We start from the raw sequence: 48297 nt of genomic DNA, 5'->3' as shown, positions 1-48297 counted from the left end.
CATACTGCTCCATCAACTCGCGGTAGCGGGCCATGACCCGGCTGCCGATCTCAAGCGAACGGTCGGCCAGATGGTCGCGCTCCATGATCTCGATGACCTTGAGCGCCGCGGCGCAGGCCAGCGCATTGCCGCAATAGGTGCCGCCGATGGTACCCGGCGCCGGGGCGTCCAGCACTTCGGCCCGGCCGACGATGGCGGATAGCGGCACGCCGCCGGCAATCGACTTGGCCGTAGTCAGCAGGTCGGGCTGCACGCCCGCCTCGTCCCAGTACTGGCTGGCAAATATGCGGCCGGTGCGGCAGAAACCGGTCTGCACTTCGTCGGCAACCAGCAAAATGCCGTACTTGTCGCAGACCGCGCGCACGGCCTTGACCCATTCGAGCGGCGCGGGAATAAAGCCGCCCTCGCCTTGCAGCGGCTCGACCACAATGGCCGCAATGGTGTCCGCGGCCGCGCACTGCTCGAACACATCATAGATGGACTGCATGTAGTAATCGAGCGCGGCTTCCTGCGGCATGCCAGTCGGCTTGCGGTAATAATACGGGAACTGGGCGCGGAAGATGCCGCCCGGCAGCGGCCCCATGCCCGCGGCATACGCCTTTTTGGAGGTCATGGACATGGTCAGCATGGTGCGGCCATGGAAGGCGCCCGAAAAGACGATGATGTTGGGGCGCTTGGTGTAAGCACGCGCGACCTTGACCGCGTTTTCGTCGGCTTCGGCGCCCGAATTGGCGAAAAAGGCCTTCTTGTGCTCGCCGCAGACGGGGGCCAGCGCGCACAGCTTTTCGGCGAGCGCCACATACCCTTCGTGGGTGACGACGTTGAACATGGCGTGGAAATACCGCGCGGCTTGTTCCTGCACGGCCTTGACGACTTCGGGGTGCGAATAGCCGATGTTGAGCACGCCGACGCCGCCAATCCAGTCCAGAAAGCGGTTGCCGTCCACGTCCTCGATGATGGCGCCCGCGCCGCGCTCGATGACCGCCGGATACACGCAGCCGATGGCGTTGGGAATGACCGCATGGCGGCGGTCTAAAATGGCCTGTGCCTTGGGGCCGGGCAGGGTTTCGGTGACGATTTCGGGTAAAGCCTCTCGTAACATAAGGGAAAACCTCCTAATCTGCAAAGAGCAGCGGCCAATATCCCGATAAAATGCGTCGTTGCATTCGCCATTTCATCCGAACATCAGCCGCTGCTGTGTTTTTATTTCTGTATGCAGTATAGAGGATTTGTTTCGCAGAGGCAAGAGTCGCACGTCCCAATAAAAAATTGCACTGTTGTGCAACCAGCACAACAGCATAGAACTTATGCTGCGCAGTAAACCAGCCGATTGTGTGTATATCACAATCAAATGCAAAAGGGGGCGGTGCGTGTGGCATTGTTGCTGCGCGACGTTTATGAGGACACCCGGCAGCGGTTTCAGTTGCAGCTTTTGGCCGGGGAACGAGGGCTGACCAACTGCATGCGCTGGGTTTATGTGTCCGAAGATTACACCACATCGGAGTTTTTGTACGGCGGGGAACTGATTCTCACCACCGGCGTGCTCAGCGGCAAAGACGAGGGCTGGCTGCTCAAGCTGCTGCACAGCATTTTCCGGCAGCACGCCTGTGGCCTGATCGTCAACGAGGGGCCGTATCTGAACCGGCGGAGCATCCCGCCCGAAGTGCTGGATTTCTGCAACGCCGAGGGATTTCCGCTGTTTGCGATGCCCTGGCACATCCACATTTACGACATTACCCGCGATTACTGCGACCGCATCTTTACCGACGCCCGGCGCGATGAGGCCATCGGGCGGGCGTTTTTGACCCTGCTCGACCGCGAGGCCGCGCAGGGTCCGGCGCTGCGGCTGCTGGCCGACCAGGGCTTTGCCCCGCAGGGGCCGTATTATGTGGTGCAGCTGCAAATCTCCCCCGAAGCCCCGGCCGACCCGGTGCTGCGCGACTGGATTTCCGGCTTTCTGCTGCCGCATCCAGCCTTTGCGCTGCTGGAAAACCCCAATCCGTGGATGGTCTGCCGGGCCGATGGGCGGGACGCGGTCGAGGAGCTGGTCCAAGCCCTGCAAACCGGGCTGCAAGCGCGGTTTGCCAACCGGACGGTCGCGGCCGGCATCGGCGGGCAAGTACCGGGACTGGGCCGGCTGGCAAACAGCTTGGAACAGGCGCAAGCTGCCCTGCACTGGGGCAAAAGCCAGGGAAAAAGCCGGGCCAGCTACGACGACATGGGCTTTTTCCGCCTACTGCTCGAGGTGCCGAACCGCGACTTTTTGGAGGGCTATGTCCGTGAGCAGCTGGGCGCGGTGCTCGATTACGACGCCCGGCACGGCAGCGACTTTGCGCAGACGCTCTATTTATATCTGGTGCATCAGGGCAGCATCCAGGCCATCGCGGCGCAGTCGTTTTTTCACCGCAATACGATCAGCCACCGCATCACCATCCTGCGCGACAAGCTGGGCTACCGCCTGGATGACCCGGCGGCCTGCTTTGAGCTGCTCACGGCTTTTCAGATACGGGACTTCCTGCGTCAGGGGGAAATCTAATAAAGGTTTGTGCCGAGGCGCTCAAGGTATTGGAAGCCGGCCGCAGATGGAAGTTTGCAAAATAAAATTTTACACAGTTTTAAACCAAATTTGCACAATTGAGGAAAATATGCAAAATTAGACTTGCTTTTTTTGGTCGTTTGGTATAATGTATGTGTTTGTATATATATCCGATATATATGAATATATATCCCAAAGTGGGCGCGCATTGAGTTACCTCTTAAAATTTTATCAACCGGGGACTTGACCAGCGATTCTTCTTTGCATTATACTCCACCGGGCAGACAAAGTCTGTCTTTTTGTCGTGCGTAAAAATAGGCACATCTCCCCGTTTTGATCTCTGGGAGATGTGTCTTTTTTTATAAAATTATTCACTTTTCATGGGGGACATGAAAAAATTATAGGAGGGGAAAACGTAAATCATGCTTTTGGCGGAAACCAAAGAAGAGAAGAAACACTTTCGACTTGGGGTCAGTGGAAAAATGATCCTCAACACCGCAATACCCACCGCAATTATTCTGATCATCCTGGCAATCATCATCACCGCAACGGTCGTCAATACGATCTGTACCCTGCAAAACCAGGACATCGAAAACCAGATGGATTCGGTCTCGAGCCAGGTCACGCAATATTTTGAGCCTTTTTTCGTCAGCGAAAAGTTTGTCAGCGACCGAAGCTCGGTGCGGCAGATCATGACGCAGATGGAGCAATCGCCGGCGACTTACCGGTTTGAAACGTCGCCGCTTTACCAGCAGACGCTGCGCGATCTGCAATATGCCGACTCGGTCGGCGGGGAAACCGTGCAGAGCGTCTGGCTGGCTGGCGTGAAAAATAACCAGGTCATCCAGTCGGACGGATACATCACTGACGCTTCGTTTGACATCACCGGACGCATCTGGTATCAGCTTTTGGAGCAGAATCCGGGCGTCAGCATCCTGACACCGGCGTATGAGGATGCTTCGACCGGCAATCTGGTCGTGACCGCCGCCGTACCGTACAACAATGCGGCCGGGGAAATGATCGGCGTGGTCGGCATTGACCTGTCGCTGGACAGCCTGATGGAATATTTCAGCCAAATCCAGATCGGTGAAAACGGCTATATCACCGTGTACGATTCGGCCCAGAATATCATTTATCACCCGGACAGCACGGTCCTGATGAGCAACCTGAAAGACATCCAGTATTCGGACAATATGAAGCAGCTGCTGGAAAACAACCAAAGCAGCGAGGTGATCAAGTACCAGCGCAACGGCACGACCTATTATGGCGGCACCAGCTTTATTGAGCTGTACCACTGGACGGTTCTGGCCTGTCTGCCCGGCAGCGAGTACATGCAGCAGATCATGATGATCTTTGCCATTCTGGCGATTGGGTTCCTGCTGTGCATCGTCATTACTTCGCTTATTTGTCTGTTCCGGACCCGTGCTCTAGTCAAACCCCTGCAATTGATCGGCCAGGTGGCCCAGGAATTTGCCAAGGGCAATCTGAGTTCGGACATCGAACGCCAAACCAACGACGAGATCGGCGACCTGGAAGAGGTCTTTGCGCATACGCAAACCGGTCTGAAAGAGATCATTTCGGATATTGCCCATGTACTGGGTGAAATCTCGAACAAAAATCTCACCGCCCAGACCCCGGCTCTCTACCGCGGCGACTTTGTACAGATTCAGCAGTCACTGCACGGCATCACCGATGCCATGAAAGAAACCATGTCGCAGGTGCGCGTAGCGGCCAGCCAGGTCGACGCAGGCGCCAATCAGGTGGCCAGCGGGGCACAGGCGCTGGCGCAGGGCTCGACCGAGCAGGCAAGCTCGGTGCAGGAGCTTTCGGCATCGGCTTCGGAAATCTCGCAGAAAATCTCGCATACAGCAAAACAGGCCGAACATGCCAACGAGCAAAGCAAGTTCGCGGGCGAAAAGCTGGGAATGTGCACCGACAAAATGCGCGATCTGGTATCGGCCATGGGCGAAATCAAGCAGACATCCGATATCATTCAGGGCATCATCAAGACCATTGACGACATCGCGTTCCAGACCAATATCCTGGCGCTCAATGCAGCCGTGGAAGCGGCGCGCGCGGGCGCGGCCGGCAAGGGATTTGCCGTCGTGGCGGATGAAGTGCGCAACCTGGCCGGCAAATCGGCCGAAGCTTCCCAGAAGACCCAGGAACTGATCCTCAATTCGATCGAAGCGGTCAACAAGGGCAGCTTGCTGGCCGGCGATACGGCGTCGGTCCTGGAAGAAACGTCGGTCTACGCCAAGCAGGTCATTACGGCGGTCATGGAGATTTCTCAAAACGCGGCGGAAGAAGCCGAAGCGATCGCCCAGATCACCCAGGGCCTCAATCAGGTTTCTTCGGTTGTCCATACCAACTCGGCAACGGCAGAAGAAAGTGCGGCGGCCAGTGAGGAACTTTCCGGGCAGGCAGCCATGATGCAGTCGCTGATCAGCACCTTCCGCATCGACGAAACGCCTTCTGCGGCGCCGATTGCAAAACCGGCACCCGAAATGGGCTTCACCAGCGACTATGATCTGAAATATTAAACAGCAAAGAGCCGACATGGTTTCATGTCGGCTCTTTGCTGTTTCAGCATGCGGGGTTGTGGTTGTACTGGAACCAGTCCTCGTTGGGGGTAAGGGCGGTCCAGGTTTCATAAACGCCATCCGGTTTCCGCTGGCAGTCGTGGCTGTTGGTCGCCTCCTGCACGGCCAGATAGGACCAGAACTGGGGGTCTGCATTGTCCGGCCAATGAATCATATCCTCCAGCAGGTCGTCCGGGGTTTCGGGCAGCCGGAGCAGCATGTGATTGACCAGGGTCATCGCTTCCGCGCGGGTGATATACTGGTCGGGCCGGAAGGTGCCGTCCTCATAGCCGCGCACCCAGCCCAGCGCCGCCGCCCGGCGGATCTCCTCCTCGGCCCAGTGGCCGCCGATGTCGGAGAACGTGCCCGATGGCTCCAAATCGCTCGTATCGAACCGGGACGCCATGGCCGCAAATTCGGCGCGGGTGATGGGCACATCGGGCCGGAAGGCTTGCGCATTGTGCCCGCTGACGATGCCCATGGCCTGCATGGTCGCAATCGAGCTGCGGTGCCAGCTGTTCAGCGGCACATCGGTGAAGGTGCAGTCCCAGGTCAGGTTTTGCGTGCGCACATCCGGGTCGAGCAGCCGGAAGAATACGGCCGCCACTTCGCCGCGGGTGATGTTCCATTCGGGGTGCACGTTGCCGTCCGGATAGCCGACGATATAGGCAAAATGGTCCTCGTCGTTGAGCGTATCCGGGACCGTGTATTTCTTCCAACCGGCGTAGACCGTGCGGTTCCGGTCCATGGTCACTGCGGTCACGCGCGTGGTGCCGGCGGCATCCGTATACCAGCCGGTAAAGCTGTACCCATCGCGGGCCGGGGTCCAATCCAGGTCGACCCGCGTGCCGGCGGCATAGGTTTCCTGCTCGCGCAGGTTTTCATAGCCCAGGTCGTAGGTCAGCGTATAGCGGCTCACACTGCCGCCGCCGCCCCCGCCGCCTCCACCTCCGGAGCCGCCGCTGCTTCCGCCATCGCCCTCATCGCCGCCATCGCCGCCGGATGAGCTATCCTTGGTGTTGGAAATGGGAAGCCGGATGTCTTGTTCTGCGGACAGGTTCAGCGTGTGTATGGTGTCCGATGCGAGGTAGCCCTCGGGCGGCTGGAGCTCGCGCACCCAGTACTTCTCGCGGGGGTCCAAATTGGAAAATGTGCAGGTGCCAGTCGCGTCGGTTGTTTTTGATTGCAATGGTGTCCCGCTGCAATCGGCCGTATCATACAGGCCAAAGGTCGCGCCGGACAGCAGTGCAGCGGTGTCGGTATCGGTTTTGGTGATGGTGCATGAAACCAGCGTTACCGCATTTTCCACCACGGTTGCTTCCGGTTCCTGCATTGCTTGGACTTCTTGCGGTTCGATCGGCGGATAGCCTACCGGCGGGTCGGTTTCCTTGAGCGTATATTCTGCATCGGGCTTAAGCCCGTCGAAATCCAGTTCGCCGCGCAGGTTGGTCACGCCGTAGGTGACCACAAGCCCATCGGCATCGTACAAGGTAAACTCGGCCCCAGCCAGCGGTTCCTTGGTGTTCTCGTCCTGCCGCACGATGTGCAGCCGGCCGAGCTGATTGTTCTGCGCCTTGGTGTTTGCAACCTCGATCGGCGCATCGGCCGAAGCGTTCACCTCGTCCATGGTGATGGGTGTCCAGTCGTGGTTGTTCCCGACCAGATATCCGTCCGGGGCGCGCAGCTCCTTATAATACAGGGTATCCAGCCCGGCGACCGCGCTTTTGGGCACCGACAGCGTGCAGACGCCATCGGTGCCGCTGACACCGATGGCCAACAGCGCTTCTTCCGACTGGTCGCTGTAAAGCCCAAATTCCGCGCCCTCCAGAGCCTGATTCGTCGAAGAATCGACCTTTTTGAGCAGCACCGAGCAATACCTGTTCTTGGGCGGACGCAGCGACGCGCCGCCGCCGACCGTCATATGCTTGACGGTTTCGTTGTCGGCGCCCATGTTGTCGGCCGCGTTTGTATGCAGCAGGCGCACCTGGTTGTCAAGGTCCACCCCGGTCCGGGTCACATAGGCCGTATAGGTCAACACATAGGGCTGGTCGCTCGCGGGGAGCGGCACCTCAAGCTGATTGAGCACGGCATCAAACTGCGGCTGGACTTCGAGGGCCTCCCCGGCATTGATCACCGGGGTGTAGACGTGCGTGGTGTCATTGGTTTTGTTCACGGACGGGGTCACGCCCTGATACAGCTTGACGCTTTCCAGATCGAGCACCAGACCGTCGGCCAGCGTGTCCTGCACAACGACCGTTTCGCCTTCCGCGCTGGCCAATTCGGTGCGCATGGGGTTGATCTTCACGGTGTACTGCGCTTCTTGGACACCTTTTTCTGCGCCTTCGGTCAATTTGGCTGTTTTTTGCAGGATGGAATATTTCAGCTTGGCGGTTTCCTGGGCCGTTGCGGTCTGCACCCACTGGCCGTTATCGAAAACTTCCAGTTTGGCCGTATTGAGAAAGGCCTTTTCCTGCTTTTGCAGGAACTCCGAAGCATTGGTGTCCACGGTGGTATAAAACTGGATATTTTTCTGCGCGGATACATTTTGCAGGTAAAAGACCAGCTGATTGCCCTCCACCGAAACATAGTTGCCGCCGGTGTCGGTCTCATCGAGCGGCTGACCGTCTACGGTCGCGCTGCCGGGCACATATGTGACCCCATCGGGCAGGGTATCGGTCACGCGGACGGTGCCCAAAGGCGCCGCGTGCTCATTGAGCCGGATTTCCCAGTGCAGACGGTTGGTGTCGGTGTAATAGGTCCACATCGGCCATTTGCGCAGCACGGTGAGCGAAACCGGGACATAGGCCGATGCGGTGGCATCCTTGGTGAGGGGTGTGCCGCTGATTTTTGTTTCATCTTTCAAAAGCTTGACCTGGTTGCGGAAATTCCGGGTTTGGAGGTTGGCTGCCCAGTGCTGGGGGTTGAGCAGGTAGGTATTGTAGGTAAACGAGATGGTTGCGGTTCCGGTGTTTTCCAGCTCGACCCGCAGCACGCGCGCAGTATCGTCCTCGGTGATGGACACCTTGACCGTGGCGGTGTTCAGGCCCTTTTCGTCAAACTGCTGCTTGATCTGCCGCTCAATCTCCTGTTCCTGCGTCTGCCGGGCCGCTTCGTCCAGACCGAATGTCTGGTCTTCATAGCCGTTTTGGTTCCCTGCCGTAAAACGGTCCTCATAGACCGCCTTGGTCAGGTTGACCGCCATGCCATCGATGCCGAGACCGGGGTTGATGGTCGATTTCCACTTTAGCGCCCGGGTCTTCCGATCGTAGCTTTTGCCCTCCTGCGTCAGCAGGGTGTTTTCGGTTTTGACCGGCAAATCGGCGGTCACGGTCACCGAATTTTTTGTCTCGGTCATCGCGTCGGTTTGGAACGCGGCGTAAACCGTGTTTCGGAACTGCTCCTGCGCCGCGCCCTGCTCAAGTGCGGTGCGGTCGATCTCCATTTTATAACTCAGCTGAAAGGGCTGGTCGGGGAAACCGCTCATCTTTTCCAGATACGGCTGCAAATCGATGGTCAGGCTGTTGGTATCCGGATTGCGTACCACGTCTGTTTCCTGAATGTCGATATGGGGGTCGGGCCGGTCCGGGTCCACATAGGTCAGTTTCATTTCCCATTTGGAAAATTCTTCGTCCAGCAGCAGAGCCTGTCCGTAGGTGTCTTGCAGGGTCAGATTTCTCAGGGGTTGCCCCTTGGTATCCACCGTGATGCCCCAGGTGACAAAATATTTGCCGGATTCTTCGTCGTAGTCGGTGTCTATATCTTCCTTTTCCAGCAGGGGGGACAGGGGGTAGGACACCGTCTTTGCAGCCGTGGCGCAGACGGTGTCCCCGGCCTTGGCCTGCGCCTGGTTGGTGAAGCTGGGCTGATTGCCATACTGCCAGAACTCGGTGAGCACATCCGGCGACAGTGTGGTTTTGTACGTCAGCGTCACGGTTTGGGCACCGTCCGGCAGGATATATTCCAGCGTGCGAGTTGCATCGTCATAAGTGGGCGCGTCTCCTGCGGGCGTGACGCTCGCGCTGTCCGCCACATAGTCCAGGCCAACCGGCAGGGTGTCCACCAGCCGATTGGGGATATTGTCTTCTTTATTGCCTACCTTGCACTCCACCGTCCAGGTCGTTTCGGTGCCGTTGGTCCGCGCGGTTTTGGTCAATGTGGTTTCGACCGGCGGGGCGGGCTTGAGTTCTTCGATGATGACATCGGTCGGGGTTGGCTGCGTATCAATGGTGATTTGACCGTCCTCGTCGGTATCCATGTCATCGGCCTTTTTCTGGTCCAGCACGCAGGAAACCGAAAAATGCACAGCAAAGAGTTGGGATAGATCATATTCGCCGTCCTCGATTTTAAAGCGGATCTCGAAATAATTTTTGCCCTCTTGGGCGTTGATGCGCGCAAACACAAACCCCTTGTCATGGAAGACCTTTTCATTGTCGATATCCCGGTAACACACCAGCGGCTCGGGCAGGGGGACCTGATAGGTTTGTCCTTCTACAATGTTGACATGATTTGGGTCATCCTCGTTGACCAGTTCGTCTTTTTGGATGACATAGTAGAGCGGTTTGGGGTTGGTAAACGAAATTTCGTTGTTGTTCCCCTGAATCAGACCCTCCGTCGGATCGCTCTGGTTGTACTGCTGCCGATACAGATACGATCGAAAATTTGGCAGCACAGTCGGGTCGCCTAGCGCTGCCCAGGCTAGTTCAGATGGAAGTAATATTGCCAGCATCAGCAAAAATGAGATTATCCTTTGGATGTCTGCTTTGATTCTGTCTCTCATGAAATTCCCTTTTATCCTTTATACACCAATTCCTATTTTTTTCATTGAAAATCTATGAAATTAGTGCAACGCATAACATTAATACTATTCAATATGTATTCTGTATTCTGCGGTAGAATTTTTAGAAAAAATATAAACCGCACGGCATGAGAAACCATTTTGTTACCAAGTATTGCTTGACTCTCTTTTTCTACTATTGTAGAATATAAGCATCCAAAAAATTTTACATTTGTAGAATAGGAGGAGGACGGCATGGAAAAGAACAAACGGCTGCCCGATGCCGAACTGGAGGTCATGCAGGCGGTCTGGTCGCTGTCGCCGCCGGTCACGGCTTCGGACGTGCAGCAAAAGGTGCCGAGCGACTGGAAAGCCACCAGCGTGCTGACTTTTCTGTCCCGGCTGTGCGACAAGGGTTTTCTGTCGTGCGAAAAGCAGGGGCGGCAAAACCAGTACACGCCGCGCGTGACGCGCGAAGCCTATTTGCAGCGCGAGAGCCGCAGCTTTGTCGAGCGCCTGTGCGGCGGGTCGGTCAAGAACTTTGTGGCCAGCCTGTCGGACGCAGGCGCGCTCACCGAGGACGATCTCAACGACCTGCGCGCCTTTCTGGATGCGCAGGAGCAGCAAAAGTAGGTGAAGGCCATGTTGCATTTGGAAAACCTGCCGAGCAATCTGGTGCAGATCGGGCTGACCGTTTCGGTGGTGGCGGTTTTGCTGTTTTTGCTGCGCCGAACGCTCAAAAAACGCTATCCGCCGCGGATGATGTGCCTTGTGTGGGCCATTTTGGCGCTCCGGCTGCTCATCCCCGTGCAGCTGACGCTGCCCGACCCGCCGGTGCAGGTCGCGCCGTGCACGACCTATCTGACGCAGACCGACTTTACCCCTGCCCAGCTCGAACAGGCCGGGCTGCCTGCTCTGGATGTGGACGGCGGGACCGTGGCAAACCGCTGGGTGACGCAGGAACAGGCTCAGGCGCTGACTCCGCTTGATATGCCATCGCTTATTTCGTTCGATTTAGGCTATGTGCTGTCTGTCGTGTGGGGCGTGGGCGTGCTGCTCGTTACGGTTTGGCAGTTATATCGATATCTGGCATTCTACTATGTGCTGGAACAGAGCAGCCACCCTGCCGCACGAAACCCACTGCTGGCGGCATTCGAGGAACAAAAACGGTCGCTTGGCATTTCCCGGAACATCCCGTTACGCGTCACGCGCGCGGCCGACTGTCCGATGCTGGCCGGATTTCTCTATCCCGCGCTCTATCTGCCCGACGAAGACCTGTCCGCCGAAGATGCGGCCTTCATCTTTCGCCATGAACTGACCCACTACAAGCGGCGCGACTTGTGGCTTAAGCTGCTGCTGGTCGCCGCGCGGGCGGTTCACTGGTTCAATCCCCTGGTACACCACATGGCGCGGCTGGCGCAGGAAGATATCGAAATGGCCTGCGATGAAGCGGTGGTGCGGGGCATGGATTTTTCGGCGCGCCGCGCCTACGGGCAGACCATTTTGCGGTCGGTCGAAAAACAGGTCAAAAAGCGCGCGCTGGTGTCGTGCTTTACCGGAGATAAGGAGGGGCTTATGCGACGCCTGGAAGGATTGTTCGAGAAACGCATCAAAAAATGCGGGATTGTATTGGTGCTTGGGGCGGCCTTGTCGGTCGGCGCGCTGGGCTGCGCGTTTTCGGTGGGCACGGCCCAGGGAAACCTAACCGACGCCGCGTGCGTGGCCCTGGCCGAGCAGTGGATGAGCGGAAAATACCGCGACGCCGAGCCGTGGTATGAGCTGCTCAACGATGACCTGGCCCAAAAGCTTTATGAGCAGCAAACCGCGCTGGGCGCGCAGACCGGTCAGACCGACGGCGAACCGCTGTGGCAGATCGGCACCTCCAGCCCGTCGGTCAGCCGCTTTACCGTCCTGCCCGATGCCGAAAACCAGCAGGCGGTCATTGTGACCGAATGGACGGCCTCGGCGAGCCCTGCGACCCGGCAGGCCGAGCGCATCCACTTTGAAAAGGCAGACGGGACCTGGAAGGTCAGCCAGGTCGAAGGCAATCCGTATATCAACGATGAACCGTTTGTGGACACGGCGGACAGCCTGGAACATTTCCGGCTGCTGTATGAAAACGATTTGGGCTTGCCGGCGCCGCTGCCCGCCGGCGAAGCATCGTTGGAAGAAACCATCGTAACGTCGCTCCAGCTGACTGGCGGCAAGCTAGAAACCGTGCGCAGCTGGGACGAAACGGGCGACGGCAGCGATGATTTGACGCAGATGCGGTACACCTTTTCGGACGAGACGCCGCTGGACCTGACGGTCGCGGGCGGCAGCGTACAGGACTACACCTATGACGGCGGACGGAACGACCGCACGGCTGCCGATCTGGCGCAGCAATATGCGCGCGCGGTGACGTATAAGTCGGTATGGCCCGCCTATCCGGTGCTGTCACAGGAAGGACAGCAGCATATGGCCGACAGCCAGCGCGCGCTGGCGGATAGCGACGATGTCTGGTACACCAAATACGGCGGCTCGTCGCCGACCGTGGCCGACTATGTGCTGGCCCCCGGCAAGGATGCAGATACTTATGTGGCGGTGTTCCAGCTGTATGGCGGCGGGATGACCGATTACCGGTCGGCGATTGCCATCACGGCAGGCGAGGAACAGGGCCGCAAGGTCATCCGCAGCATGGAGCGGTGCGACGATCATCTGGCCTTTATCCAGGAAAAACTGTCCGGACAGGATGCCGGTTACACCATGCGCGAGAAGTTTGACCTGTATTATAATGCTGGATTGCCGTGGCCGACCATTCCCGAGGATGCGATAAACTTCAACGGCGCTTCGCTGGATACGCTGACCCAGGTGCGCGCCGCGGCCGAGACCGTATTTAGCTTTTTCGGCGAGGAAGTCACGCACACCGAGGGCGATCAAGTTTTGATGATCCTCGAAAGCTGGTTTACCAGCGAAGTCGTTTCGGAAGAGGACACCGAAGCAGTCGTGCGGCTGCATTTTGCGGATGACAGCCCGTCTGTCGATGTACAAATGCGCAAAGTCGGCGGATATTGGCTTCCGGTCGGTGTGGTGGGAGAAGGCGATCTCACCGAAACCGATGCGGTATACAACCGAGTGATTTCCGAACCCATCGGCGCCGACGCGCCACAGGTGCCCTTCTTTAACCGGGACGTGATCTGCGTGCTCAATTACAATGGCCTGCTGCTGTTTGATACCCAGACCGGCGCGCTGCAGGCAGGCATCGATGTGCAGAAAATCGGGCTTGGCGATACCCAGGGCGATTCCGCCATGATCGTGCGCGGCAATGATGCGTGCATTACGATCGCTGCCATGAACGGGCCGGGGTATATCTATTCTCTGGAAACGTCCGCGCTTTCTAAGCTGGCTGACCCGGAAGAAATCGAATACACCGACATGCAGATTCCCGATGCCAAAACTTTGGCCAGCTTGGACCTGTCCGGCTTTGCCGATGCGTCCCAGGTGCAGGCGCTGCAATCCAAGGACGGCATCCTGGCGTATGTGCTGCCGCTGGATGACCTATCGAAAATGCAGTTTCAGTGGTATCCGGCAGAAGAAACGCCGTAAGCAGCTCCCCGGAAGCGAAAACGAGAAATCCCCTCTTCCAGCTTGACGCTAGAAGAGGGGATTTGGATTTGTATGCTCGTACGCTTTTTGCAAAGTTTCTGTTTGCAAGCGAAAACAAAAGGGCAGATCTGGGATAGCAAGCAAAGGAAGTGTATATACACTTCGCCATTTTGTAAAAAATGGTTTTGCGAAGAATTTGAGAAAACCACAATTTCCTCCGCTGACTCAAGCAAAAAATGTTGCGTATTGGAATACGCCTTGCGCACTCCATTTTGTGAAATTGGATGACAATGACCAAATCACATATATGATATAATTATTCAGGAGGTGGCGATCATGGATACTGCTAAAATTTTTAAAGCGCAAGATTGTCAGCAATGCTTTATGCTGGATTATGAAGTGTATGACAAACTGCATGCGGCCGAAATTCAAGCTGCAAGTTCGGATAAACGATTTACGCACGAAGAAGTTATGACTGCGCTGCGTCAGCAAATTCCGGAGACGAAGAATCCATGAATCAGGAAATATTGCAAATCTTACGTGAGCAAAAGGAAATGAATCTGCCCGGTGGTTTGTACCACAAAGTGCAGGTGATATTTGCCTATCATACAAACCGTATGGAAGGCAGTCAACTGACGGAAGAACAGACACGTTCCATGTTTGAAACGCATACGATCTTATCCGACAATGCGGTTTTGAATATCGACGATATTATCGAAACGCAAAATCATTTCCGGGCCTTTGACTTCATGCTGGAGCACGCGAAAGAAGATCTTTCCATGGATCTCATCAAGCAGTTCCATGCAATTTTGAAACGAGGGACTTCCGATGAGCGAAAAAGCTGGTTCAAAGTGGGTGACTTCAAAGCGCTGCCAAATGAGGTCGGCGGCCGGGAAACGGTTGCTCCGGAAAATGTAGAGCAGGAACTTCGGAAACTGCTGGAATCCTACCATGCGCTTTCGGCAGTCAAGGTAGAGGATATCATTGATTTTCACGCTAAGTTTGAATCCATTCATCCGTTTCAAGACGGAAACGGGCGCGTAGGCAGATTGATTATGTTCAAGGAATGTCTGAAATATGGCATCATGCCGTTTATCATTGACGAGCAGCACAAAGCATTCTACGATCGAGGATTGCAAAAGTATCCCGGAGAAAAAGGTTATCTCATGGATACCTGTTTATCCGCGCAGGATACCTTTACAGCGATTTATCAATATTTCAATGGGCCGTGGAGGAGCAAACAGTTCCGCGCAGCCAACAGGGGAACTCCCCATTTTGAAACCGACCGCCCCCAGTACAGGCCGCCGTTTAGATGAAAGACGTGAACACCTGGCTCTCTTATACCTGGCATCCCATTTGATACGCAATGTCCAAGAAAGGCGTCTCACTCACCTTGCCCGGCTCCATGATATTGGTTGCGTAAATACGTCCTTTGATCTCAAAATGCTCGACAAAGCCGTCCAAATCACCGATCGAACGTTTTACAATTTCTTCATCCAACCCGGCGGATTGCGGAACTAAGTTTTTCGCGTTCGCCGATTTTTTTGCAAAACCATTTTTTGCAAAAAAGGCAAGTGTCTAGACACTTATTATGCTTGCTGTCCCTCCTTTGCTTCCGAAATGCGGAAGCAAAAAATCAAAAATCCCACGCCACCGGGTAGCCGAAATTAGGCACGATACGTCATACTTGGTGCAATTGCATTTGTAAAGGTAAAGAAAAATTCTTGTTTTTTCTTTATGCCTATACTATGAGTGGGAAAGAGGTGTTTTATATGGCACATACGGTCAATGTAAACATCAAGATGGACAAAGCATCGGGCAGGATATAAAGGATGGTAAGCCCACGCCCCAGCGTGGGTGGTGAAGCGTTACAACAAATATGTCGAAGCGCGTTATAGATATAAGAACCCTGATTCATTCAAATGAGTAGCCCGACGCACGAGCAAGGGATGCAGATGGAAAGTTTTACGATAGCTTTTTCCTATCGTAGTTGCTCCTTTCATAAACTTATGAGACAAGACCCGGCACAGAATGGTAGATTCTGTGCCGGGCTGTTTCATGGGTTTCGGGGATGATAAACCCCGTTATGCGTTTGTATGGTTTTGCAAAGGGCTGGTATTATACCGCTGCAAAAGGAGCCAGCTTATATCGTGTGGCGCTCACCGGCGGGACGGGGAGTTTCTTGAGGAAGGGAACAATCTCTTTTTTGATAAACAGAATCATCGGCGGATCGGAGTTCTCCTTTACAATCATCGCGGCGATGCTGAAAATAAAGCCCACCAGCATACAGATCGCTCCCACAATCGGAATCGCATCACAGACAACTCCCACCAAATCCAGCACTATGGAGACGCCTTCCAGCAAAGCCGCAGCACCCACACCAATTACGTCCAGAATGTCCAACGCTTTGATGGCGGCTGAACGGTCGTGTTTGAAGTCCGCTATAATGTCTAAAGTGGTGATGACGGCCGCAAAAGCCAGCAGAGCAACATTCACGATGCGCAGCGCAATGCTTCCGATGCGGAATAGTTTCGTAAAACGGGATACCTCGGTCGCCACGCCGCTGGAGCTCTGGATGCTGCTCACATACCGGGCGGCATTTTGGGTGGTTTCCACCAGCTCGGTGCCGCTGGTGCTGCCGATTCCCTGGATCACATCAAAATTTTCGCCCCCGAATTTCAGCCGGGTTGCGGCATTGAGCTTGTCCTGCAAGCCGGCTTTGGGATTGAGCAGCGTCTTGATGGAAAACCAGCGCAGAGCAGTCTCCCCCGCATTGGCTGCGCCTGCAATAAAGACGCCGACCGCCTCAGCCTTCTGGAGCGTATCCAGCTCCGACCAGCTGGTAAACATTCTGGCACAGACAAACATGGAAAAAGCATACATGGAAAGAGCCACGCATTTGCCGAACGCCAGGGTACCGGGATGCTTCGCGCACCACTTGTTGATGACAGAGAAACATTGCAGCAGATCCCCGATCGCCCCAATGCTGCTGATCGCTTCGTCAGCGATGTTGAGACATTGGTCGATGAACTCTTTCCGGGTCATCTCCCCATATTCGGCCAGTTCTGTTTTGATTTCTCTTAGAATGTCGTCCGAAAACTTGTCGCTTTTTCCTTTTGCCAGTTCATCGTACATGACCCCGAATACGTTCTCCATGATCTGGAGAAACGTCGTCTTTCCATCCGCTTGGAAATTGGCGTTGTTCATCATTTCCGCCAGCGACAGGTTATAAATCTGCATATACAGGGCCGCCCCGTAAGGCAGGCTTGCCGTCATGGTCTTCCCATTGTTCTGATAGGAGATGTCATGTTTTTGGTCGTCCAAAAAAGTGAGGATCATCGAAAGATGGGTCACTTTGGACATTCCTTCTATGGTGCTTGCCTTTAACAGCACTTTCCGTGCCACTGCATAGTCGTAGAGCTTCTGGGCCCAGTACGGACCATTGTCGTAATACTTGCGCAGTGTGGGCAACATGGCCGAATAGACATACTTGTTGATCTGCTGCATGACCTTGCTGAACCCTGGATGCTGGTTCATGGCCCCATCGTGCGTGGTGCCATTCATGTAATAGGCACATCGCTCGGCTGGTTTGCTGATGCCATGCAAGGCTTTTTGCAGCTGCGCGTCCGAAGACTTGGCCACCGCATTGCCTAAAGTGGCCTTGGCATACTGTTTCAGGAAGTCTTTGATATCGGCATCCTTTACCAGCTCCAAGAGCGTTTTACTGATTTCTTCGACCCTGGTTTTGGCGTATTCCTTGGTGATGCCGAACATATCGGCGTAGCTGACGCCTTCCGCCGAGGTATCAGCCATATAATATGCGGCCAGATAATACAGGGTTTCCGCTGATTTGTTCTGTACCTGTTGCTGTCCGCCTATCGTCACCTTGTGCTCTTCGTCCACGATGGCACCGGGTTCGGGGATTGTATACAATTCATCGACGCTGCACGGCAGTTCGGTCCCTACTTTTTTCAGGAAGTTTTCTTTTAAACAGGCATTGGTTTCTCGGCTCGCTTGAAAGGCTGCCCGGGCCTTGTACAACATCTGGTCCTGTTCCGGGATGATGACTTCCCCGTTCAGCGTGTTGTGAACACCGCCGTCGCCGCCGGTGGGGCCCTTGATTTCTGTGACGCTGCCGGTCAGAGTATTGAAGGTGGAATCGATCACGATATGCAGGTTTTTGACGAAAAAATCTTCTGGCATCATGGATGCTGCGATGCTCCAGAAGGTGGACAAATCCAAATCGATGCACAGTTCCGCGCCGACGGGCATCTGAAAACAGCTCTGCAAAGGATCGCCCGGTTGGTGCTCCACGATCGGCTCATCTTTCACCCAGAACTTACAATAAAAGAAGCCGTTTCCGGTTTCATCCTCTTCCCGGCCCAGGCAAAAGCGCATCGGGATTGCCTGATTGGCACTGCTTATGTAGGACATCTGAAACTCGACCTCATAATCACACCAGAAGTCCCGGCGTGTCCCCTTGTACTCCAAAAAGCCGTTCCGCGGCAGACCAAAGGAGTCCAGGTACAGGCAACCGGATGCGTCGTCTTGCTCCCAATAGTACGCCTTGTTGCCGTAATAGGCATTGATGGGTTTCCCGTCCACCAGAAAGGCACCCCCAACCATGGAAAGGGTAGGTGCTAATTCATTGGCAGGCTCTGCAAAGTGCAGACCAATCCGGGGGATATTGCGAATGTTATAACTCGACATGCTGAACCTCCATAAGAAACTGATGGATTGCTGTTTCTCCGAACACCTGGCCTACCAGGTCGCGGTTTTCCTGGATAAAGGTCAGGAAGGCCGTTCGATTTTCCGGGGTCATGGCTGCCAGATTGTCCATGACCCGTTTGATGGTGATTTCCGGGTAATTGAGAAGGCAAAGGAAACCGTTGGCGAAATAAGAATTTTTTCCTTCCCGAAAATGCAGATCATGTCCCTCAAAATAGGGGGCGCTTTCCCGCACTTCCACCGGGATCTCGTCCACCCGGACCCACTGGAGGGTCAGGTTTCCCGATTGGTCCCGGCCAAGCATCTGTACAAAATCACCGACCAGCAAATGCTGAACATCAAAATGCGGATTGATCCGGTTGGACAGCGCCGGATGCAGGCTGCACCAGCCGCGTTTGGTCTTGACCGCGTGTTCCAGCGAGAGAAAAGGCTTGATTTGGTTGATGCCATACATCGCCGTTATGGAATGGTTGCGGATATGTTCTTCCGAACAGGTCGAAACCGTATTTCCTTCGCTGAGCACCTGCTCCCCGGGACCGATATCCCGGATTGCCTTTTCACTTCCATCTGCCATACGGATCAGGGTATCCGGAGCTACGCAGCCAGCTTGTCCCGGATAATTGGACCTCCATTCCGATTGGACATCATCAAAATGGGTCTTCATCGTTTTGGACGAGCGCAGATTATATTGTTTCGCCAAACCATTGTCCAGCCATTGCACGACCGCCACGCCCTTGTCGTATTCATGGTGGTGAAGCACTTGCCACGAGCCATACAGTCCCACGCCGCTGTAATATGTTGCGCCATACTCATCATGATTTTTGGAATTTGTGATAAGATTCGCGGCATTCTCCAACGCTTTGCGCAGGTAATATTCAAACAAGGTATCGGTCTGCTGATATTTGCCAAACCAGGGGCGCCCGGTGAGCTGTTGCAGCAAATCGCCCGGGAAAGCATCCGACCAGGCTTTCCGAACATCCTCATACTGTTTTGGTGCACACTGATGGACGACGGCCAAAAGCATTTTTGGCTGGTCATTCATCTTAGACTTTGCATAGGCTGTCTCCGTGAGCAGGAAATCTTTTTCACAAAGTCTTTTGACGATGGCTTTCATCAGGTCGGTGTTGGTTGCAAGATTGAATTTATGCGCCGCAAGATAGGAAATCAGCAATTTTTCCCCGAGGTCGTCATGGGCCTTGAACCAGTCGCCCACGACAGAGTATGTACAGTTCTGCACCGTGTCTTTCCAGGCGCCGTGAAGCGTGGTAATGCCATAGCACATATATTTGACTGAAAGTTCGGCAAATGCAGATACCAGCGCCGCATCCACTTTGGGTTTCGAATCGTTGGGGAAAAAACAAGTTTGGACACTCTCTTCTGCCGTTTTGATCAAAGCAACGATCTGGGCTTCCTGAAAAGCCGCAAAGCTGTCCTTGTGCGAATCGTCCGCTGCCGTCTGTATGCAATCAAAAAAGTCATTTAATTCCATCCAATTCCCTCCTTTCGGAAAATCATATGCAGAAAAACCGCGTCTTTTCGCTACTATAATAATGGAATAAAACGGCGAAAAATGTCATTTTTTGGTGCATTATTGGTGATTTCCGAATTTTTATATCTTGGGCTATATTTTGGGATGCACGTAAAAGCTAACAAAAAAGAGGCATTGCAGATTGCAATGCCTCTTTTTATTCAATGGAGGAGATTTTTTCCTGCTTGGTTTGCTGCACAAAAGCAAGCAGCTTTTCAAAGCCTTCCTCATAGTTTTCGCTGCGCAAGAAAAGCCGAATGTCCGGCGAATAGGCATCCCGATAAAAATACGGGCTGCCAGGATTGGTGAATTGGATTCGTACTTGATTGGACAGTTCATGCCTTTTGAAAGTAAGATGTCCACCCTCTGTCATCTGCTTTAAGTATTTCGAGATTTCAGACTGCTGCTCCGGCGTCAGATCGATGGTAAATGTCTGGTCCGTTAGAAGCTTCCCATCTTCGGACCATTCCAAATAGTGCAGTGTTTTGCCAACGTTCCCTGTGTCGATGTTGTGTTGAAAATAATACAGATCGTGCGCATTCATGGCCATTAAAACCACAAAATAAATGGCTCCTGCTAAAAACGCGACCAGTAAACACGCTTTGATGGCAAAAGGAATCTTTGCTATGTATTTTTTCGTATTCACGCGGGACATATTTTCACCTCTTCCCCATTCGTCTCGTTCCAAAGTGTCATTTGCCGTGCAAGCCTTTATGAAATCATGAGCCAAAACATCCGGCATATCATCGCACCAGCCAGAACTCCCAGAAAAACCGCCAGAGGTATGTTCTTTCGAATCGGGTATTGTTTGCTTTTATAGGTCACCAGTCCGCCGAACAGAGGGAAAACCCAAATAATTTTATACGGCTGAAACAGGCTTTCATAAAAGAATGCAAAGCTGATTCCAAACAGGATCAGCATTACGCCTCCCATGGTCCGTATCAGAACAATCCTTTTCGGCATATCGGGTTGCTGCTTTGCCATACCGATCCCCTCCTTCGGCCCGTATGTTGTTGCTCATAGCATAGCAGCCATGTTCCCCCCTTTCAAGGGCCATGTCATATCTGGCTAGCTTCGCGACATAATTTGATCCCCTATGATTCAAATATGAAAATACGGTTGCCTTGCCTTGGCGTGTTATTGCTGGCATATCCCCAAGGCGCTGCGCCGCTCCCGCATCAAGCCCGGTGACCTGGTCATGGTGCGCGCTCACGACCATCGGGAAGTGGTGCTGGTGATGGAGGTATTCCGCGAGGAAATCGAAGAAACCAACCGCACCTATAAACCGGTGCTATGCAAACTAAAAAGAGTTTCTTAAAAAAGATGAAATAATTAGAATACATTAGCGGGTGGAAGTGGGGATATTTCCTTAAAATCCTCAACCTTTTATAAATTAAACAACAGAGATTATTCTTTGCAGGCGCCTAATTAGGCTGGCCTGTCCTGCCTGAGAGGACCATGGCTCGGTGAACCGCTCCAGTAAAAACGGACAATAGACAAAAAGCCCCCTGGTAGGAAACATTAAGTTTTAGTAGGAGAGACGTCGCGCAAGCGGCGGCTCTCCTGTTTTTAACTGGATGCGCTCATGGTTGTAGAAGTGAATGTATCGGTCAATCATCTCATTAGCCTCGGAAAAGGTAGCGGGCTTGTGCCGGTAGATGCATTCTGTTTTGAGGATAGAAAAGAAATTTTCGGCCATAGCGTTGTCATATGGGTTTCCTCTTCTTGACATAGACGGTGTAATGCCGTATTGTTTAGTTAGGTTAAAGTATTCTCGGGAAGTATACTGAAACCCTTGATCGCTGTGGAGCTGCAACTCCGCAGCGATCTTCTTTTTCTCCCGCTTCATAGCCAAACGAATGGTATCCAGAACCAGATTCACTGTCTGCCGTGTTCCAGTCTTATAAGCCACAATGCTGTTGTCGTAGAGATCGCGAATCATAGACAGATACAAGACTCCCTGTTTGGTTTGAATATACGAAATGTCCGTTACCCATTTCGAGTTTGGCCTTTGTGCGTGAAATTGGCGGTTGAGCAAATTCTCGTATTTATGCATCTGTCGTCCCATCTGCTGCCATTTCCTGTGACGGCGGATTTTGGAAAGCAGATTATATTGTTTCATAATGCGCAAAATTGTTTTGGGATTACGATAGATGCCCTCATTATTTTTCAACCATTGTCACATCCTGCGGTATCCATAGGTTTCAAAACACTTTCTTTGCTGCTGACTGATCTTTTCTATCAGTTCGGCATTTTTTATCGGCTTACCAAGGCGGCCTACGAAGCTATAGTAACCACTTCGTGACACGCCAAAGAAATTGCACATAACAGTTACTGGATATTCGGTTCGATGACGATAGATCACAGCGTATTTTACAGACGGCTTCACTTCCTTCCGGTAGATTGCAGAAAATCCCGCAGTAACTTGTTTTCCATTTTGAGCCGGGCAATCTCATAAGCCTGTTCCGCTTCTTTATTGTGGGGCTGCGCATCTTTTCTCGATCGACCTACAGGTTTTGGACTGAGTCCTGCCGCGATTTTTCTTTCCCGACGCTGATAGCGTTTTAGCAAATCTTTGATCTGCTCTTTTGTAAGTCCGAAGTAATCTGCAATTTCGCGCTTTGTTCTACCCGCCTTTTTCATCTCGACAATCTCGGGTTCCAGAATTTTAAGACGCGTGTATTTTCTATTATTGAGGTACATAAGCTCTATCTGAGCGCTATTCTGGACCTCTGTGACCGGCGCATCGTGGCCTATGCGCTCAGTGAGCGCAATGACAATCCTCTCGTATTCCAAACCTTTGACAGGGCTGTTAAACTCAATCCGGACGCACATCCTCTGTTCCACAGTGACAGCGGCTACCAATATACAAGCCGAGCATTTCACCAGAAACTTGTACAGGCAGGAATGGTACAAAGTATGTCCCGTGTCGCTCACTGTATTGACAATGGACCCATGGAAGGTTTCTGGGGCATCCTGAAACAGGAACGCTATTATGGCAGGCGTTTCACCAGTAAGCAGGAACTTGTGCAGATGATTGTCAGCTACATCCGCTATTGCAACACCAGGAGAGTTCAGCGCAACCTGGGTGTGCTGACACCGATGGAGAAACACGAGTTGTGCCTTGCTGCATAAAAAGCGGCCAGCAACCTACAGGCTGCTGGCCGGGAAAACTTTATATTTTTTCACTGTCCTCTTGACGGGTAGCGGTTCAGCCTGCGCCGTAACCTCTCTTGGAGTCAGATCTTTTTTCAATTCCACGACAATCAAGTCTCCATCGTGATCCATACAGAGCAAATCAATATATTTCCCCACAACTGTGCGTACCTGCTGGCCGATTAATAGCCAATCCGGATTTAAAATTTCTATATGCTCTGCGAGTAAGTCTTCCAACTCTTTTTCACTGATTAACTCTGCCGGCAGCAGCTCAACCCGATCATCCAAAGACCATATTGCTTGAGAAGTTGATCCAAAGAATGATATGGTCTTTATTAGCGAGTGTTTCAGAGACACAGATTTTCCCATCTGCTTTGATAATTTCCGGAATTCGGTCACGAACCAGCTTAATATTGCTTCATATTTCACCGCTTCTGAAACCGATCCAACCAAGATTTTTTGAACGGAATGCCAAAAAATGTTCGTGCTTCTTTCAAATTCATGACAACCCACTCTCTAGATCGATGTGCTTCCAGTGTTTCGGGAAGTTCTTTGAGAATATAACCTGCCTCATAAGTAGTACCGGCGTTATACCGGATCTCATTATTTCGCTCAGAAATTTCGAAGGATGACCGGCTAGTGTTCCAGACATTCCGAATGGTTTTGATGGCGTAGCTACCGGTCACTTTTTCGCTGAAATAGTCCTCCAGTGTCAGCAGGCGTATGTATGCCGGAAGAGGTGCATCTGAAAACGCCTGAAAAATTTCGGTCAGTACCTGCGAGGATACTGCCAGAATATCCGGCGCACTTTCGGATTCATCACTTTTCATTTCTTCCAACAAAGTAGGCACCCGTTCCATCATGCGCCGCAGATACTCCCGGTATAAAGCGGTTCCCACCTCGCGCTGCACCGTACGCACAACGCTGCTGCGCATGACTTCCGTGTTGGTCAAACCGGCCTGCACCCGACAGATCACGGTACGACGGATCACCTCCGGCGCAACTGCTTTTACATCCTCATTCGCGCTGATAACCACTGCCGGATAGTGCACAAGGCCATCCGCCACACCGAAGTCATCATTTTTAATCGTCTCAATCGCATGTTGATTGAAACGGGTATTGGTCAGATCATCCACAATGATCGGCGCGCCTTTGACCGTGCGCTTGAGACCTTCAATACTGGAACGCGTGAAATCAGGTGCCGCAATCTTGGTCTTTTGCCCGATCATCATCTTCAAAAGGGTTTCGAGGAAACTGGTTTTGCCTGCCTTACTCTGCCCATATACCAGACCAAATACCGGATACGGCAATAGGTTCTGATTATAATGCACCGCCATGTCGCGCATACACGCCATAAACGGGGAACAAAAGAACCAATTGGCAAATTCATAGTACCGCCGCTGCATCCCGGTTACATCGCCATGGAATTTCTCATAGCCATCCATATATTTTAAAAACAAAGCAGCATCTTTCTCAACTTCTGCTTTCGGAGGATCTAAGTCCAAGTCGTTTCCATTGAGCCGCACCAGCATCTCATCCGGAAAGATTTCAAGCTGCGGATATTCACTTTGCAGTTCTTTCTCCTTGGTCTGCGTTGCCACTACCTGACGACGGATGGACTTGACCTTTTCCGGCGAAAGCATCAACTTCCCCTTTTTGTCCGGTTTGGGCACCGAGGGCGCAAATTTCCCTGCCAGATTCTTTACATCTAAAACAAACCGAACTTCTTCTTTTGCTTCTTCCGTTGGCTGCAAAACAAGTGCCTTTTTCACTTTTATGGTTCTTGCAATCGGCAACTCTTCCAGATGCTCCCCATCATCGGCGCAGAGCAGCGTTTCCTTTGCAATTTGATCGGTACAGTCCTCCCGCAGCTGGCAGTAACACGCCCAATACCAGTCATAGGCGGCATCGCCGTCCACATAGCAGATATTCTCCCGCTGGTATCCACCGAAGGCAGCGCGGGACATATTGGCCGAACCCATCACAACCCGTTTGCGTCCGTCCCGATTGGACAAAAGATAAATCTTTTCGTGCGATAACGCGCTGCGCGCCACATAAAAATGCAGGGTACCATTTTCGATGCGAGAAACCAAATCCAGTTTCCGCTTGCTGGCCGTATCGCGTAACCGCTCCACCATCTTGCACTGATACGCCATGACCTCTTGCAAAGAGTAGGAGATGACCTCATCACAACCAAACAGGATTTCCGCCTGCTCAAAAAGACCAATAAGCTGATAAACGAAATCAATGCCAGACGAATATGTGATGGCATGCAACGTATCAAATCCAGAAAATAATTCCTGCCAAGAAAGCGTTTGTGCGCTCGCAAACTCCATTTTAACGACGTCCAGAGTTGCAGTAGGCTGCACATGAATCTGTTCTTCTTCCGGAACATCAAATAGCGATAAGTTTTCCACCTTTATCCCCCTAACGATTCACCGATGAATTTTCCCCTTTTTCTACTGCCTTAGCATCTCCGTATCCGCTTTATTCGTAGTTATATACCATATTTAGTATAACTGGAATTCCATAATCCGACAAGGAGTGATTGGTAAATATCAACAAAGCGGTACGGAGTGTTCCGTACCGCTTTGCAATTATATTGGGTCTCTTCGATCGCTGATACCCAGAATGTAATCTGTCGTAGTTTTATAAAACCCTGCCAGTTTGATCAAAATCTGTGTCGGAATATCGTTTTCTCCGGTCTCGTATTTGGAATATCCGGTTTGTGACATTCCTAAAAATTTGGCAACCTGTGTCTGATTTAGGTCGGCATCCTCCCGTAAGTCTCGCAATCTGTTCATGGTGTTCACCTCAAGGTGAGTATGCCATAACCTAAAACAGGTTATTTACTTTTAACCTATTTCAGGTTAATATAAGTTTGAGGTGATTTTATGCCGGATTATAAAAAGATGTACCTTACTCTGTTCCGCGCGACCGAGCAGGCGATCAATACCCTAATCGAAGCACAGCGCGCATGTGAGGAATTGTATGTCAGTGAGCCGGAGACGGAGCTGCGAGTTGTTCCGCTGCCGCTGGGGAGGAATGTCTGTTTTTTATCGTTGATAGTTTTCCGAATCTGCATTTTCTGTACCCCATTCCCTTGCTATGATAGATTTCATAATATCACACAAAGTATAGCACCGCTATTCTCCGGCAAACATGACACACAGCTGTCGCGTTCCTATTTCATTTGGAGTGATACAAGAAAAGGGTATTATGATTGGAAACCGTGCATACCAATCGTGATGTGAAAACGGTATTGGCCCTAAAACAATTACGGCAACCGCATCCCTGTTACGGGGCGCTTTGCGGCATTATTTCATCTTTTTTAAGAAATTCTTTTTTAACTTACATAGCACCGGTTTATACGTGCGGTTGGTTTCTTCGATTTCCTCGCGGAATACCTCCATCACCAGCACCACTTCCCGATGATCATGAACACGTACCATGACCAGGTCACCGGGCTTGATGCGGGAGCGGCGCAGCGCCTTGGGGATATGCCAGCAATAGCATGCCTTGGGGTTGAGAATATACTGCCCATTGCGTTTGCGGAAATGACACGCCCGTATGGTATTGGCTGATTTCTTCATCCTCATCCTCTGCTTTCTTTGAATCGGTTCACACTTGACAAATACGGAGGTTTTGAGTATAATAAATACCAGTAAACGGCGGCCTGTGTCAGAGGCGGTCGTTCCTGTTTCGATTTTGAGTCGATGAAACGCCGCTCTCTTAACCGGGGGCGGTTATTTCTTTATGTATCCGAGGATACCAAAGACGATCGCACAGATCAGGTTTAAAAGTGCAAGCACTTCTAACACTGTCATATGTATCCCCTCCCTTCCGGGAGGAACAACCTTTTTTCGCTGTTTACTGGCAAAATTTATTATATCATATCGTTCTTGCCATGTCACAAGTTTTTGACGAGTTTCCCAGATCATCCTACCGCAAGGCCCGGCACAGAATTATAGATTCTGCACCGGGCCTTATTGCACATGAAGTAAAGTTAGCACTCCGTATTTTTGCCTTTGGATTGGGAGTAGTCGTGTGTCTGACTTGCAGAAAGTGAAACTTCTTTGAGGATATCAGCCATTCGCTTCTTCTCAGGTTTTGAACGCTCTAAAGACGGGGTCCAGGTTTTCTCAAGCTGCCTCTGAAGATAAGAAACTAAAGGAGAAAGCTCCTGTTCCCGATCAAACGCTTCCAAGGCTGCATAATAAGATTTTCGATCTTGCTCATGTATGACGATGGGCGGGTGTTCATGCAGGATCAAAAAGTAATTCATCAGCAATCGACCGGTGCGGCCATTTCCATCGGCAAATGGATGAATGTTCTCAAACTTTGCATGAAAATAGGCCGCTGCCATCAGGGCGTTTTTATTGTCTACGTCTTGCAATTCATCCAGCAGTTCATCCATTTCTTCGGCCACATCAGAAGCCGGAGCGCCGGTTTCATCTCGGCCTGTTATATAATCTCTATGCTTATATTCACCTGGACGTTCCCCGAGCTGATGCTTTCGCGTGTCATAGGTGTTTTCGGTCAGCCGTTTTTGTATCTGCTTGATAAAATCTTCGGTCAAAGGCATCCTTTGATCGAAAGCCGTTAAAATTGCCTCAAATGCCTCTTTTGAATTGCGGATTTCAAATAATGTTCGCAAATCTCCTGTATAACCCGTTACGGTATCGTTGGTAAAAATCTCTCGTGTATCATAGTAGGTGATGCTGGCGTTTTCGATTTTTCCAGAGTGATAGGCAAAATGGATACCGTACGAACTTAATATAGCGGACAGCTCATTTGTATTTTGTATTCGCTGATTTGTCCACCACTCGCAGATCTTCGCGTATTCCATTTGAATCCCTTCTTGCCGCTTTTATAGCTTTTTTAAAAAATTCTTTTTTAGTTTGCATAGCACCGGTTTATAGGTACGGTTGGTTTCTTCGATTTCCTCGCGGAATACCTCCATCACCAGCACCACTTCCCGATGGTCGTGAGCGCGCACCATGACCAGGTCACCGGGCTTGATGCGGGAGCGGCGCAGCGCCTTGGGGATATGCCAGCAATAACACGCCTTGAGGTTGAGCACATACTGTCCATTGCGTTTGCGGAAATGACACGCCCGTATGGTATTGGCTGATTTTTTCATCCCCAGTCTCTGCTTTCTTTTGAATCGGTTCACACTCGACAAATACGGAGGTTTTGCGTATCATAAATATCAGTAAAGGGCGGCCTGTAGCAAAGGCGGTCGTTCCTATTTCGATTTTAGGTCGATGAAACGCCGCTCTCTTGACTGGAGACGGTTATTTTTTTATTCTATCATAGCGTTCTTACCATGCCACAAATTTTTTACGATTTACCCAGATCATACTACCACAAGGCCCGGTGCAGAATCTATAACTCTGTGCCGGGCCTTGTCCATAAAGGATATATTTAAAAATAATTTTAATATGTACTATTGTAGTATTTACAGATTGTTTGGAGATAAAAAAAGCTCTTTTTGGTGATTATTTTGTAGAAAAGGGGCCAATTTACAAAATTGGAGCCTGCTTTAAAGTTTACTTATATGAATTGTCCGCGTACAAACCGCCAGATCATCTGGCTGTCGTAAGGAATACCATCCTTTTCGCAGCGCCATTTAAAGTATCGATAGCGCGCTTCAGGAACAGACATATCATAGTACCGCGCGAAATCACTCCAATAGACACGCACTTTCCCATCGAACTGATCGACATCGCCAAGAAAAGCAAATTGTTTGACATCCCGCGTGAGAGGTGGGTAATCCAGCGGAACACACAAATGAAGCCTAGTATTATAGAGTACGATTTCATTATCAGTATCGTACAGGAAATCGCGAAGCCGAGCGGTTTCTTTGGTATCCTGCGCCGGGCGAGGTTTTGCAGAAGCGGCGCCAACAAACAGTGCGCCGAGACCAAGTAAAAACGAGAATCCAGGAAGCATAGATCATTCCTCCTCCGTATGAATATCATCCAAAGAAAATCCAAAGTCGAGATCTTTATAGAGCTGTTGTTCGCGCTTTTGCTCCAAACCAATATAGCGCAAAGTCGTAACGCTATCCCGGTGGTTGAGCAGCTTTTGCAGATAAGCCAGAACTTCGGGCGTCTGCTGGTTGTCCATGAACACATGGTATGCAAAGGTTTTGCGCATGCTGTGGGTGCCAAGCCGGTATGGCAGCCCGAGATCGTGCTGCGCTTGCCGCAGAATGTGGGCAAAAGAATGACGGTCAATGCTGCAATTGCCCGTGCGCTGCGACTGGAACAGATAGGTATCATCGGAATAGTCCGGGAGAGATGCGAGCAGCGCATGATAGGCATCGATCGCCACCGGATTGAGCGTGATCACCCGGATCTTTCCGGTCTTTTGCTCTTTGATACGCGCCTGATATGCAGGCGGCTTGAAATCGCCGACCCGCAAACGGGAAAGATCGGACCCGCGCAGCCCCACCGAGCAGCCGATCAGGAACATGAGTTCATTGCGCGGCTGGCCGCGGTCGGCAAAATATTGAGCAATGCGAACAATACCCTTTTTATCACGAATGGGATCTACTGTGCCATTGGAGCCGATTTTTTTGCGTTTTTCGGCGCCGGCAGCCGCTCTGGCTGCCCGGCGCTCTTTTTTATGTTCCTCCTGCTTTACCAGGATTGCTTCGGCCAAACGATCATAGTCGATGCCGACAAATTCCGGGACCTTGGCAGACGGATGTGGTGTGACGACTTCGTCATACAAGCGGACGACGTTGGACGACATGATCCTTCCTCCTTCTATTATACAAGATTTTCAGCGACATACAATGTTTACCTGCGATCAATGACAGATTGCAGAAGTTCGGACACATCCTGCAAGGTTTCGCAAGCGGTATTCAGATCGTCTACGTTTTCCTCAAGGTTTTGGCAGCGATCGCTATTTTGAAGATTTTCCGGGACATTATCGAGGGTCATCTCTTCTTTTCTGCGGATGATGCAGATCGAGCTATAGATTGAGTCGATCTCCTCGGCCAACTTCCGAAGAGTGGAACGGCGTTCTTTATTCATTTGAATCCTCCTGTTTTTCTTTTTGGTTAGGGCCGACGAGCAGATCGGTGTAGATGCGCTCATAAATTCTGGAGGTAGTGCGGTAACGGATGAGGTCTTCGTTCATCCGCTGATGGCTGGCCTGCAATTTTTGATTTTGCTCTTCAAGCTGCAAAATTCTTTCTTTTAATCTCTCCACTTCGGCCTCGTCTATTTCGGCGCCCTTTGGAGCATGCTCTGCGACGGAAAGATACCGGAATCCAATGGAAGCAAAAATAGCCCGTTCGATTTTGGAAAGTTCGCCGGGGTAACGGTGCAGAGATAATTTTTGATTCGGCTGACATCGACCGCAGTGATTTGTTCGCACAAAACAGTGCTCAGACGCCCGGTTGAATAAATGGTGACATGGGTTGGGAGATCTTCTTTGGGCTGGGTCGTGAGGTATACGATCTCGACCGTAGAACCATACCGGTTATTTAATTCGTTTGAAACGATCACGGCAGGACGGTCTGAATATTGTTCTGAGCCGCAGGTTTCAAAGCGCTCAATGTAATAAACATCGCCATAATGGTATGTGGACATAGCAAACTCCTTTATTGTGCAATTCCCAAAGACACCAGCAGGCCGCGATCAATTGCCCGCATTTCATCTTCGGTGATTTTTCCTTCATAGGTCCCGACCCGGCTGATATCGACCGGGGTGATTTGTTCGCACAGAGCGGTGCTGGTTGGGCCAAAGCTCAAAACCGGGATATGGGTGGGAAGATTGGTTTTGTGCCGGCGGGTCAGAAAAACGACTTGCAGAACAGAAGAATAACGGTTGGCTTTGTCGTTAGACACAACGATGGCCGGCCGGTCACCCCGCTGCTCAGATCCAGTGGCGTTGGGATTGGAAATATAGAAAACATCGCCGCGCGAAATCGATCGCATAAAGATTCCTCCTTTTATGTTTTAATTGAAGTAAAATAAAAAAACCGTCTAACTTAGACGGTTTTCGCAAAATTACGGCTTGTGACGAAATGCGAGACACGGTATACTAAACATGCTACCGCCCCCACACCAGGTAGAGGAAGGGGGTGTTTCCAGTGGAGATCATCCTATCTTTTTCACTCTCTGTCTTGGCAAGTGTACTCGCCTACTACATTTGCAAATGGCTGGACAGAGAAGAATAGTTGGTAGCCAGCCTTGGGCCTAAGCCACCCACCCAAAACGGAATAGAAACGCCCCGGAGGTTGCAGCTCCGGGGCGTTTTGCTGTATCCAGTGGATACATCCTATCTTGCCTACTGATATAATAGCATGGATCAGCGGCTATTGCAAGTATAGCCACACGGCGAAAGATTTATAACCCTGCCGGCCGGGAGCACCCAACGCTGACGCTGCAAGCAGGCTCCTTTCGATAGTATTAAAATGTATACATTTTAAGATTATCCTGTTTTTGCCCGCAGGAAGTCTTGAAATTCATACATTTTCTATTTTAAGACGTCTTATTTCTTATCTTTACATTTTGATACCTTTGCCGTACAATAAATCCAGCAAAGGGGGATTTCACATGGCAGTTTATGGTTATCACCGCACCAGCACCACCGAGCAGCACCTGGACCGCGGCGTCCGGGCCATCCTGGAGTTTTGCGCCGCGCGGGGCTGGGAGCTGGCCGACTTATATACCGACCAGCAAACCGGCCGCCACTTCGACCGGCCGGAATACCGGTTCATGCGCCGACGCCTGCTGCCGGGGGATGTGCTCATTTTATCCGAGCTCGACCGCCTGGGCCGCAACAAAGAAGATACCTTAAAAGAGCTGCGGTATTTTCAGGAGCGCGGGGTGCGGGTGATGATCCTGGAAATCCCGACCACGCTGCTGGACGATTCAGCGCTCGATGACCAGATGGCCAACCTCATCTTGCAGACGGTCAACCAGATGCTGATTGAAATGTATGCCGTATTTGCCCAGGCCGAAATGGAAAAACGGGAAAAGCGCCAACGGGAAGGCATCGAAGCGATGAAGGCCCGCGGCGATTGGGCGCGGTATGGCCGGCCGCGCAAGCTGGACCTTGCCACCTTTGGCGAAGCGTATGAAAAGGTAAAGGCCGGTCAGATGCGCCCGACTGCCTGCATGCGGCAGCTGGGGCTCACCAAACCGACCTTTTATCGATATAAACAACAATGGGAACGGGAACATCAGGGGTTTAACAGCACAGACGCCTGAAACACACCATTTTCCCAGGTAAACCGGGCCGAACCATGATAATGCTCGGCGATCAGACGCACGGACTGGGTCCCAAAGCCCAGTCCATTTTGTTTGGTGGAATCCAGCCGGTCGCCCTTCCATTGGGGCGGCTCAGGACAGGTGTTTTTCACCAAAATGGCTAAGATCGTCGGGCCATTTTGCTGGATTTGTACCTGAATGGTCCGCTCCTGCATCAGCGCACGGCAGGCGTCGAGCGCATTTTCCAGCAGATTGCCCAGCAAGGTGCAAAGTTCCGGTTCGGGGATCAAGGTATCTCGTTCCATCCGGACCGTGATGTCCATTTGAATCTCTTCCTGGGCAGCCCAGGTGGCATAATAGTGCAGCACCGCATTGAGCGCAAAATTTTCGCAGTAAAACTTGGGGGTATCCAACGGGATCATCTGCATATGCGACTGCACATAATCGGAAACCGCTTGCAGGTCGCCGCTGTCAATGCAGCCCTGCAACGCAATGAAATGCTGCCGCAGATCGTGGCGCGCCCGGCGGGTGTCCTCCATGTTCTTTTGCAGGATGCGATATTGTGCGGCCTGCATGTGCAGCACTTCATTTTCCTGCACCAGCCGCATCCGGCGGCCGATGCCCCGGGCCATTAAGTAGAACATGAAATAACAAAACAACAGGAGTCCCAGCAATGCCAGCAAAATGGCTGCATAAACGCTCAGCATATAGCCGCTGTGTAAGATGTCATAATCGACCGGCTTGATGAACATATTCAGCGCAAAGAAAATGCTCGGAAGAATCCAAAACACATACCAGGTCGACGGCATTTCCATCTCGTTGAGCAGCCAGCGGGCGGCATGGGTCGCCGGATACCATAACACACCCAGCAGCAGCCAGCACAAGGCAAGATGTGCCCAAATGCCGGGATACGCAAACCAGGGGTCCAAATTTTCCTCGACGAACATCGCGTCGACTAAGGTCGCCAGATTGGTCAGACAGGAGATCACCCCGCACACCGCCAGAAACACACTCATCGATTTCCAAAGCGGCAACTGTACCACCCAGCAGAAAAACCCCAAAAAAACAAACATCCAGGGAAATAACCAGTTGTTGCTGGGCATATACAGGGTATCACATACCGCGCCGCCGACGATCACCCAAAGCAGCAAACCTAGGATTCCATAGGTTCTGAGTTTGCGTTCTGACACCCGCAGATGGCCTTTCATCGGCAGGAATGCCAGGATGGTGGCTGGGATGATCACCGTCAGTTCCAGCATAGGTCGCAGGACCTCGGGCAGATGCATCTGCATACCTCCTTTTCTGATCAATATTGTACCATAAATCCTTCCCAAACCGCAAAAAAAAGAAATCTTTTTCCGGACGCTTATTTTTGCCGAAAGCCTGCCGAAACATAAATTAGACTGAAATTTATCTGTTTCATGCCGTTTGCTTCAAATGAGGGGCGTGCCCCTTGTCTGAATAGATCACCCACCCACCTCAAGACCGCGGACGAAAGGATTCGCCGCGGGCGGATTCTGTAAAGGAGAAGTGAATCATGAGAATCCAACATAACATTATGGCAATGAATGCCTACCGTAACTATTCCAACAATACCTCGGCTCTGTCTAAGAACCTGGAAAAGCTGTCTTCCGGTTACAAGATCAACCGCGCTGGCGATGACGCTGCTGGCCTGGCGATTTCCGAGAAGATGCGTGCACAGATCACCGGTCTGGAAACCGCTCAGAAGAACGCGAAGGACGGCATCTCCCTCGTACAGACCGCTGAAGGCGCACTGACTGAAGTACATGACATGCTCAACCGTATGGTTGAACTGGCAAACCAGTCTGCAAACGGCACCTACGACGCAACCGACCGCCAGCAGCTGCAGAAGGAAGTTCAGCAGCTCCAGAGCGAAATCGACCGTATCGCCGATTCCTCGAACTTCAACGGCATCAAGCTGCTCGATGGCTCGCTGGAAGCAGGCGGCACGACCGCAGTGGAAATCACCGGTGCTTCTACCAGCACTACAGCTGGCACAGCCAACGTTACCACGGCTGGTGCTGCCATTAATGGTGCTACCATTAATGGCTTAGGAACAGGAGATCAGTTGAAGATTTCTTTGGGTTCGGATAATGGCACCACCTACAACATCACGCTGACCAAGCAGGGCAACACGTTAGTTGACGAGGCAACCGGCAAGAGCTATGCTCTGTCGACATCGACTGTTGCAGCTGATCAGAATGCTGCGGTTAATGAAGCAATTACCAGTGCAATCAACACAGCAACTGGCGGTACTTTCAAGGCAACTGTTGATGGCACCGGTAAGCTGGTTATGACCAGCGATGCAAAGGGCGCAAATGCCGACAAAATTACCTCGATGAGTGCGGTCACCACACCGGCAGCGGGCGGTGCTTCGACCAATCTCAATATCGGTGCAGTTACTATCTCGGAAGCCAATGCTGAAAAGGTTACTGTTACCACCACTAAGGCTTTTGCTGGTACTGAAGCTGCTGAAGCAATTAAGGCAGGTATCTTCTCCATCAATGGACAGAAATTTGTTCTTGCAACAGGTGATTCGGCAATTAAGAATGTACAGGCTGCGGTTGGTGATGACGTTACTGTGGTGACGGGTGCAAATCTGGGTGAAGCTGCTGGTCAGCTGGCGCAGGCAACCGGTCTGAATATCACCACAAGCGGTAACAATATTGATATTAGCACTGGCAGCGGCAGCGCGCTTAAGCTGCAGATCGGCGATACCTCGGACAGCTACAACAAGCTGGATGTAGAAATCAGCGATATGCACGCTTCTTCGCTCGGCATTGGCGGTCTGAATATCAGCACCCAGGACGGTGCTGCGGCTGCAGTTAGCCTGATCAAGCAGGCTATTAACAAGGTATCTGACGTTCGTGGTACTCTGGGCGCAACCCAGAACCGTCTGGATCACACCATCAACAACCTGTCTGTCATGACCGAGAACATCCAGGACGCAGAATCCACCATCCGCGACACCGATGTTGCCGACGAAATGATGGCTTACACCAAGAACAACATCCTCGTTCAGTCTGCTCAGGCTATGCTGGCGCAGGCAAACCAGGTTCCGCAGGGCGTTCTGCAGCTCCTGCAGTAAGATTTGTTCTTGCAACCCAAACACATTGCAAACCCATGCAAGGCGGGGCGGCTCTGTCCGCTCCGCCTTCTCTTTTGGGTCTGTCGGAAAAAACTTAATTTTTGAGTTCTTTCCGACATGCCTAAACGTTTAGAAAGGAACGGTGGGAAAGATGAACAAATGTGCAAAACCGATGCTTTCCATCGGTATGATCGTAAAGAACGAAGAACAAAAGCTGGAAAAATGTCTGAAAGCACTGCAGCCGCTGCGTGATGCTGTTCCCTGCGAACTGGTCATCGCCGATACCGGCTCGACTGACGGCACCCGTGCCATTGCCGAGCAATATGCCGATTTGGTGTTTGATTTTCCATGGGTGAATGACTTTTCAGCGGCCCGCAATGCGGTCATGGACAAATGCACCGGCTTATGGTATTTGACCGTGGACGCTGATGAATATCTGGATAGCGATGTGTCTGAATTAGTTTCCTTTTTCAGCAGCCCAGACAAAGACAAGGCCGATGCCGGTTATATCAAAATCCGGAATTATAACACGGCCGATATGCTTCCGGGAGACTGTAATGAATTTTTGGTCTGCCGTATGGTGCGTATGGAGTCTGGAATACGCTATACGGGTACCATTCACGAATCCTTACAGGCGTCCAGTGAAAAAGTCATTCGCTTTTTCTCAAAAACCATCCTGCATCACGATGGTTACGCTTGGAAAACGGAAGCCGATGCGCAAGCAAAAATGCAGCGAAATTTGCAACTGCTTGAAAAAGCTCTGGAGCAACACCCAAACAATGCGCGCATTTTGACGCAATGCATCGAATCATCCAACTTTCAGCCGGATCAGCGTCATTTTTACGCACATCGGGCTATGGATGTTCTGCAAAATGAACAAGTCGAAGAACCTTTATTTGCAGCATCTCTGGCACGAAACGCATGTATTGTTGCAACCGAAGAAAAGCTGCCCGAAGCCGCCGAATGGATCATTTGGGCACAGAAGCACTTCCCTGATTCGGCCTTTATCCGGGTGGATGTCTCTTTTTCGGCAGCTTTGCAGGCCCATCATGATCGGGATTCTGAAAGAGTCATTCAGGCGGGGGAACAATACAAAGCAGAATGGCACAGGTTCTGCAATAATTCTGCATTGCAGGCACAGACTCTTTGTATTGGCCCCTTGCAACGGACCAAGACCAGCGACCAGCAGATCCTTGATTTGATGTTGTCCGAAGCTTATGCCCGCACCGGCCATCCGGAAAAGTCCTGGGAAATGCTCCGTGGGTGGAATTTTTCGTCCGTAGCTCCGGAAATTCTGTCTGACTGGGTGCGCGCTATGACCTTGCTCGAGCACATCCCGGGCGCTAAAGAAGAAGTGCTGCGCGTCTTTAACATAACCGATTCGGAAGAAACCGAATCCAAACTGCGCCATACCTATGTCACTGCACTTTTGAATCTGTTCTGGAATGGACGCCAGGGCGTTGGCGTGTTCTGTCGCTTGCCCGGTTTGCTGGGTATCTGCGCAGCATTTTTATCGGAAAACGACCCAGCTGTCCGTGCCTCTTTGCTGGAATCGGTCACCAACTGGAGCGAATATCCCGTACCGCTGGCGCAGGATGCTATCCGGGCACGGATATCGCTTCCGGATAGCTTTTATGGGCAGCCCGCTGAGAAGTTGCGTGACGCCATTACTCTGCTGACTCAGCTGGACAATAATTTTGCAAACCATGCGATTTGGCTGACCCGGGAAGCTTGGTCCAAAGCGCTTCCCAAAGTCTGGTTTGCATTTGAAGCGGTTTCTTTGGCACTGCAGACACTCGAAATAGACGATATCACACTATATAAAACGCTGATTGCCTGTTTCCGCCAACTTGCAGACAGTTATTTGTCCCAGTGGTATCACCCCGATCTGCTCCGGGACGAAAATATGTTGCATCTTTTGCCCAATCTGCATCGGTTTGCCTGGTATTTTCTACGGTCGCAGGAGCAGCTCGATAAAGGCGATGTATCTGGCTGTGTCCGCGATCTCCGCCTTGCCTTGGAGCAAGGCCCTCAAATGAAAAATATGGTTGCTTTTATGCTGGACTGTGTGGAAAACGGAGATTATCCGGCTGCCATTGCCGAAGCTTCTCCCGAACTTTTGGAGCTGGCTGAAAAGGTCAAATCCATCTTGTCTGCCTATCCATCCGATGATCCGATGGTGCAAACCATCAAAGAAAGCGAAGCTTACCGTAAAGTTGCTTACCTGATCGAGGATTCGGGAGCCCAATGGCTCGTGTGAGGGATCAAGAGATGAAAGTTGTTATTTTAGCCGGTGGGCTTGGCACCCGCATCAGCGAGGAGAGCCATTTAAAGCCCAAGCCCATGATCACCATTGGTGAGCAGCCCATCTTGTGGCACATCATGAAATACTATTCCAGTTTTGGTTTTCAGGATTTTGTAATCTGCTGCGGTTATAAAAGCCATTGTATCAAAGAATATTTTGCCGATTATTATCTTTATCGCTCAGATGTCACCTTTGATTTCTCCGCCGAAAACCGCATGACCGTACACAACAATGTGGCAGAACCCTGGCGGGTCACTCTGGTAGATACCGGATTATATGCCCAAACCGGGGCACGTGTCAAACGGGTGCAAAAATACATTGGGGATGAGCCGTTTATGCTGACCTATGGCGATGGTGTGAGTGATGTGGACCTCAATGCATTGCTCCTGCAACACGAGGAAAGCGGTAAGACTGTCACACTAACCGGTATCCAGCCCGGCGGTCGGTTTGGTGTGCTCGATTTGGGCCCTTCCGGCACGGATATTATCGGATTCCGCGAAAAAGCCAAGGAGGACGGCGGCTGGATCAATGGCGGTTTTATGGTCATGCAACCCGAAGTGTTTGACTATTTGGAAAATCGGGATGATTGTATTCTGGAACGCACCCCTATGGAGCGACTAGCGGCCGATGGAAAACTGGGAATGTACCGGCATGAGGGTTTTTGGCAGTGCATGGATACCCAGCGCGATCGCGGCGCCTTGGAATATTTGTGGGGCAATCAAAAGGCTCCTTGGAAGAGGTGGGAAGACGAATGATCTCTGTCATTATGCTGACCTATAACCGGGAAGCTCTGGTCAGTCGCGCGATTGAAAGCATTTTGCACCAGACCTATCCGGATTTTGAATTTCTGATTATCGATAACGGATCGACCGACCAAAGCGGCGCCATTGCCGACCGTTACGCAGCACAAGATAACCGCATCCGCGTCATTCACCGGGAACGCGGTAACATCGGTTCCGGGCGCAACACCGGTCTGGATGCCGCGCAGGGGGAATACATCACCTTCATCGATGACGATGACTGGGCCGAGCCGGATTTTCTGGAATTTTTGCATGATCTCATCACCGAAACCGATGCAGATGTAGCCATTTGTGGTGCTGCGGATAAAATCTTTGATGAAAAGTGCGTCATGACGGCCGAACAGGCACTCATTACGCTCATGTGGCGTAAAAAATACAACATGGCGTTCCCCACCAAGCTTTTCCGCCGGGAAATGATGGAGGACCTGCGTTTTCCGGAAGACGGCAGTTACGATGACATTGCTTTGATGTACAAGCTGTTGGCCGGCGCCCAGAAAGTGGCCTATCACGGCCTACCCAAGTATACGTTTTACCGGCATCCGGGCAACAATTCGTCCTGGACGACCAATCATAAGTTGCTCAATCCTGCAACGCTGGACGAATATCTACATGCTTACCGGCAGCGCACGGTGTGGCTGAGTGAGAAATTCCCGGCCAGTGCCTCGGCTTTTCAGTACTTTGAATGGTCGTTCATGATCTCGATGGTTGAAAAAATCGAACGCCTGGGCCTGATCGACTGTCAGGCGCAAAAAGAAATCATGGTGCAGCAGTTGCGTGCCCATGCACAGGAGTTTTTACAGGCTCCAGAATGCCTGCCGTTTGAAAAAGAGTGGATGCAACAGTATGTCCTTGGAGATGGAAAAAATTTTTAAATAGGGGATGAAGACATGACTGACTATATTTCGCATATTGCCGCTCTTTTAGAGCAGGAAACGCCCGTTATTTTCTATACAGTTGGCAGTGTGACATTCGGTTATATTCGTGAACTGAAAAACCGCTTTGGAAAGAAACCCACCGCTGTTTGTGATGGAGATCTCCGGAAGCAGGGGAAAACCTTCCGCGGCTTAGATGACATCCAGGTGATTTCTCCTCAGGAGGCAATAGAACGCTTTCCGAATGGACAATTTTTCATTTGTTCGTTGGATTATCGATACCAGATTATCGGTTATCTGACCGAATCATGTGGTATGGCGCCCGAACGCTCATCAATTATGTACCGGTCAAAAAGGTACGCAGCTGTATGCTCTTGCAAAAGGCATTGATATACGATAAAAATGGAGACCTTCGATTCTGCTGGCAGCCTTCCTATCCTTTTATACCATCCAGTGATCCGATCGATGCCTCTGCATTTCTGCAATTGCGCAATAGCCTATTACAGAACATCGAAAATGGAACTGCTACGAACACACCTTGCGATGGATGTTCCCGTGTTCAAGAGGATTATTATCCTGTAAAGCCCCTATCGTGGTCTATCAACTATTTTTGCCACGGAATTTGTAACTACAAGTGCTCCTATTGCACACTTCGCAACCATGTTGAAATGGAACAACAACAAGGGAATCATTCTCTCAAAGATTTAATTCAAACATTTCAAAACACTGGCTTGCTCGGAGAAGATTATGGTGTATGTCTGTCTACCGCTGGTGAACCTTCTATACACCCGGATCGGAAAGAATTCTATCAGGCCGCCAATGGTACAGAATTAATTGTCAATACCAATGGTTTTGTATTTGATGAAGATCTTTACGAAACAATGAACCAGAAAAAGGTGCTTTTGATTTGCAGCGTGGATTGTGGAACCTCTGAAACATATCATAAAATCAAAGGTGTGGACGGCTTTGCTCGCATGAAACAAAATTTATCCCATTATGCACAAGCACCATTTGGGATTGTAGCATTAAAATACATCTTTGTCCCAGGACTCAATGATACCTTAGAAGATGTAGATGGTTTTATAAAACTCTGTGTTGAGGTCAATACAACATTTGTACTGGTAGCTATGGACTACTTCAGCGTAAATGAAATCTCCGAACATACCCGCAATATGATTACACATCTGAATCAAAAATTATTGGATTTTAATATCCTTTGTATTCCTTATACTGGGTATGAAACTGCAGAATATGGTAATATGATGCGGGAACTGCTGAAATAAGTGGAGAAGTGCGCATGAAAAAAGTTATTATCTTTGGAGCAAAAGATCTTGGTCGATGCTTATATGAAAAAATACATAAGCATTTTGAAGTTTTATTCTTTGTTGACAATGGGAATCCGCCTTTTGAGGTTGATCTCCCAGTATATCGTCCCAATATATTGCCCCAAACAGAGTTTGATCTTATATATATAGCCAGTGCACATGGCTGCAATGCAATCTATCATCAGCTCGTAGATGAGCTTCATATTCCAGCATTTAAAATCAACAAAGTCTGGGGTGAATCCCATATTGAAGAAAAAATCATCCCCACTCGGATTCGCTTTTTAGAAGATTTGGCCGAGCATTGCTATCAACATCATATTGAGGGTAGCTGTGCAGAAGTCGGCGTATGTACTGGTGCTTTTTCAGCCGAAATCAACCGCGTTTTTTCTGACCGTACCTTATACTTATTTGATACATTCGATGGATTTGATAGCCGGGATCTCGAAGTAGAACGAGCTATGAATTCAAATTATCCTGCAATTGATACCTGGATACAAGATGGTCAATGTCTAGACTTTCGTTCCGCATGCGCAGAGAACGTTATCAAACGCCTACCGTTTCCAGACAAGGCCGTCATAAAACAAGGATTTTTTCCGCAAACCTTTGATTTGGATCGGTCGATAACTTTTTCCTTTGTCAATCTTGATACGGATCTATATCAGCCAATCAAAGATGGATTGGAAATTTTTTATCCCCGTATGACGCGCGGTGGTGTTATTTTGGTACATGATTACTACTCCATGCTTTTTGGGGTAACTCGCGCGGTCAATGAATTTGTGGAAAAATACCATGTGCCTATCCTGCCTATCGGCGATTATAAGAGCATCGCCATTGTAAAAGTATAATATCCCAGAGAATTTTGAAGGTATTTTGATGTGCAAAGGAGAAAGAATTATGTCAAATCCATTGGTTGCACGCCGTCTGGCCATTGTGCCGACGACTAATTGCAGTTTGAATTGCAAACTTTGCTGTGACTTTTTAAATGGACCGGTCAAGCGGCGGGATATCCCGTTTGAGCAGGTCTGCCGTGATATTGATGCCTGCTTTGATCTGATCGACCATGTAGAATGGCTGCAATTTGTAGGCGGCGAAGTCTTCATTTATCGCGATTTTCCGAAACTGCTCGATTATGTCCAAAAATACCGGGACCGTTTTGACCGGATCATCATCGAAAGCAACGGTACCGTCTTCCCCAACGAAGAAGGCCAGCGCGCGATTTTGTCCTATGGCAAGGATATTAGCCTGTTTATCAGCGATTATGGCAAGCTTTCGCGCGCTCGCGATCAGTTTATTGCCTTTTTTGAAGAGCATCAGGTCGATCACCGTCTCAAAAAATATTATGGTGACGATCAATATTTTGATGGATGGATCGACAACAACAACCCGCATGACCTGAAGGAACCCGGCGATGTTCTGGAAGTGAACTCCCGCAACTGTGTACAAAACCGCTGCAAGAACATGCACTGCTTTGACGGCAAGTTATATCGCTGCTCCAACTCGTGCTTTATGCAGGAAATGGGGCTATTTCCGCCCAAGCCCGGTGATTTTGTCTATCTTCACGACGATTCGGTCAGCCGGGAGGAAAAGCGCGAAATCATCGAGCAATTCTATGAATACGCTCGTCAGTCCTGCCGGTATTGCAAATTTAAATATATTGGTATCCTGCCTCGTCATCCTGCCGCTGAACAATTATAAGGAGTTTCTATGTATCCGTATTATGCAGCCAGCCAGCACATGGGGAATTTATATGATCTCTTGCTGGATGACCGGTCGCGCCGTGTCTTTTGGGCACGTCTGGCCTGCGATATCAAACCATCCATCCATCATTTTCTGTCCCTTTTCCAATTAACTGGTCTGCTGAATCCTACACAGGAAGGCTGGGAGGATACCATGACCCGGCTCCAGCAGCAGGGCAAAAAGCTAGTCCTTTACGGTGCTGGAGTTTGTGGCGAAATTATTGGACGACAAATGCAAACAGAAAATTACAATTTCTTTGGATTTTGTGACCAGCATGCGGATGCCATGCCAAATGGTAAGCTAGGGAAACCTGTGATTTCACCTGCGCAACTGTTTGAACAGGCGGACGATTTCTATGTCGTTATTTGCAGTATGGATTACGATGCGGAAATTGAGCAATATCTATTCGAAAACCAGTTTCCGGCCGATCATATCCTTCCATATTTCCGCAGTTTTGGCCATTCGTTTGCCAGCTTGACGCAAAACGAATATTTTGAGTTTCCAGAATACTTTCCGCCGGATACTGCCTTTGTCGATGGTGGAGTCTTCCATGCCGAAAATAGTATACGATTTGCCGCATGGAGCGGCGGAAAGTATTCTAAAATCTACGCCTTTGAGCCTGATCCGCATAACTATCAACAGGCCGGACAGGCTCTGCGGGATGCCGGAACCGAACGCGTTGAGCTGATTGCCGCTGCGCTCGGCCAAACACCAGATCTGGTCTCGTTTGTTTCCAGCAACAACTTATATAGCCATATTCAAACCAATGAACCCATCCACGGTACCTTCGTGCCGGCAGATTCTACTGCCGAGATCCATCAAATCCCGGTCAAACGGTTGGACGATATCGTCCAGCACACCGTGGGGTTCATGAAACTGGATGTGGAAGGACAGGAAAAAAATGCACTGCTCGGAGCGCAGCAGATTATTCAGCGCGATCATCCGCTTTTAGCGGTCTGTGTATACCATCGTCCCGGCGATATGCTGGACCTTATGACGTATCTGCATGAATTGGTCCCGGAATACCGGTTCTACCTCCGGCATTACAGCCAAATTCATTATGATACCGTATTATATGCCGTCGATCCAACCAGAAAGGATACATCCCATGGGAATCTTTAAAAAGCATTTTCCTCTCGGCCTGGGTACCGCACGTTTTCCTATTTCCGGGCCACAGGATACACAAGGGTTTGAAACCTCGGTACAAATCGTCCTGCGCGCCTTGGAACTGGGGATGGATTATGTCGATGTCGGCCACATGTATTCAGCTGGTATGGCACTGCACATCCTGCGGGAGGCATTTCACCGCACGGACCGTCCATTTTCAGTTACGGCCAAGGTGCAGTATGGCATCGATTATACGGCAGAGGATGCCGTTGGGCGCGTGGAATATTATTTAAAAACCATGGACCTGCCCAAAGCCCAGTATTTCACCTGCTGGTGTATTTGGAGCTATGCTGATTTTGAAAAAATTATGGCACCCGGCGGCATTTACGATGGCGCCAAACAGCTCCAGCAGCAGGGCAAGATTGACCATATCTGTGCCTCTTTGCATGCTCCTCCGCAGGATATCATTCGAATCATTGAAAGCGGTGCATTTGAAGGGATCACCATTTCCTACTCGCTTCTCAATGCCGCTCAGATGCGTCCGGTTCTGGAAGCTGCGCAGCAGCATGATGTCAGCGTTGCGGTTATGAATCCCTTAGGTGGCGGTGTGATCGCGCAGAATACCAACTATTTTTCCTTTGCCTGTGGGGATGGGGATGAAAATAATACCATCCATGCTGCCCTGCGCTTTGTCAAATCCCATCCGGCCGTCGATATCGTATTATCGGGCGCCAACAGTCCGGCAGAACTGGAAGATAGCTTCGGTGTCTTTTCCTCCCCGGACCCGCAGGTTCCGGCTGACCGCTATCAACGTGTGCTCGAGCAGGCATCTTCTCTGCAAGGTTTTTGTACGGGCTGCAAATACTGCGAGGGCTGCCCCAAGGGGATCCCGACCCATGCCATCATGCAGGCACGCAATGCCCTGCTCTTTGAACCCGTTGCCTCCTATAACCGGCAAGGTCCGGAGGATCTGCTGCGGGATCTCCAAATTTTCCGCAAGTTATATTATGACGATGGCTGGTTCCCGGAAACGGCAGAAAATCCCTGCATCGGCTGTGGAAAGTGCGAACGCTCCTGTACGCAAAAGCTCGCCATCATCGAAGGGGTTGCAGACATCTATGCGCGTGCCAAGACACGTGGCTATCACAAACAGGCGCAGTGTGACCGGCTAAAAGAACTGCTGTACCAAAAAGGATATCAGCGGGTGGGGTTATACCCCAATGGCGGTTTCACACGGCGTATCCTGGATTTTTATCAGGAATGTTTTGGAGAGCCGGATTTCGAGTGGATCTTTTTTAATAGTTCGCCTGCTTTATGGGGTACCTCTGATCATGGCCACATCGTGCATGGGCCATCTGAAATCCCCGAGCTTCGTCCGGATATTATTCTCATCAGCACCTATCGGTATGATGAAGAAATCATGGATAGCCTGCGTCCATTTGCAGAGCTTGGTATCCGAATTGAAAAACTACATCGCGAAAGCGATATGCCTTGGATTTTTTAAGATCCATTTGATGAAGGAGGCTTTTTCATGGATCATCTGATGATGCATCAGACCGGTATTGCAGTGACAATGGCCTGCAATCTGAAATGTAAATTATGCAGCAACTATGCCCCCTATTATGCTTGTCCCCCGCATGAATCGCTTGAGCATTTCCGTGAAATGATGCGGCGGTATTTTACGATCGTCACTCATGTGCGCAAGCTGATGGTTACCGGTGGGGAACCTTTTCTGCATCCGCACCTGGATGAATTTATCCGGGAGATCCAGCAGTATAAAAACCAGCTGGACATCTTTGGTGTGATCACCAACGGTGGGGTCATTCCGAAGGACAGCCTGTTGCAGGCTGCCAAGGATTTTGGCGAACCCTTTCATGTGTTAATTGACGATTATGGACCGGAGCATTCCCCCAATGTACCGGCTGTCATCGAGCGTTTGAAAGCTTATGATATCCCATATATCTGGCGGCATTACAGTGGGAAAGACGCACATTGTGGCGGTTGGGTCGATTTTGGCGATTTAACGCAAAAAAAATGTGAAACCCAGCAGCAGGCGGAAGCGCTGTATGCAAAATGTGCCTATCCGCAAAAGCTGCATTTTGCTTTCGACCTAGTCGATGGTGTGATGTATCCCTGCGGTCCCAGCCGCCGCTGCCAGGAACTTGGCATTGCAGGCGATGCCTCGGAATACATCGATCTATTTGACGACTCTCTTTCTGTCGAACAGCAGAGAGAAAAAGTGGCTGCGATTTATGAGCGCAAAACCCTTTCTGCCTGCTTTTACTGCAACGGGATGCATGAGGATTCTCCCCGTTTTGAGCCGGCCGATCAGTTAACGGAAGAAGAACTTGCTTTGGTTCGAAATGGCGCCCGACTGTATGCGGAAGTACAGGCTCGGAAAGTATAGAAAATTTCATATTTTGGAGTGAAGCAAGAATGGCAAAAGTAGTTGTCTGGACGCAGGCATATAATGCTGAAAAAACCTTGCGCCGCGCAATGGACAGCATTTTACAGCAAACCTATACCGATTTCGAATACTATGTTTTGAACAATGCATCCACCGATGGGACCGGTGCAATCATTGAAGAATATGCAAAAAAAGATCCCCGCGTGATCCCTCTGTCGGTTGAGAGGAATTCCATAAAAGCAAGCAAACCGTTTTTACTAAATATTGCAAAAACAAAAAATATGCAATGGCTCGTTTGGTGCGATGCTGATGATTCCTATTCCCCTGATTTCCTAAAAAAAAGTATTGATTTTGCCGAAACAGAGCATTTAGATTTAGTTGCATCTGGTTATGACTATGTAGATGGCTCCACAAATCAAACGTTAAAAATCAAATCTTTAAAAGAGAATCTAATCCTAGAAAAAAACACATTTATTGATCATTTTGTAGAATTTCGCGCATATACAACTACAGTATGGGCCAAATTGATAAATTTTCCCTCCTATATTTCTATTATTACTCGGGACGTAGATGACTCCTATAAAGCGTACACTGAAAGCAGTGGCGTATTAGCTCTATTTAAACAAGCTGATCGGGTCGGAATACTAAAAGATGTGATGTATCACTATTATCAATACCCATCCTCTTTAATTCGAACACTCGATCCTGCATTTTTCTTTGGCTATAATCAGCATTGGGATATTCTGAAACAATATGTAGCATCCTATGGACCTATCAGCAATCGTAATATGGATTTCTTATATGCCATTTATCTATCATTTATAGAAGAGCGCCTGAATACGATTTACGCTGCTCCCATATCGTTTGATCAAAAAATCAAATACATTACGGACATTTTAGATAATAATCGCGCAAAAGAAACTTTTTCCAGAAATGCCAGCCCAGAATTTCGAAATCTGGCTGCACGAAAAAATTTCTTAGATGAGATATACAATCAAGTTGCAAATCTGCAAAAACAAGCGAATATATCATATGATTTATCCGATCTATTTCGGATTATTGATTGCTTGCAGGAGTTATAAGATGACAAAATGTATTGTTTATACATATGCATACAATGCTGAGAAAACCATAAAGCGTACGATTGATAGCGTATTAGCGCAAACATATTCTGACTTCATATATTATGTTGTAGATAATGGATCTACTGATTCTACCTATCAATTAATTGAAAATTCAGCCAAGCATGACTCTCGAATCATACCTTTAAGGAACGAGAAGAATCATATTTGGATTTCCGGAAATTATTGGTTTGATATTATTTATCGATCCAATCCAAATGACTTTTTCTGCTTTATCGATGCTGATGATGCGTACAAGCCAGATTTTTTAAAAAAGTCTCTTGATTTTATCCAGAAAAATCAATTAGACATTGCTGTATGTGGCAGTGACCTAATAGACTCAAAAACCAATCAAATTCAAAATATACGAAAACTGAGTTCCAATCTTATTTTGGAAGGGCAAGGATTTTCCTATTATTTTCCTCTTTATCATCAGTTCATGCGTACAATGTGGGCTAAAATATATCGTATGTCCCTTTTACAAAAATTTGATTTTTCGCGAGTTCCAATGATTTATTATGGCGGAGACACTCTGTTTGCAACAGAAAATTTCAGAAATGCATCTCGGGTTGGTATTTTAGCAGAATCTCTCCATGAATATTATGTATTTGAGCATTCGGTTTCTTATCAATACGATTCCGATCGCCTCCGTTCTCCCGAAATATTATATCAAAATGTGGAACATTTTTTACAGGGAAAATGTTCTCAAATAACCCCACGCAATCAAGATTTTCTGCTTTGTGTTTATTTGGGTGATTTGCAAGACGCACTCCGTGTTTTGTGGAACACTCCTATTACTGACATCGAAAAGCTTTCTCATCTCCTTGTCCTATTTGATAGTCAACCGTTGCGCTTGCTCTTACAGGCAGATCATTTAGGCGACCTCTATGGACTACTCCCCCATATAAAAGAGCAACGATATCAATTGTTTTCACATATGGCCGATTGGATGCTCACACTCGATGAGGTTCCGGATGAACAGGTAGAGCGTTTCTGCCAGTTAGGCGAACTATTGTGTGCATCGATTACAGAAGCCGAAAAATGGATATGCTTTCGAAATCTGCATATTCAATATTTGCGCGCCGTTGACCGCACACAGGAAGCTTCCATGTTGGAATAAACAGAGACCGCATTATGAGCCATCGCGATTTATTTCAGTGACATTTGATGGTGTGAAGCATGTTTCACAAATTAGAGCCTTGTAGGTTTCTTTTGGCTTTTGCAAAACTTATTCCACCAAACTCAGAAAATCCCCGGACAGCTTTATGGACTGCCCCAGATTGTGCGGACAGTACAAAAAAGAGCCCTGGTAGGAAAGATTGAGTTTTAAGCGGAGAGGCGTCGCGTAAGCGGCGCTTCTCCAGTCTTTAGCTGGATGCGCTCATGGTTGTAA

Annotated in this window: 43 protein-coding genes; 22 read left to right on the top strand and 21 right to left on the bottom strand. The window is 50.3% G+C overall.

The features are described 5' to 3' along the window. Nucleotides 1-1102, bottom strand: a 1102-nt coding sequence (locus EFB11_RS16360; protein ID WP_164706841.1) for an aspartate aminotransferase family protein, incomplete at its 3' end; no start/stop codon positions are given. A gap of 270 nt (nucleotides 1103-1372) precedes the next feature. Between EFB11_RS16360 and EFB11_RS16355 the strand changes: the two genes are divergently transcribed. Both EFB11_RS16355 and EFB11_RS16350 read left to right on the top strand, forming a co-directional pair. Further along, nucleotides 1373-2536 (top strand): PucR family transcriptional regulator, encoded by a 1164-nt coding sequence (locus EFB11_RS16355; protein WP_164706840.1) that lies wholly within the window; start codon nucleotides 1373-1375, stop codon nucleotides 2534-2536. Between the two features lie 422 nt (nucleotides 2537-2958). Continuing rightward, on the top strand, nucleotides 2959-5079 hold the full coding sequence (locus EFB11_RS16350) for a methyl-accepting chemotaxis protein (protein ID WP_122791429.1): 2121 nt from the start codon (nucleotides 2959-2961) through the stop codon (nucleotides 5077-5079). A gap of 43 nt (nucleotides 5080-5122) precedes the next feature. Here the strand turns inward: EFB11_RS16350 and EFB11_RS16345 are convergent, their stop codons facing one another. Next, nucleotides 5123-9787: a SpaA isopeptide-forming pilin-related protein gene (locus EFB11_RS16345; protein ID WP_164706839.1), complete on the bottom strand. Its 4665-nt coding sequence runs from the start codon at nucleotides 9785-9787 to the stop codon at nucleotides 5123-5125. Between the two features lie 360 nt (nucleotides 9788-10147). On the opposite strand from EFB11_RS16345, the gene EFB11_RS16340 reads away from it, so the two are divergent. The 4 genes from EFB11_RS16340 (at nucleotide 10148) to EFB11_RS16325 (ending at nucleotide 14793) form a co-directional block, all read left to right on the top strand. After that, nucleotides 10148-10525, top strand: a complete 378-nt coding sequence (locus EFB11_RS16340) for a BlaI/MecI/CopY family transcriptional regulator (RefSeq protein ID WP_122791427.1) — start codon at nucleotides 10148-10150, stop codon at nucleotides 10523-10525. A gap of 9 nt (nucleotides 10526-10534) precedes the next feature. Further along, complete coding sequence (locus EFB11_RS16335; RefSeq protein WP_164706838.1) at nucleotides 10535-13477, top strand: M56 family metallopeptidase; 2943 nt, start codon at nucleotides 10535-10537, stop codon at nucleotides 13475-13477. Between the two features lie 336 nt (nucleotides 13478-13813). Further along, nucleotides 13814-13993 (top strand): hypothetical protein, encoded by a 180-nt coding sequence (locus EFB11_RS16330; RefSeq protein WP_122791425.1) that lies wholly within the window; start codon nucleotides 13814-13816, stop codon nucleotides 13991-13993. Further along, nucleotides 13990-14793, top strand: coding sequence for a Fic family protein (locus EFB11_RS16325; RefSeq protein ID WP_122791424.1), 804 nt, complete (start codon nucleotides 13990-13992; stop codon nucleotides 14791-14793). Before EFB11_RS16330 ends, EFB11_RS16325 begins: the two co-directional genes overlap by 4 nt. A gap of 802 nt (nucleotides 14794-15595) precedes the next feature. Here the strand turns inward: EFB11_RS16325 and EFB11_RS16315 are convergent. From EFB11_RS16315 to EFB11_RS16300, 4 genes are all read right to left on the bottom strand, one after another. Continuing rightward, a complete protein-coding gene (locus tag EFB11_RS16315; RefSeq protein ID WP_122791423.1) occupies nucleotides 15596-18187 on the bottom strand; it encodes a hypothetical protein in 2592 nt (863 codons plus the stop codon). Beyond that, a complete protein-coding gene (locus EFB11_RS16310) occupies nucleotides 18174-19694 on the bottom strand; it encodes a hypothetical protein (protein WP_122791422.1) in 1521 nt (506 codons plus the stop codon). Before EFB11_RS16310 ends, EFB11_RS16315 begins: the two co-directional genes overlap by 14 nt. Before the next feature lie 196 nt (nucleotides 19695-19890). Continuing rightward, a complete protein-coding gene (locus EFB11_RS16305) occupies nucleotides 19891-20475 on the bottom strand; it encodes a hypothetical protein (RefSeq protein WP_164706837.1) in 585 nt (194 codons plus the stop codon). Further along, complete coding sequence (locus EFB11_RS16300; RefSeq protein ID WP_122791420.1) at nucleotides 20445-20717, bottom strand: hypothetical protein; 273 nt, start codon at nucleotides 20715-20717, stop codon at nucleotides 20445-20447. The genes EFB11_RS16305 and EFB11_RS16300 overlap by 31 nt, the downstream gene beginning before the upstream one ends. 145 nt (nucleotides 20718-20862) lie before the next feature. Here EFB11_RS16300 and EFB11_RS16295 point away from each other — a divergent pair, with 145 nt between their 5' ends. Beyond that, complete coding sequence (locus tag EFB11_RS16295; RefSeq protein WP_122791419.1) at nucleotides 20863-21051, top strand: DUF5839 family protein; 189 nt, start codon at nucleotides 20863-20865, stop codon at nucleotides 21049-21051. 210 nt (nucleotides 21052-21261) lie between these two features. On the opposite strand, the gene EFB11_RS16290 is transcribed toward EFB11_RS16295, so the two are convergent. Next, the gene (locus tag EFB11_RS16290; RefSeq protein ID WP_122791418.1) at nucleotides 21262-21906 is read right to left on the bottom strand and encodes an IS3 family transposase; all 645 of its coding nucleotides are present in this window, start codon (nucleotides 21904-21906) and stop codon (nucleotides 21262-21264) included. Between the two features lie 212 nt (nucleotides 21907-22118). Next, the gene (locus tag EFB11_RS17465; protein WP_330510788.1) at nucleotides 22119-22580 is read right to left on the bottom strand and encodes a hypothetical protein; all 462 of its coding nucleotides are present in this window, start codon (nucleotides 22578-22580) and stop codon (nucleotides 22119-22121) included. On the opposite strand from EFB11_RS17465, the gene EFB11_RS17460 reads away from it, so the two are divergent. Then, entirely contained in the window at nucleotides 22482-22868 is a 387-nt protein-coding gene (locus EFB11_RS17460; protein WP_330510787.1) for an IS3 family transposase, read from the top strand. The genes EFB11_RS17465 and EFB11_RS17460 overlap by 99 nt on opposite strands. A gap of 15 nt (nucleotides 22869-22883) precedes the next feature. Here EFB11_RS17460 and EFB11_RS16275 read toward each other — a convergent pair whose 3' ends face one another. The 12 genes from EFB11_RS16275 to EFB11_RS16220 all read right to left on the bottom strand — a co-directional run bounded on the left by EFB11_RS16275 (nucleotide 22884) and on the right by EFB11_RS16220 (nucleotide 30843). Beyond that, nucleotides 22884-23318 (bottom strand): endonuclease NucS domain-containing protein, encoded by a 435-nt coding sequence (locus tag EFB11_RS16275; RefSeq protein WP_122791416.1) that lies wholly within the window; start codon nucleotides 23316-23318, stop codon nucleotides 22884-22886. Next, complete coding sequence (locus EFB11_RS16270; RefSeq protein WP_122791415.1) at nucleotides 23315-25306, bottom strand: phospholipase D family protein; 1992 nt, start codon at nucleotides 25304-25306, stop codon at nucleotides 23315-23317. The genes EFB11_RS16275 and EFB11_RS16270 overlap by 4 nt, the downstream gene beginning before the upstream one ends. A gap of 180 nt (nucleotides 25307-25486) precedes the next feature. Then, nucleotides 25487-25693 (bottom strand): helix-turn-helix domain-containing protein, encoded by a 207-nt coding sequence (locus tag EFB11_RS16265; protein WP_122791414.1) that lies wholly within the window; start codon nucleotides 25691-25693, stop codon nucleotides 25487-25489. 513 nt (nucleotides 25694-26206) lie between these two features. Beyond that, nucleotides 26207-26482: a DUF5839 family protein gene (locus EFB11_RS16255; protein WP_122791412.1), complete on the bottom strand. Its 276-nt coding sequence runs from the start codon at nucleotides 26480-26482 to the stop codon at nucleotides 26207-26209. Between the two features lie 413 nt (nucleotides 26483-26895). Then, nucleotides 26896-27738 carry a Fic family protein gene (locus EFB11_RS16250; RefSeq protein WP_122791411.1) on the bottom strand — a complete coding sequence of 281 codons (843 nt, stop codon included), beginning with the start codon at nucleotides 27736-27738 and terminating at the stop codon, nucleotides 26896-26898. Nucleotides 27739-27759: 21 nt separating this feature from the next. Continuing rightward, nucleotides 27760-28032, bottom strand: a complete 273-nt coding sequence (locus EFB11_RS16245) for a DUF5839 family protein (protein ID WP_122791410.1) — start codon at nucleotides 28030-28032, stop codon at nucleotides 27760-27762. A gap of 413 nt (nucleotides 28033-28445) precedes the next feature. Then, the gene (locus EFB11_RS16240; protein ID WP_122791409.1) at nucleotides 28446-28844 is read right to left on the bottom strand and encodes a hypothetical protein; all 399 of its coding nucleotides are present in this window, start codon (nucleotides 28842-28844) and stop codon (nucleotides 28446-28448) included. 3 nt (nucleotides 28845-28847) lie between these two features. Then, the gene (locus EFB11_RS16235) at nucleotides 28848-29651 is read right to left on the bottom strand and encodes a tyrosine-type recombinase/integrase (RefSeq protein WP_122791408.1); all 804 of its coding nucleotides are present in this window, start codon (nucleotides 29649-29651) and stop codon (nucleotides 28848-28850) included. Between the two features lie 47 nt (nucleotides 29652-29698). Next, nucleotides 29699-29935, bottom strand: coding sequence for a hypothetical protein (locus tag EFB11_RS16230; RefSeq protein WP_122791407.1), 237 nt, complete (start codon nucleotides 29933-29935; stop codon nucleotides 29699-29701). Next, a complete protein-coding gene (locus tag EFB11_RS16980) occupies nucleotides 29928-30113 on the bottom strand; it encodes a hypothetical protein (RefSeq protein WP_164706836.1) in 186 nt (61 codons plus the stop codon). Before EFB11_RS16980 ends, EFB11_RS16230 begins: the two co-directional genes overlap by 8 nt. Nucleotides 30114-30124: 11 nt before the next feature. Then, entirely contained in the window at nucleotides 30125-30496 is a 372-nt protein-coding gene (locus EFB11_RS16225; protein WP_122791406.1) for a type II toxin-antitoxin system PemK/MazF family toxin, read from the bottom strand. A gap of 11 nt (nucleotides 30497-30507) precedes the next feature. Then, the gene (locus tag EFB11_RS16220) at nucleotides 30508-30843 is read right to left on the bottom strand and encodes a type II toxin-antitoxin system PemK/MazF family toxin (protein ID WP_122791405.1); all 336 of its coding nucleotides are present in this window, start codon (nucleotides 30841-30843) and stop codon (nucleotides 30508-30510) included. A 621-nt stretch (nucleotides 30844-31464) separates the two neighbouring features. Here EFB11_RS16220 and EFB11_RS16210 point away from each other — a divergent pair. Beyond that, nucleotides 31465-32121, top strand: a complete 657-nt coding sequence (locus tag EFB11_RS16210; RefSeq protein WP_122791403.1) for a recombinase family protein — start codon at nucleotides 31465-31467, stop codon at nucleotides 32119-32121. Here the strand turns inward: EFB11_RS16210 and EFB11_RS16205 are convergent. Next, complete coding sequence (locus EFB11_RS16205; RefSeq protein ID WP_243115268.1) at nucleotides 32094-33413, bottom strand: sensor histidine kinase; 1320 nt, start codon at nucleotides 33411-33413, stop codon at nucleotides 32094-32096. The genes EFB11_RS16210 and EFB11_RS16205 overlap by 28 nt on opposite strands. Nucleotides 33414-33658: 245 nt before the next feature. Here EFB11_RS16205 and EFB11_RS16200 point away from each other — a divergent pair, with 245 nt between their 5' ends. From EFB11_RS16200 to EFB11_RS16145, 13 genes are all read left to right on the top strand, one after another. Then, a complete protein-coding gene (locus tag EFB11_RS16200) occupies nucleotides 33659-35230 on the top strand; it encodes a flagellin N-terminal helical domain-containing protein (RefSeq protein WP_122791401.1) in 1572 nt (523 codons plus the stop codon). Between the two features lie 151 nt (nucleotides 35231-35381). Next, nucleotides 35382-37490, top strand: coding sequence for a glycosyltransferase family 2 protein (locus EFB11_RS16195; protein WP_122791400.1), 2109 nt, complete (start codon nucleotides 35382-35384; stop codon nucleotides 37488-37490). Nucleotides 37491-37501: 11 nt separating this feature from the next. Next, on the top strand, nucleotides 37502-38290 hold the full coding sequence (gene rfbF, locus EFB11_RS16190; protein ID WP_122791399.1) for a glucose-1-phosphate cytidylyltransferase: 789 nt from the start codon (nucleotides 37502-37504) through the stop codon (nucleotides 38288-38290). After that, nucleotides 38287-39207 carry a glycosyltransferase family 2 protein gene (locus EFB11_RS16185; RefSeq protein WP_122791398.1) on the top strand — a complete coding sequence of 307 codons (921 nt, stop codon included), beginning with the start codon at nucleotides 38287-38289 and terminating at the stop codon, nucleotides 39205-39207. Before rfbF ends, EFB11_RS16185 begins: the two co-directional genes overlap by 4 nt. A gap of 15 nt (nucleotides 39208-39222) precedes the next feature. Next, on the top strand, nucleotides 39223-39597 hold the full coding sequence (locus EFB11_RS16975) for a hypothetical protein (protein ID WP_164706835.1): 375 nt from the start codon (nucleotides 39223-39225) through the stop codon (nucleotides 39595-39597). Then, on the top strand, nucleotides 39516-40490 hold the full coding sequence (locus EFB11_RS16180) for a radical SAM protein (RefSeq protein WP_330510786.1): 975 nt from the start codon (nucleotides 39516-39518) through the stop codon (nucleotides 40488-40490). Before EFB11_RS16975 ends, EFB11_RS16180 begins: the two co-directional genes overlap by 82 nt. A gap of 14 nt (nucleotides 40491-40504) precedes the next feature. Beyond that, nucleotides 40505-41377, top strand: a complete 873-nt coding sequence (locus tag EFB11_RS16175) for a TylF/MycF/NovP-related O-methyltransferase (RefSeq protein ID WP_122791396.1) — start codon at nucleotides 40505-40507, stop codon at nucleotides 41375-41377. A gap of 49 nt (nucleotides 41378-41426) precedes the next feature. After that, nucleotides 41427-42227, top strand: a complete 801-nt coding sequence (locus tag EFB11_RS16170; RefSeq protein ID WP_164706833.1) for a radical SAM protein — start codon at nucleotides 41427-41429, stop codon at nucleotides 42225-42227. 195 nt (nucleotides 42228-42422) lie between these two features. Then, complete coding sequence (locus tag EFB11_RS16165; protein ID WP_164706832.1) at nucleotides 42423-43391, top strand: FkbM family methyltransferase; 969 nt, start codon at nucleotides 42423-42425, stop codon at nucleotides 43389-43391. Next, the gene (locus EFB11_RS16160) at nucleotides 43378-44880 is read left to right on the top strand and encodes an aldo/keto reductase (protein ID WP_164706831.1); all 1503 of its coding nucleotides are present in this window, start codon (nucleotides 43378-43380) and stop codon (nucleotides 44878-44880) included. Before EFB11_RS16165 ends, EFB11_RS16160 begins: the two co-directional genes overlap by 14 nt. 27 nt (nucleotides 44881-44907) lie before the next feature. Continuing rightward, nucleotides 44908-45783, top strand: coding sequence for a radical SAM protein (locus tag EFB11_RS16155; RefSeq protein ID WP_122791392.1), 876 nt, complete (start codon nucleotides 44908-44910; stop codon nucleotides 45781-45783). Between the two features lie 29 nt (nucleotides 45784-45812). Next, nucleotides 45813-46865, top strand: coding sequence for a glycosyltransferase family 2 protein (locus EFB11_RS16150; RefSeq protein ID WP_122791391.1), 1053 nt, complete (start codon nucleotides 45813-45815; stop codon nucleotides 46863-46865). A 1-nt stretch (nucleotide 46866) separates the two neighbouring features. Continuing rightward, nucleotides 46867-48024, top strand: coding sequence for a glycosyltransferase family 2 protein (locus tag EFB11_RS16145; RefSeq protein ID WP_164706830.1), 1158 nt, complete (start codon nucleotides 46867-46869; stop codon nucleotides 48022-48024). Nucleotides 48025-48297: the final 273 nt, after the last annotated feature.

Source organism: Intestinibacillus sp. Marseille-P6563 (genome assembly GCF_900604335.1).
Classification (GTDB): domain Bacteria; phylum Bacillota; class Clostridia; order Oscillospirales; family Butyricicoccaceae; genus Butyricicoccus_B.
This window is presented reverse-complemented; position numbering and strand designations above follow the sequence as displayed.

What these genes read in the sequence shown, in the direction of transcription:
- EFB11_RS16300 (WP_122791420.1), bottom strand. Translation starts at nt 20,717, where the DNA reads ATGGCAAAGCAGCAACCCGATATGCCGAAAAGGATTGTTCTGATACGG.
- EFB11_RS16250 (WP_122791411.1), bottom strand. Translation starts at nt 27,738, where the DNA reads ATGGAATACGCGAAGATCTGCGAGTGGTGGACAAATCAGCGAATACAA.
- EFB11_RS16315 (WP_122791423.1), bottom strand. Translation starts at nt 18,187, where the DNA reads ATGTCGAGTTATAACATTCGCAATATCCCCCGGATTGGTCTGCACTTT.
- EFB11_RS16230 (WP_122791407.1), bottom strand. Translation starts at nt 29,935, where the DNA reads ATGAATAAAGAACGCCGTTCCACTCTTCGGAAGTTGGCCGAGGAGATC.
- EFB11_RS16350 (WP_122791429.1), top strand. Translation starts at nt 2,959, where the DNA reads ATGCTTTTGGCGGAAACCAAAGAAGAGAAGAAACACTTTCGACTTGGG.
- EFB11_RS16155 (WP_122791392.1), top strand. Translation starts at nt 44,908, where the DNA reads ATGGATCATCTGATGATGCATCAGACCGGTATTGCAGTGACAATGGCC.
- EFB11_RS16265 (WP_122791414.1), bottom strand. Translation starts at nt 25,693, where the DNA reads ATGAACAGATTGCGAGACTTACGGGAGGATGCCGACCTAAATCAGACA.
- EFB11_RS16145 (WP_164706830.1), top strand. Translation starts at nt 46,867, where the DNA reads ATGACAAAATGTATTGTTTATACATATGCATACAATGCTGAGAAAACC.
- EFB11_RS16170 (WP_164706833.1), top strand. Translation starts at nt 41,427, where the DNA reads ATGTCAAATCCATTGGTTGCACGCCGTCTGGCCATTGTGCCGACGACT.
- EFB11_RS16235 (WP_122791408.1), bottom strand. Translation starts at nt 29,651, where the DNA reads ATGTCGTCCAACGTCGTCCGCTTGTATGACGAAGTCGTCACACCACAT.
- EFB11_RS16225 (WP_122791406.1), bottom strand. Translation starts at nt 30,496, where the DNA reads ATGTCCACATACCATTATGGCGATGTTTATTACATTGAGCGCTTTGAA.
- EFB11_RS16220 (WP_122791405.1), bottom strand. Translation starts at nt 30,843, where the DNA reads ATGCGATCGATTTCGCGCGGCGATGTTTTCTATATTTCCAATCCCAAC.
- EFB11_RS16200 (WP_122791401.1), top strand. Translation starts at nt 33,659, where the DNA reads ATGAGAATCCAACATAACATTATGGCAATGAATGCCTACCGTAACTAT.
- EFB11_RS16180 (WP_330510786.1), top strand. Translation starts at nt 39,516, where the DNA reads ATGTGGTATGGCGCCCGAACGCTCATCAATTATGTACCGGTCAAAAAG.
- EFB11_RS16210 (WP_122791403.1), top strand. Translation starts at nt 31,465, where the DNA reads ATGGCAGTTTATGGTTATCACCGCACCAGCACCACCGAGCAGCACCTG.
- EFB11_RS16240 (WP_122791409.1), bottom strand. Translation starts at nt 28,844, where the DNA reads ATGCTTCCTGGATTCTCGTTTTTACTTGGTCTCGGCGCACTGTTTGTT.
- EFB11_RS16195 (WP_122791400.1), top strand. Translation starts at nt 35,382, where the DNA reads ATGAACAAATGTGCAAAACCGATGCTTTCCATCGGTATGATCGTAAAG.
- rfbF (WP_122791399.1), top strand. Translation starts at nt 37,502, where the DNA reads ATGAAAGTTGTTATTTTAGCCGGTGGGCTTGGCACCCGCATCAGCGAG.
- EFB11_RS16245 (WP_122791410.1), bottom strand. Translation starts at nt 28,032, where the DNA reads ATGAAAAAATCAGCCAATACCATACGGGCGTGTCATTTCCGCAAACGC.
- EFB11_RS16255 (WP_122791412.1), bottom strand. Translation starts at nt 26,482, where the DNA reads ATGAAGAAATCAGCCAATACCATACGGGCGTGTCATTTCCGCAAACGC.
- EFB11_RS16160 (WP_164706831.1), top strand. Translation starts at nt 43,378, where the DNA reads ATGGGAATCTTTAAAAAGCATTTTCCTCTCGGCCTGGGTACCGCACGT.
- EFB11_RS16340 (WP_122791427.1), top strand. Translation starts at nt 10,148, where the DNA reads ATGGAAAAGAACAAACGGCTGCCCGATGCCGAACTGGAGGTCATGCAG.
- EFB11_RS16335 (WP_164706838.1), top strand. Translation starts at nt 10,535, where the DNA reads ATGTTGCATTTGGAAAACCTGCCGAGCAATCTGGTGCAGATCGGGCTG.
- EFB11_RS16325 (WP_122791424.1), top strand. Translation starts at nt 13,990, where the DNA reads ATGAATCAGGAAATATTGCAAATCTTACGTGAGCAAAAGGAAATGAAT.
- EFB11_RS16175 (WP_122791396.1), top strand. Translation starts at nt 40,505, where the DNA reads ATGAAAAAAGTTATTATCTTTGGAGCAAAAGATCTTGGTCGATGCTTA.
- EFB11_RS16310 (WP_122791422.1), bottom strand. Translation starts at nt 19,694, where the DNA reads ATGGAATTAAATGACTTTTTTGATTGCATACAGACGGCAGCGGACGAT.
- EFB11_RS16305 (WP_164706837.1), bottom strand. Translation starts at nt 20,475, where the DNA reads ATGCCGGATGTTTTGGCTCATGATTTCATAAAGGCTTGCACGGCAAAT.
- EFB11_RS16205 (WP_243115268.1), bottom strand. Translation starts at nt 33,413, where the DNA reads ATGCAGATGCATCTGCCCGAGGTCCTGCGACCTATGCTGGAACTGACG.
- EFB11_RS16330 (WP_122791425.1), top strand. Translation starts at nt 13,814, where the DNA reads ATGGATACTGCTAAAATTTTTAAAGCGCAAGATTGTCAGCAATGCTTT.
- EFB11_RS16975 (WP_164706835.1), top strand. Translation starts at nt 39,223, where the DNA reads ATGACTGACTATATTTCGCATATTGCCGCTCTTTTAGAGCAGGAAACG.
- EFB11_RS16165 (WP_164706832.1), top strand. Translation starts at nt 42,423, where the DNA reads ATGACCCGGCTCCAGCAGCAGGGCAAAAAGCTAGTCCTTTACGGTGCT.
- EFB11_RS16185 (WP_122791398.1), top strand. Translation starts at nt 38,287, where the DNA reads ATGATCTCTGTCATTATGCTGACCTATAACCGGGAAGCTCTGGTCAGT.
- EFB11_RS16150 (WP_122791391.1), top strand. Translation starts at nt 45,813, where the DNA reads ATGGCAAAAGTAGTTGTCTGGACGCAGGCATATAATGCTGAAAAAACC.